At 72.6% G+C, this 54,337-nt stretch carries 56 protein-coding genes and 2 pseudogenes (1 of these 58 cut by a window edge); 29 read left to right on the top strand and 29 right to left on the bottom strand.

The features are described 5' to 3' along the window. From ACZ7HT_RS20025 to ACZ7HT_RS20005, 5 genes and pseudogenes are all read left to right on the top strand, one after another. Positions 1–670, top strand: a pseudogene (locus ACZ7HT_RS20025) (WXG100-like domain-containing protein); its annotated part reaches 539 nt to the left of the window's first position; the annotation flags it as partial. Positions 671–778: 108 nt separating this feature from the next. After that, a complete protein-coding gene (locus ACZ7HT_RS20020; protein ID WP_471167713.1) occupies positions 779–1,231 on the top strand; it encodes a YwqJ-related putative deaminase in 453 nt (150 codons plus the stop codon). 18 nt (positions 1,232–1,249) lie between these two features. Further along, positions 1,250–1,714: an SUKH-3 domain-containing protein gene (locus tag ACZ7HT_RS20015; RefSeq protein WP_471167367.1), complete on the top strand. Its 465-nt coding sequence runs from the start codon at positions 1,250–1,252 to the stop codon at positions 1,712–1,714. Next, positions 1,707–2,102 (top strand): YwqJ-related putative deaminase, encoded by a 396-nt coding sequence (locus tag ACZ7HT_RS20010; RefSeq protein ID WP_471167365.1) that lies wholly within the window; start codon positions 1,707–1,709, stop codon positions 2,100–2,102. Before ACZ7HT_RS20015 ends, ACZ7HT_RS20010 begins: the two co-directional genes overlap by 8 nt. After that, positions 2,099–2,998, top strand: coding sequence for an SUKH-3 domain-containing protein (locus ACZ7HT_RS20005; protein WP_471167362.1), 900 nt, complete (start codon positions 2,099–2,101; stop codon positions 2,996–2,998). The genes ACZ7HT_RS20010 and ACZ7HT_RS20005 overlap by 4 nt, the downstream gene beginning before the upstream one ends. A 17-nt stretch (positions 2,999–3,015) precedes the next feature. Here the strand turns inward: ACZ7HT_RS20005 and ACZ7HT_RS20000 are convergent, their stop codons facing one another. The 4 genes from ACZ7HT_RS20000 to ACZ7HT_RS19985 all read right to left on the bottom strand — a co-directional run bounded on the left by ACZ7HT_RS20000 (position 3,016) and on the right by ACZ7HT_RS19985 (position 5,764). After that, positions 3,016–3,798, bottom strand: coding sequence for an SDR family NAD(P)-dependent oxidoreductase (locus tag ACZ7HT_RS20000; RefSeq protein ID WP_471167360.1), 783 nt, complete (start codon positions 3,796–3,798; stop codon positions 3,016–3,018). Positions 3,799–3,884: 86 nt separating this feature from the next. Then, positions 3,885–4,577 carry a DUF4232 domain-containing protein gene (locus ACZ7HT_RS19995; protein ID WP_471167358.1) on the bottom strand — a complete coding sequence of 231 codons (693 nt, stop codon included), beginning with the start codon at positions 4,575–4,577 and terminating at the stop codon, positions 3,885–3,887. A 117-nt stretch (positions 4,578–4,694) separates the two neighbouring features. Further along, a complete protein-coding gene (locus ACZ7HT_RS19990) occupies positions 4,695–4,934 on the bottom strand; it encodes a DUF397 domain-containing protein (protein ID WP_471167355.1) in 240 nt (79 codons plus the stop codon). Continuing rightward, a complete protein-coding gene (locus tag ACZ7HT_RS19985; protein WP_471167353.1) occupies positions 4,931–5,764 on the bottom strand; it encodes a helix-turn-helix domain-containing protein in 834 nt (277 codons plus the stop codon). Before ACZ7HT_RS19985 ends, ACZ7HT_RS19990 begins: the two co-directional genes overlap by 4 nt. Before the next feature lie 149 nt (positions 5,765–5,913). Here ACZ7HT_RS19985 and ACZ7HT_RS19980 point away from each other — a divergent pair. Continuing rightward, positions 5,914–6,351 (top strand): annotated as a pseudogene (locus ACZ7HT_RS19980) (ATP-binding protein); the annotation flags it as partial. A gap of 9 nt (positions 6,352–6,360) precedes the next feature. On the opposite strand, the gene ACZ7HT_RS19975 reads toward ACZ7HT_RS19980, so the two are convergent. Beyond that, positions 6,361–7,350 carry an ArsR/SmtB family transcription factor gene (locus tag ACZ7HT_RS19975; RefSeq protein ID WP_471167350.1) on the bottom strand — a complete coding sequence of 330 codons (990 nt, stop codon included), beginning with the start codon at positions 7,348–7,350 and terminating at the stop codon, positions 6,361–6,363. A 73-nt stretch (positions 7,351–7,423) separates the two neighbouring features. Between ACZ7HT_RS19975 and ACZ7HT_RS19970 the strand changes: the two genes are divergently transcribed. Further along, positions 7,424–8,332, top strand: coding sequence for an oxidoreductase (locus ACZ7HT_RS19970; protein WP_471167347.1), 909 nt, complete (start codon positions 7,424–7,426; stop codon positions 8,330–8,332). A gap of 13 nt (positions 8,333–8,345) precedes the next feature. Here the strand turns inward: ACZ7HT_RS19970 and fusA are convergent, their stop codons facing one another. Continuing rightward, complete coding sequence (gene fusA / locus ACZ7HT_RS19965) at positions 8,346–10,331, bottom strand: elongation factor G (protein ID WP_471167345.1); 1,986 nt, start codon at positions 10,329–10,331, stop codon at positions 8,346–8,348. 640 nt (positions 10,332–10,971) lie between these two features. On the opposite strand from fusA, the gene ACZ7HT_RS19960 reads away from it, so the two are divergent. Both ACZ7HT_RS19960 and ACZ7HT_RS19955 read left to right on the top strand, forming a co-directional pair. Further along, a complete protein-coding gene (locus tag ACZ7HT_RS19960; protein ID WP_471167343.1) occupies positions 10,972–11,448 on the top strand; it encodes a DUF6232 family protein in 477 nt (158 codons plus the stop codon). Next, positions 11,445–11,846 carry a hypothetical protein gene (locus ACZ7HT_RS19955; RefSeq protein ID WP_471167339.1) on the top strand — a complete coding sequence of 134 codons (402 nt, stop codon included), beginning with the start codon at positions 11,445–11,447 and terminating at the stop codon, positions 11,844–11,846. Before ACZ7HT_RS19960 ends, ACZ7HT_RS19955 begins: the two co-directional genes overlap by 4 nt. A gap of 46 nt (positions 11,847–11,892) precedes the next feature. Here ACZ7HT_RS19955 and ACZ7HT_RS19950 read toward each other — a convergent pair whose 3' ends face one another. Continuing rightward, positions 11,893–12,312 (bottom strand): VOC family protein, encoded by a 420-nt coding sequence (locus tag ACZ7HT_RS19950; RefSeq protein ID WP_471167338.1) that lies wholly within the window; start codon positions 12,310–12,312, stop codon positions 11,893–11,895. 222 nt (positions 12,313–12,534) lie between these two features. On the opposite strand from ACZ7HT_RS19950, the gene ACZ7HT_RS19945 reads away from it, so the two are divergent. Beyond that, positions 12,535–13,170 (top strand): nucleoside/nucleotide kinase family protein, encoded by a 636-nt coding sequence (locus ACZ7HT_RS19945; RefSeq protein ID WP_471167335.1) that lies wholly within the window; start codon positions 12,535–12,537, stop codon positions 13,168–13,170. Positions 13,171–13,195: 25 nt separating this feature from the next. Here the strand turns inward: ACZ7HT_RS19945 and ACZ7HT_RS19940 are convergent, their stop codons facing one another. Continuing rightward, entirely contained in the window at positions 13,196–13,939 is a 744-nt protein-coding gene (locus ACZ7HT_RS19940; RefSeq protein WP_471167333.1) for a CTP synthase C-terminal region-related (seleno)protein, read from the bottom strand. A 96-nt stretch (positions 13,940–14,035) separates the two neighbouring features. Between ACZ7HT_RS19940 and ACZ7HT_RS19935 the strand changes: the two genes are divergently transcribed. The 4 genes from ACZ7HT_RS19935 (at position 14,036) to ACZ7HT_RS19920 (ending at position 17,698) form a co-directional block, all read left to right on the top strand. After that, positions 14,036–14,560 carry a tetratricopeptide repeat protein gene (locus tag ACZ7HT_RS19935; protein ID WP_471167331.1) on the top strand — a complete coding sequence of 175 codons (525 nt, stop codon included), beginning with the start codon at positions 14,036–14,038 and terminating at the stop codon, positions 14,558–14,560. 3 nt (positions 14,561–14,563) lie between these two features. Continuing rightward, positions 14,564–15,445, top strand: coding sequence for a LysR family transcriptional regulator (locus ACZ7HT_RS19930; protein ID WP_471167328.1), 882 nt, complete (start codon positions 14,564–14,566; stop codon positions 15,443–15,445). 49 nt (positions 15,446–15,494) lie between these two features. Next, positions 15,495–16,454: a DUF1444 domain-containing protein gene (locus ACZ7HT_RS19925; RefSeq protein WP_471167326.1), complete on the top strand. Its 960-nt coding sequence runs from the start codon at positions 15,495–15,497 to the stop codon at positions 16,452–16,454. 101 nt (positions 16,455–16,555) lie between these two features. Further along, positions 16,556–17,698 (top strand): aminopeptidase P family protein, encoded by a 1,143-nt coding sequence (locus tag ACZ7HT_RS19920; RefSeq protein WP_471167323.1) that lies wholly within the window; start codon positions 16,556–16,558, stop codon positions 17,696–17,698. A gap of 7 nt (positions 17,699–17,705) precedes the next feature. Here the strand turns inward: ACZ7HT_RS19920 and treZ are convergent, their stop codons facing one another. Beyond that, positions 17,706–19,457: a malto-oligosyltrehalose trehalohydrolase gene (gene treZ / locus ACZ7HT_RS19915; protein WP_471167710.1), complete on the bottom strand. Its 1,752-nt coding sequence runs from the start codon at positions 19,455–19,457 to the stop codon at positions 17,706–17,708. Between the two features lie 286 nt (positions 19,458–19,743). Between treZ and ACZ7HT_RS19910 the strand changes: the two genes are divergently transcribed. The 3 genes from ACZ7HT_RS19910 (at position 19,744) to ACZ7HT_RS19900 (ending at position 22,108) form a co-directional block, all read left to right on the top strand. Further along, positions 19,744–20,292 carry an FHA domain-containing protein gene (locus ACZ7HT_RS19910; protein WP_471167321.1) on the top strand — a complete coding sequence of 183 codons (549 nt, stop codon included), beginning with the start codon at positions 19,744–19,746 and terminating at the stop codon, positions 20,290–20,292. Positions 20,293–20,543: 251 nt separating this feature from the next. Beyond that, a complete protein-coding gene (locus ACZ7HT_RS19905; RefSeq protein ID WP_471167707.1) occupies positions 20,544–21,530 on the top strand; it encodes a cytochrome P450 in 987 nt (328 codons plus the stop codon). A gap of 80 nt (positions 21,531–21,610) precedes the next feature. After that, complete coding sequence (locus tag ACZ7HT_RS19900; protein ID WP_471167318.1) at positions 21,611–22,108, top strand: hypothetical protein; 498 nt, start codon at positions 21,611–21,613, stop codon at positions 22,106–22,108. On the opposite strand, the gene ACZ7HT_RS19895 is transcribed toward ACZ7HT_RS19900, so the two are convergent. Together ACZ7HT_RS19895 and treY are read right to left on the bottom strand one after the other, a co-directional pair. Next, positions 22,086–22,646, bottom strand: coding sequence for a hypothetical protein (locus ACZ7HT_RS19895; protein WP_471167316.1), 561 nt, complete (start codon positions 22,644–22,646; stop codon positions 22,086–22,088). The two genes, ACZ7HT_RS19900 and ACZ7HT_RS19895, sit on opposite strands and share 23 nt — an antisense overlap. 44 nt (positions 22,647–22,690) lie before the next feature. Further along, positions 22,691–25,009, bottom strand: a complete 2,319-nt coding sequence (gene treY / locus ACZ7HT_RS19890) for a malto-oligosyltrehalose synthase (protein ID WP_471167705.1) — start codon at positions 25,007–25,009, stop codon at positions 22,691–22,693. Positions 25,010–25,108: 99 nt separating this feature from the next. Here treY and ACZ7HT_RS19885 point away from each other — a divergent pair, with 99 nt between their 5' ends. Further along, entirely contained in the window at positions 25,109–26,329 is a 1,221-nt protein-coding gene (locus tag ACZ7HT_RS19885; protein WP_471167702.1) for an MFS transporter, read from the top strand. Here ACZ7HT_RS19885 and glgX read toward each other — a convergent pair. Beyond that, a complete protein-coding gene (gene glgX / locus ACZ7HT_RS19880) occupies positions 26,298–28,418 on the bottom strand; it encodes a glycogen debranching protein GlgX (protein ID WP_471167313.1) in 2,121 nt (706 codons plus the stop codon). The two genes, ACZ7HT_RS19885 and glgX, sit on opposite strands and share 32 nt — an antisense overlap. 139 nt (positions 28,419–28,557) lie before the next feature. Here glgX and ACZ7HT_RS19875 point away from each other — a divergent pair, with 139 nt between their 5' ends. The 4 genes from ACZ7HT_RS19875 to ACZ7HT_RS19860 all read left to right on the top strand — a co-directional run bounded on the left by ACZ7HT_RS19875 (position 28,558) and on the right by ACZ7HT_RS19860 (position 33,054). Then, on the top strand, positions 28,558–29,406 hold the full coding sequence (locus tag ACZ7HT_RS19875) for a Tat pathway signal sequence domain protein (protein ID WP_471167310.1): 849 nt from the start codon (positions 28,558–28,560) through the stop codon (positions 29,404–29,406). A 53-nt stretch (positions 29,407–29,459) separates the two neighbouring features. Continuing rightward, complete coding sequence (locus tag ACZ7HT_RS19870) at positions 29,460–30,800, top strand: copper amine oxidase (RefSeq protein WP_471167308.1); 1,341 nt, start codon at positions 29,460–29,462, stop codon at positions 30,798–30,800. Between the two features lie 121 nt (positions 30,801–30,921). Beyond that, positions 30,922–32,244 (top strand): SAV2148 family HEPN domain-containing protein, encoded by a 1,323-nt coding sequence (locus ACZ7HT_RS19865; protein WP_471167305.1) that lies wholly within the window; start codon positions 30,922–30,924, stop codon positions 32,242–32,244. An 87-nt stretch (positions 32,245–32,331) separates the two neighbouring features. Then, entirely contained in the window at positions 32,332–33,054 is a 723-nt protein-coding gene (locus tag ACZ7HT_RS19860) for an exonuclease domain-containing protein (RefSeq protein ID WP_471167302.1), read from the top strand. Here the strand turns inward: ACZ7HT_RS19860 and ACZ7HT_RS19855 are convergent. Together ACZ7HT_RS19855 and ACZ7HT_RS19850 are read right to left on the bottom strand one after the other, a co-directional pair. Further along, on the bottom strand, positions 33,051–33,881 hold the full coding sequence (locus ACZ7HT_RS19855) for an alpha/beta fold hydrolase (protein ID WP_471167299.1): 831 nt from the start codon (positions 33,879–33,881) through the stop codon (positions 33,051–33,053). The genes ACZ7HT_RS19860 and ACZ7HT_RS19855 overlap by 4 nt on opposite strands. Positions 33,882–33,927: 46 nt before the next feature. Next, positions 33,928–34,785: a phosphotransferase enzyme family protein gene (locus ACZ7HT_RS19850; protein ID WP_471167296.1), complete on the bottom strand. Its 858-nt coding sequence runs from the start codon at positions 34,783–34,785 to the stop codon at positions 33,928–33,930. A 313-nt stretch (positions 34,786–35,098) separates the two neighbouring features. Between ACZ7HT_RS19850 and ACZ7HT_RS19845 the strand changes: the two genes are divergently transcribed. The 4 genes from ACZ7HT_RS19845 to ACZ7HT_RS19830 all read left to right on the top strand — a co-directional run bounded on the left by ACZ7HT_RS19845 (position 35,099) and on the right by ACZ7HT_RS19830 (position 37,695). After that, entirely contained in the window at positions 35,099–35,656 is a 558-nt protein-coding gene (locus ACZ7HT_RS19845) for a DUF1697 domain-containing protein (RefSeq protein ID WP_471167294.1), read from the top strand. A 74-nt stretch (positions 35,657–35,730) separates the two neighbouring features. Next, a complete protein-coding gene (locus ACZ7HT_RS19840; protein ID WP_471167292.1) occupies positions 35,731–36,357 on the top strand; it encodes a mycothiol-dependent nitroreductase Rv2466c family protein in 627 nt (208 codons plus the stop codon). 172 nt (positions 36,358–36,529) lie between these two features. Beyond that, positions 36,530–37,045, top strand: coding sequence for an allene oxide cyclase barrel-like domain-containing protein (locus ACZ7HT_RS19835; protein WP_471167289.1), 516 nt, complete (start codon positions 36,530–36,532; stop codon positions 37,043–37,045). Between the two features lie 80 nt (positions 37,046–37,125). Next, on the top strand, positions 37,126–37,695 hold the full coding sequence (locus tag ACZ7HT_RS19830; protein ID WP_471167287.1) for a TIGR03086 family metal-binding protein: 570 nt from the start codon (positions 37,126–37,128) through the stop codon (positions 37,693–37,695). Between the two features lie 3 nt (positions 37,696–37,698). Here the strand turns inward: ACZ7HT_RS19830 and ACZ7HT_RS19825 are convergent, their stop codons facing one another. From ACZ7HT_RS19825 to ACZ7HT_RS19760, 14 genes are all read right to left on the bottom strand, one after another. Further along, positions 37,699–38,442: a sirohydrochlorin chelatase gene (locus ACZ7HT_RS19825; protein WP_471167284.1), complete on the bottom strand. Its 744-nt coding sequence runs from the start codon at positions 38,440–38,442 to the stop codon at positions 37,699–37,701. A gap of 8 nt (positions 38,443–38,450) precedes the next feature. Continuing rightward, on the bottom strand, positions 38,451–39,344 hold the full coding sequence (locus ACZ7HT_RS19820) for an ABC transporter permease (RefSeq protein ID WP_471167281.1): 894 nt from the start codon (positions 39,342–39,344) through the stop codon (positions 38,451–38,453). Further along, positions 39,331–40,125, bottom strand: a complete 795-nt coding sequence (locus ACZ7HT_RS19815) for an ABC transporter ATP-binding protein (protein WP_471167278.1) — start codon at positions 40,123–40,125, stop codon at positions 39,331–39,333. Before ACZ7HT_RS19815 ends, ACZ7HT_RS19820 begins: the two co-directional genes overlap by 14 nt. Positions 40,126–40,158: 33 nt before the next feature. Beyond that, the gene (locus ACZ7HT_RS19810; protein ID WP_471167276.1) at positions 40,159–41,265 is read right to left on the bottom strand and encodes an aliphatic sulfonate ABC transporter substrate-binding protein; all 1,107 of its coding nucleotides are present in this window, start codon (positions 41,263–41,265) and stop codon (positions 40,159–40,161) included. Positions 41,266–41,473: 208 nt separating this feature from the next. Further along, positions 41,474–42,817 (bottom strand): sulfate adenylyltransferase subunit 1, encoded by a 1,344-nt coding sequence (locus tag ACZ7HT_RS19805; protein WP_471167274.1) that lies wholly within the window; start codon positions 42,815–42,817, stop codon positions 41,474–41,476. Then, positions 42,817–43,752, bottom strand: a complete 936-nt coding sequence (gene cysD / locus ACZ7HT_RS19800) for a sulfate adenylyltransferase subunit CysD (RefSeq protein ID WP_471167272.1) — start codon at positions 43,750–43,752, stop codon at positions 42,817–42,819. Before cysD ends, ACZ7HT_RS19805 begins: the two co-directional genes overlap by 1 nt. Then, the gene (cysC, locus tag ACZ7HT_RS19795) at positions 43,749–44,327 is read right to left on the bottom strand and encodes an adenylyl-sulfate kinase (protein ID WP_471167269.1); all 579 of its coding nucleotides are present in this window, start codon (positions 44,325–44,327) and stop codon (positions 43,749–43,751) included. Before cysC ends, cysD begins: the two co-directional genes overlap by 4 nt. After that, positions 44,327–45,040 (bottom strand): phosphoadenylyl-sulfate reductase, encoded by a 714-nt coding sequence (locus ACZ7HT_RS19790; RefSeq protein ID WP_471167268.1) that lies wholly within the window; start codon positions 45,038–45,040, stop codon positions 44,327–44,329. The genes cysC and ACZ7HT_RS19790 overlap by 1 nt, the downstream gene beginning before the upstream one ends. Then, the gene (locus tag ACZ7HT_RS19785) at positions 45,037–45,216 is read right to left on the bottom strand and encodes a hypothetical protein (protein ID WP_471167265.1); all 180 of its coding nucleotides are present in this window, start codon (positions 45,214–45,216) and stop codon (positions 45,037–45,039) included. Before ACZ7HT_RS19785 ends, ACZ7HT_RS19790 begins: the two co-directional genes overlap by 4 nt. Continuing rightward, positions 45,213–46,910, bottom strand: coding sequence for a nitrite/sulfite reductase (locus tag ACZ7HT_RS19780; protein ID WP_471167263.1), 1,698 nt, complete (start codon positions 46,908–46,910; stop codon positions 45,213–45,215). The genes ACZ7HT_RS19785 and ACZ7HT_RS19780 overlap by 4 nt, the downstream gene beginning before the upstream one ends. A gap of 136 nt (positions 46,911–47,046) precedes the next feature. After that, positions 47,047–47,130 (bottom strand): putative leader peptide, encoded by an 84-nt coding sequence (locus ACZ7HT_RS19775; RefSeq protein WP_351188065.1) that lies wholly within the window; start codon positions 47,128–47,130, stop codon positions 47,047–47,049. Between the two features lie 263 nt (positions 47,131–47,393). Beyond that, positions 47,394–47,963, bottom strand: a complete 570-nt coding sequence (locus ACZ7HT_RS19770; protein ID WP_471167260.1) for a GNAT family N-acetyltransferase — start codon at positions 47,961–47,963, stop codon at positions 47,394–47,396. Positions 47,964–48,056: 93 nt separating this feature from the next. Then, complete coding sequence (locus ACZ7HT_RS19765) at positions 48,057–49,349, bottom strand: helix-turn-helix domain-containing protein (protein WP_471167257.1); 1,293 nt, start codon at positions 49,347–49,349, stop codon at positions 48,057–48,059. Between the two features lie 304 nt (positions 49,350–49,653). Then, positions 49,654–51,291, bottom strand: coding sequence for an acyl-CoA dehydrogenase family protein (locus ACZ7HT_RS19760; RefSeq protein WP_471167255.1), 1,638 nt, complete (start codon positions 51,289–51,291; stop codon positions 49,654–49,656). Between the two features lie 17 nt (positions 51,292–51,308). Between ACZ7HT_RS19760 and ACZ7HT_RS19755 the strand changes: the two genes are divergently transcribed. Together ACZ7HT_RS19755 and ACZ7HT_RS19750 are read left to right on the top strand one after the other, a co-directional pair. Next, positions 51,309–52,433 carry a YihY/virulence factor BrkB family protein gene (locus ACZ7HT_RS19755; RefSeq protein ID WP_471167253.1) on the top strand — a complete coding sequence of 375 codons (1,125 nt, stop codon included), beginning with the start codon at positions 51,309–51,311 and terminating at the stop codon, positions 52,431–52,433. Between the two features lie 15 nt (positions 52,434–52,448). Beyond that, complete coding sequence (locus ACZ7HT_RS19750) at positions 52,449–53,186, top strand: helix-turn-helix domain-containing protein (RefSeq protein WP_471167251.1); 738 nt, start codon at positions 52,449–52,451, stop codon at positions 53,184–53,186. Here ACZ7HT_RS19750 and ACZ7HT_RS19745 read toward each other — a convergent pair. Beyond that, positions 53,120–53,536: a VOC family protein gene (locus ACZ7HT_RS19745; RefSeq protein ID WP_471167249.1), complete on the bottom strand. Its 417-nt coding sequence runs from the start codon at positions 53,534–53,536 to the stop codon at positions 53,120–53,122. The two genes, ACZ7HT_RS19750 and ACZ7HT_RS19745, sit on opposite strands and share 67 nt — an antisense overlap. A 232-nt stretch (positions 53,537–53,768) precedes the next feature. On the opposite strand from ACZ7HT_RS19745, the gene ACZ7HT_RS19740 reads away from it, so the two are divergent. After that, a complete protein-coding gene (locus tag ACZ7HT_RS19740; RefSeq protein ID WP_471167248.1) occupies positions 53,769–54,158 on the top strand; it encodes a DUF7919 family protein in 390 nt (129 codons plus the stop codon). Positions 54,159–54,337 lie beyond the last annotated feature (179 nt).

Raw genomic sequence — 54,337 nt, 5'->3', positions numbered from 1 at the left:
GGACCTGGTCGTGCAACTGGGCGCGATGGCGATCGGGCTGCAGGACGGCGTGGACCTCGACCAGACCAAGCAGGCCGGTACGGACGGGTTCAAGGACGGGGTGCAGTCCGGCAAGGAGGCGATGCACCTCGCCTCGGCCGGAGGCGGGAGCGGCTCCAAGGGCAGTGGCCTGAAGAACCTCCACATCGAGCACGCCGAGCACGACCACGCCTCCACCCAGCTCGACGGCGTCAGCGTGAGGATCCACGGGAAGACGACGGGCAAACTCACGAAGGCGAAGACGGCGCACGGCCGGACGCGGGGGCGTGACTCGATCGCCGACGCGATCGACCCGATCGCCGACAAGGCGATGGAGGCCCTGACCAAGGCCGCGAAGTCGATGGGCGACCACGTCGGCCAGACCCTGCCCAAGGTCGTCAAGCAGATCTCCGCCGACCACAAGAACACCGACGACGACCTCCGCGACCGCTTCGCCCGCCAGCGCAAGGGCGACCACGACGACGGCGGGAAAGGAGGCGGTGGAGGCGGCAACGGCAATCCCCCCGGCGGCTCCGGGAACGGCGGCTCCGGGAACGACCCCGGCGGCCGCCGCATCACCCCGGCCCCGCCCTGGCACGGCAGCTCCGCCGGCACCATGCGCCACCACCGCACCGACCCGCTCGACGTCAGTCACCTCACGCCCGAGCAGCAGCGCGCGGCCCTCGTCCAGGAGGCCCGCGACCTCGCGGACAGGGCGCGCAAGGCCGACCCGAAGAACCCGGACGACCCCAAGCACCAGATCGACCTGGCCAAGACCCACTTCCCGCCCGGCACGAACCTCCTCGACGGCTCGTGCTCCGGGAGCCTCCTGCACGACGGCGTCGTCACCAGCCACTCCAGCGCCACCAAGGGAGCGGGCCAGAAGACCCCTGACCTGCACCCCGCGATGCAGTCGATCTACGATCAGGTCAAGGAACGGATCGAGTCGGAGGGCGGTTACCCTGGCGCGGGCCACGGGAAGTGCGCCGAGGCCAACCTCGTCTCGGACCGGCTACGGCAGCTGGACCCCGACGGCACCGGGATCACCTCGGTGGACAACGTCCGCGACGCCATGAAGGGCTCACAGGTCTACAGCGTGCAGATCGGCGAGCAGATCAAACCGCACCCCCTCGGCCACGGCGAGTACAAGCCGCCGTGCCGGTCGTGCGCGCTGGCGATGGAGATGGCCGGTGTCATGGCGTACGCCGGATAAGGAGCACATATGCCGCACATGAACACTCCGGAGGACGTCGACGCCTGGTTCCGGGAACACGGATGGTTCCCGGGACGGGACGTCGCCGGCACCGTACCGGCGATGGTCGACGAGATCACCGGGCAGTACCGGGAGGCGGGCTTTCCCGTGGAGCCCTTCGAGGCCGCGACCGCGTTCCTCGCCGAGCACGGCGGGCTGTCTCTCACCATCGACGCCGCACGCGAGGACCACCTCTACTTCACCCCGTACCTCGGCTACGGGTCCGCCCCGGCCGACGTCGCCGAACTGAGCCGCGACCTCGGCGTGCGGCTCTTCCCGGTGGGGCTCGACGGCTCCGAGGGCTCCCCCGTCCTCATCGACGAACGCGGCCGGTTCTTCTACCTGCACCACACCGGCGGCTACTACATGGGCGCCGACAAGTACGAGGCGATGATCGCCCTCGCCCACGCCCCCATGCAGGACGCGGAGGACTACTTTGTCTGACCTGATTCCCGGTACGGCGGCCTCGCTGCTCATCCACGGCACGATCACCAGCCACACCAACCTCACGGGCGACGGCGAGCCGCAGCTCCACCCGGCGGTGCAGGCGTTCTTCGACGGGCTCCCGCCGGCCCTGCGCGAGCCCTTCATCGGCTACTGCGCCGAGTCCGCCCTCGTCTCCGACGAGCTCTTCGGCTTCGACCGGCAGCGCGGCGACGGCCGCACCGCCACCCTGGACGAGGCCGTCCCGCACTTCGCCGGCGCGGCGATCGTCGCCCGCAAGGTCCGCCCGCACGGCGACCCCGAACACGGCACCGAGGCGGACGTCTGCCGCTCCTGCACGGCGCTCCTCGACCGGCTGGGGATCGCGGTCCTCCACGACCAGGCATGAGCGACGTACTGACGGAAGCGGGCTGGCGGCCGGGACGCGACGCCGGGGACGCCGCCATGCTGGCCGTGCTCGTCGCGGTGACCACCGGCGCGGAGCTCTTCCCCGCCGCCGAGCGGGCCGTGCGCGAGTTCCACGGCCTCACCGTCCTGCCCGCCGCGACCGGCGGCCGGGAGGTCGCCGCCGTCGGCAGCGTCGTCGATCCCCGCGAGGCCCGCTTCGACGTCCCGTCCCTGAACGGGCTCGCCGATTCCCTCGGCGTACGGCTCTTCCCGCTCGGCCGTACGGACACGGACGCGCCGCTCGCGGTCGACGCGCAGGGCCGGCTCCTGATGCTCGGCCCCGGCGGGCCCTGGCTCCTCGGCGAGACGGTCCGCGACGGGCTGACGGCGCTCGCCCACGGCGTCGCGCCGGTACGGCTCCGCCCGCCCCGGTGGCACATCCCGCTGTCCGACCGGGCGAACGGGCTCGACGGCGCGGTGCGGGCCGCGCTCGTCGCCGTCTACGTCCTGCACAGCGCGGGCGTGTTCAGCACCCGCGCGCTGCACCTGCGGGCAGCCACCCTGCGGGGGATCGGCGTCGTGGCCGTGGACGAGGAGTTCCGGCTGCGCCCGGGGGCCCTTGAGGACAACGCCGAGCCGCTCACCGAGGCGATGACGGCCCGGCTCGACGCGGCCGGCGCACGCGCGGGCTCCTGCGAACTGACCCTGACGGTGTCCGCACCGCCCGGCGTGCAGGGCCCGTCGTCGACGGTCACCTGCGCCGTGACCGTGAGCCGCGGGACCGACGGCCCCGCCCTGACCCTGTCGGCCGCGCTGTCCGCGGCGTCCGACCCCCTGGCGAAGGCCCTGGAGGCCGCCGCGCAGAGCCTCGCGACCTGGGCGGACGCCGGGGCTTGACCCGCCTAGGGCCTGCCCTAGTGCACGGAGAACCCGCCGTCCACGAACAGCGACTGGCCCGTCACGTACGCCGACGAGGTGCTCGCCAGGAAGACGGCCGCGCCCGCGAAGTCCTCGGCCAGGCCGTTGCGGCCGACCATCGTGCGGGCCGCCAGGGCGGCGACCTTCTCCGGGTCGGAGGAGAGGCGCTGGTTGAGCGGCGTCATGACGAAGCCGGGGACCAGGGTGTTGGCGGTGACGCCGTACGGGGACCAGGCCTCGGCCTGCGAGCGTGCCAGCGACTCCAGGGCGCCCTTGGACACCCCGTACGCCCCGCTCTGCACGAACGCGCGGTGCGCCTGCTGCGAGGTGATGTGGATGATCCGGCCGAAGCCCCGCTCGGCCATGCCGGGCCCGAAGCGCCGGCCGAGCTGGAACGGCGCCTCCAGGTTCACGGTCATCGTCGTGTCCCACACCTCGTCGCCCAGCTCGCCGAACGGCGGACGGAGGTTGATGCCGGCCGAGTTCACCAGGATGTCCGGCTCCCCGAACACCGCCGCCGCTGCCTCCGCCCCCGCCTTGATGCCCTCCCGGGTGCTCAGGTCCGCGCTCACCCAGGCCGCCCGGTAGCCGTCGGCCGTCAGCTCGTCGACGGTCGCGACGAGCTCGGCCTCCTTGCGCGCCAGGATCACCACCCGAGCGCCCGCACGGGCAAGGGCTCCGGCGATGGCCTTGCCGATGCCTGAACTGCCGCCGGTGACCAGGGCGTTGCGCTCATCCAGCGAGAACAGTCCGGAGAGGTAGTCGGCAGGGGTGCTCATGGAAGTCGCTCCTCGTGTCGTGCGGCTCCGGCCACCCGTGTGCGGTAGGTGGCCGGTCCCCGCATCCTGACACAAGGGCCCCGGGGTCACCGGGCCTTGAAGACGAACTTCTCGACCTCACCGCGGTCCAGGTTCCAGAACGTGACCGACGGGTTCTGGCCCACGTTCACGAACTGGACCTCGTCGGAGAACGCGACGTCGATCGGCGAACCGTCCTCGCTGCTGCTCGGGTCCGCGTACGCGATGCCGAACGACTTGTAGCCGCCCGAGGTCTTCTCGCCCCCCAGGAACAGCTTCACGCCCGCGTACGCCTTCTGCTTCGGCCCGATCGTCGCGACCGCCTTCGCCGGGGACTCCATCGGCGTGAGCGGGCTGTCGGTGTTCCGGCCGAAGGTGATGAACGGGTAGTTGTAGAGGGTGCACGGCTTGTCCGTGATGTTCGTGGCCGTGATCAGGAGGTGCTGGCCCGAGTCGTGCGCCCAGTACGACGTGCCGATCGACACGTCATGGTCGCCGCAGGCCGGGACCTTGCCCGAGCCCGTGGCGGACGGGCTCGCGGAGTCGCTCGCGCTCGGCTGCGGGGCTTCGGTGGACGGGCTCGGACTCGGGGTGGTGCTCGGCTGAGCCGAGTCGGTCGCGCTCGCGGTACCGGACGGGGCAGGGCTCGGCGCCCCGTCCTCGTGCATGCTCGGCCCGCACGCCGTGGACGAGAGGAGCGCGGCGACGGCCGCGGCTCCCAGGGCGTACGTCTTCCAGCTTGTGCGGGCAGCAGCGCGCATGGTGATCCCCCGTGTGTCCTGCGTATGGCTCGACGAGCAGATTCTGCACCGGAGTGGCTGCCGTATTCCGGTGCAGGACTGCTCGTTACCAACCGCGGACATGGAGGTGATGCTTCCTCAGCCGAGCTGGTCGAGGAACTCCGTCCAGGCGGAGGGCGCCAGGGCGAGCTGGGGGCCGGTGGGGTTCTTGGAGTCGCGGACGTGGACGGTGGTGGGGCAGGTGGCTACCTCGACGCAGTCGTCACCACTGCCGCTGCTGTAGCTGGACTTGTGCCAGGAGAGGGCGACTTCCACGCAATTGTCGCCGCTTCCGCTGCTGTAGCTGCTCTTGAACCAGGCCAGTTCAGTGGTGCTCATAGTGCTCCTCGGATCTCCCGCAGCAGGCTCACGGACTCCTCAGGGGACAGAGCCTGTGCTCGCATCCTGGCATATCGCTGTTGGAGGATGCTGACCACTTTGGGGTCCGAGATGAGCTGGCCGGTCTCCTGGCCCTCGCAGTACGCGTACCAGGCGTTCTCCTCGGTCTCCAGGAGTCGGAGGGGGCCGTTGAGACCCGCATGGTGCCCGCGTGACTGCGGCATGACCTGGATGTCGATGTTGCGTCGCTCGCAGATGTCGAGGATGTGGTCGATCTGCTCGCGCATGACCTCCGGGCCACCGATCTCGCGGCGCAGTACGTGTTCCTCGATGATGAAGCTGAAGATCGTCTCCGGGTGCTCCGTGAGGATGCGCGCCCGCTCCATGCGGGCGACCATGTTCGACTCGATCTTGTCTTCACCCATCGCCGGGATCTGCTCCTCGAAGAGCGTCCTGGCGTACGCCGGCGTCTGCAGCAGGCCCGGCACGAGTCGGTTCTCGAAGGTGTCCAGCGTCACCGCCTGCGGCTCCAGCTCCGCCCACCCCGCGAACCACGTCGCAAGCCCCGCCCTCCGCGTCAGATGCTTCGCCGCCGCCTTGATCACCCCGAACGCCTCCAGCACCTCCTCCGCCCGGTCCACGAACCTCTTCGACGGCAGTCGTCGGCCCTGTTCGATCGAAGCGATCGTCGGGACCGAGTAGCCCACCAGCGGGGCGAACTGTTCCTGCGTCAGGCCCGCCCTCTTGCGGAAGACCTTGACCACTTCCCCGAAAGCCTTCAGGCTCTCCGACGTCTCCGGTTCGTTTCCCTTCGGGACCTCGTCCGTCACCCCGCCACCTCCCGTACCGATGTGCTCGCGCTGAACGCATCAAGGTTCACCGATAGTTACCGGTACAGTCCAGAGCGTGAACCCGTACACGGCGCAGCGTACGAGTTTCTGAGCTGGTAACTCGCCCCGGGCGGCGCCACATTGACCCCATGACCTCCCCTGTGACCCGCGAACCCGCCGTCACCGTACGTGTGTTCACCCAGCGTTTCAGCTCGACCCCGCGCGGCGCCCGCCTCGCCCGTCGGCTGGCTCTCCATCAGCTGGACCGCTGGCAGCTCCCGTACGGCTCCGAGATCTCCGACGTCGTCGGGCTGCTCGTCGCCGAGCTCGCCGCCAACGCCGTCACCCACGGCCGGGTGCCCGGGCGCGACTTCGAACTGACGCTCTCGTACACGCCGGGGCTGCGGCTCCGGGTCGACGTCTCCGACACCCGGGGCGAGCGGCGGCCGACCGCCGTCGCCCCGGGGCCCCTGGACGAGGGCGGGCGTGGCCTGCTCCTCGTCGAGGCGCTGGCCTCGCGATGGGCGGTGCTCGACCGCGTACCGGTCGGGAAGACCGTACGGGCCGAGCTGGACCTCACCCCGCGACCCCGGCGTTCACGCGGAGGCGGCTTCGAGGAGGGCTTCTGCGGCGGCGGTGCGGGCGTAGAGGACGGAGCGGCCGGCGCGGTGGGCGCTGACCAGGCCCGCCTCGCGCAGCGCGGTGAGGCATTGGGATGCCCCGGCCGGGGAGAGGCCGGTGCGGTGGGCGAGTTCGGTGGTGGAGGCCGGGGTTTCCAGTTCGGTCAGCAGCAGGGTTCGTGAGCGGCCGAGGACGGGGGCGAGGGTGCGGGTTGCCGTGGCGGGCCGTGTCTCCCAGAGCGTGCCGATGCCACGGGCCGGATAGGCGAGTTGTGGCGGGTCCGGCGGTCGCATCCGGGTGCGCGGGCCGGGGCCGGTGAACGCGGAGGGGATCAGCAGCAGTCCCGCGCCCGCGGAGTGGCGGGGCATGCCGCGTTTCCGGCGGGCCAGCGTGAGCGTGTTGTCGTCCCAGCTCACCGAGGTGTGCAGGTCGTTGAGGAGGTGGCCCGCGCCGTGCTCGGCGACGGTGCGGGCCCGGTGGAAGACGTCGGCGTCCAGTGCGGTTCTGATCCGTGCCCAGTAGGGGGCGAGCGCCAACTCCCAGTACGTCTCGATCTCTTGTGCCACCTTGGCGAGCCGGGAGGGCGGGTCGGCGCGAAGGCTCGACAGCCGTGGGCCGAGATGTCCTTGGTGGCGGGCGAGGTGGTCGAGGTCCTGGCGTACCCGGTCGGGTGGCGAGGCCGAGATCGCCTCCCACTCCGCCTCCGGCGTGGGGGCCGGTCCTGCGGGGGCCGGGGTGAGGAAGTCGGGCACGTAGCCGGAGGGGCCGATCAGCTCGGCAAGCCATCCCCGGTGCAGGCCGGCGGCCAGCAGGCGGGGCCGCACCTGCTCGATCCACGGCTGGTGGACCGGGTGCGCGGTGGTCGATGTCAGCAGCCGGAAGCTGGGCGCGACCTCCCACATCGGCGAGACGGCGAACCGCACCTGCGCGAGGTCGTTCGCCGAGAACGCCAGCTCCGCCACCACAACCGCCCCTCGGTGGATTCGGGTATGCGTGAATCAATGGCTCGCCAGGGTATCGCGCGCCGATCATCTCGCCATGACCTCACAGACGATCACCGCGGCGGCGTCGGGCACCTGGAAGCTCGGCGACCGCACCGTCAACCGGATCGGATTCGGCGCGATGCGCCTGCCCCAGCACGGCGAGGCGTTCGCGCCCGACGCCGTCCCGCGCGACCGGGACCAGGCGATCAAGGTGCTGCGCCGGGCGGTCGAGCTCGGCGTGAACCACATCGACACCGCCGCGTTCTACTTCTCCTCGCTGCGCTGTGCCAACGAGCTGATCAACCGCGCTCTGGCGCCCTACCCGGACGATCTCGTCATCGCCACCAAGGTCGGCCCCGGCCGTGGCCCCTCAGGGGCCTGGCTGCCGCACGCCCGCCCCGAGCAGCTGCGCGGCCAGGTCGAGGAGAACCTGCGCCGACTCGGCCGCGACCACCTCGACGTGGTCAACCTGCGCATCGTCGGCACCGATTCCATAGCCGATCGCTTCGGCGCGCTCGCCGAACTGCGCGATGCCGGACTCATCCGTCACCTGGGCCTGTCCAACATCCGTCCCCACCACCTCGCCGAGGCTCAGGCCATCGCACCGGTGGTCTGCGTCCAGAACATGTACGGCCTCGGCGGCTCACCCGAACAGGAGGAACTGCTGCGCCTGTGCGGTGAACAACGCATCGCGTTCGTGCCGTTCTACTCGATCGCCGGCACCGGACGAACCGCCGGTGCGTCCACCGAGGACAGCGGCACGGTGCAGGCCCTCGCACGCGCCCGAGGAGTGAGCACCGCCCAGGTCCGGCTGGCATGGACGCTGCACCGCGGCCCGCACGTCCTGGCCATTCCCGGCACCGGCGACCTCGCCCACCTCGCCCAGAACGTGGCCGCCGGCGCTCTGCACCTCTCCCAGGACGAACTGGCCGTCCTGGGCTCCCTCCGCCCCGATGACGAGTGAGGCTCTACGGGCTCTACGGAGCCGTGGCGTACCCCGCCGGCCGGGTGGTGAACGTGCCCCGGCCCTGGGTGCGGCCGCGGAGGCGGGACGCGTAGCCGAAGAGTTCGGCCAGCGGGACCGTCGCCGAGACCACCGCCGTACCGGAACGGGTCGTCTGGTCCGTGACCCGGCCCCGGCGGGCCGCGAGGTCGCCGAGGACCGAGCCGACCGACTCGGCGGGGACGGTGACCGTCACCTCGGCCACCGGCTCCAGGAGGGTCATCACGCTCGCGCGGAGCGCCTCGCGCAGGGCGAAGCGGCCCGCCGTACGGAACGCCATCTCCGAGGAGTCCTTCGGATGCGTGGCGCCGTCCGTGAGCGTGACCCGGACACCCGTCACCGGGTGGCCGCCGAGGGGGCCCTCGACGAGGGCGTCCCGGCAGCCGGCCTCGACCGCGCGGATGTACTCCTGCGGGACGCGGCCGCCCGTGACCGTCGAACGGAACGCGAACTCCTCCTCCCCTTCCGTCGGTTCGACGCCGATGACGACGTGGGCGAACTGGCCCGCCCCGCCGTCCTGTTTGACATGGCGGTAGAGCAGATCCGTGACGCCCTTCGTCACCGTCTCCCGGTACGCGACCTGCGGACGGCCGACCGTGACCTCAAGGCCCCGGTCGCGCCGCAGCTTCTCCACCGCGACCTCCAGGTGCAGTTCGCCGAGACCGGACAGGACGGTCTGGCCCGTCTCCGGGTCGGACCGCACCACCAGCGACGGGTCCTCCTCCGTCATCCGGGCGAGGGCCGTCGCGAGCTTGCCCGTGTCCGTGCTGCGGCGCGCCTCGACGGCGACCGAGACCACCGGGTCGGCGGTCGTCGGCGGTTCGAGGACGACCGGCGCGCCCGGCGCGCACAGCGTCGCACCGGCGCGCGTGGACTTCGGACCGACGACGGCGACGATGTCACCGGCGCGCGCCTCGTCCACCTCGGTCGCCCGGTCGGCCTGGACGCGCAGGATGCGGGCGATCCGCTCCGTACGGCCGGTGGTGGCGTCGAGCACGGTGTCCCCCTTCCCGAGCGTGCCCGCGTAGACGCGGAGGTAGGTCATGCGGCCGGTGGCCGTCGCGTTCACCTTGAACGCGAGCGCGGTGAACGGCGCCTCCGGGTCCGCCGGGACCTCGCCGCGCACCGGCGGCATGTCCGACGGGGCCGGGAGGTACGCGACGACGGCGTCGAGCAGCGGCTCGATGCCCCGGTTGCGGTACGCCGAGCCGCACAGCACGACCACCGCCTCCCCGGAGAGGGTGAGGTCGCGCAGGGCGCCCGTGAGGGTCCCGGCGGAGAGCGCCCCCTCCGCGCAGAACTCCTCCAGGGCTCCCGGGTGCAGCTCCGCCACCGTCTCCTCCAGGGCTCGCCTGCGGCGCCGCGCCTCGGCCCCGAGCTCGTCGGGGACCGGCAGGTCGGCGAAGGTGCCGGCGCCGTCGGCCCACACGTACGCCCGCATCCTGACCAGGTCCACGACTCCCGTGAAGCCGTCCTCGCGCCCGATGGGGAGCTGGACCGGGAGCGGGACGGTGCCCAGGCGCGTACGGATCGACTCGACGGCGCTGTCGAGCTCCGCGCCCGCGCGGTCCAGCTTGTTGACGAACGCGAGGCGCGGGACGCCGTGCCGGTCGGCCTGGCGCCACACCGACTCGCTCTGCGGCTCGACGCCCGCGACGGCGTCGAAGACGGCGACGGCGCCGTCGAGGACGCGCAGCGAGCGCTCGACCTCGTCGGAGAAGTCGACGTGACCGGGCGTGTCGATCAGGTTGATCCGGTGGTCCGCCCAGTCGCAGCTGACGGCCGCGGCGAAGATCGTGATGCCCCGGTCCCGCTCCTGCGGGTCGAAGTCCGTGACGGTCGTGCCGTCGTGGACCTCGCCGCGCTTGTGGGTGGCACCGGTCAGGAAGAGGAACCGCTCGGTGACGGTGGTCTTGCCGGCGTCGACGTGGGCGAGGATGCCGAGATTGCGGATACGCATGGGGTGGTGCCTTTCGCTGCTGCGTGGAGAACAGGGCAGCGCGATTCCCGGACGACGGTCAGGGGTGTGACGGCGTCACGGGCGGCGATGACGGGCGCGCAGCCGTCACCGCTCGGCGGAGGAGGCGAGGATCACGTCGTACCGGGCACGGGCGGACGACACGGCGGCAGCGCTACGGCAACGCACGGTCGTCTCCCCTCGGTCGGACGTCTCACGACGGCACCGGTCGGTGCGCCGTGACGGGAGTGTAGGCAAGCGAACAGGCCGAGCGACACCGGTTTTTGGCTGCTTCTCACCTGCTCCGCGAAGGCCCTCGGGTGCTTAATGGTGCTCCCGCGATGGGCGGGGCTGGACAGACGAGACCCCGGGGGGACCCATGGGAAGCTTCGCGGCACCGCCACCCGGGCCGCCGCCCGACGAGCCGCCGAACGGGACGCCGGCGGCACCGGGTCCGGCACCGGGTTCGCCGCCGGGTCCGGGACGGGCACCGGCATCGGGTCCGAGACCGGCACCGGCATCGGGTCCGCCGCCGGTCCGGGGTGCGGCGGCATTACCTCAGGGCGCTCCGCCTCCCCCCTCGGAGTCGCCGATTCCACCCATACGCTCGGGGTCCCGCCGGAGACGCGTCCTCACGCTCCGGGTGCGGCGCCGGATGCTCTGGGTGGGTTCCGCGGCCTTCCCGCTGCACAACATCTCCCGGGTCGAGGCGTACAAGGACCAACTCGACGCGGGCCAGATCTTCCTCCGAATCCTGAAGTGGCTCCTGGCGGCCGTGCTGCTCTACGCCGGAGTCAACTACGCCAGTGGGGGCGAGGCGCGCATCGGGGAGGGCAACCCCGTGCTCATCGTCCTCCTGGTCGTCCTGATCGGTTTCGCCCTCAGAGACGTGTTCCAGTCGACGCCCGTGCTCGCCATCGATACGGCGGGCGGCGCCACGGTGATCGTGACCCTGCCGAACATGGACCAGCTGCGGTACATCGCCGGTCAGATCGTGAACGCGATCGACAACCCGGCGGCCGAGTTCACGACGGTCGTCGAGCAGCACAACACCACCAACCACTTCGGCCCTGTCGTCAACATGCGAGGCGGTCGGAACAACAGGGGGATCAACCTGTGAACGACGCGTCGAACCGGAACCCGAATCCGACTCCGAATCCGGACCAGCACTCCCACTCGACCTCGAACTACTACGGCGACGTGGTCAACATGAGTGGCGGCCGTGGCAACGTCGGCATCAACCACGGCTCCGTGGGTGGGGCCGGCGGGGACACCGAGCTCCGTGCCGCGATCGAAGAACTCACCCTTCGCCTCCAGGAGCTGCGGCGCCACCTCACCCCGGAACAGGACCGGACCGCCGAGGAGGCCCTGGCCGAGCTCGCCGGCCCCGGCGACCGCGGCGCTCTGCGCGAGCGCGGCCTCGTCCTGGCGTCCGTGGCGCAGCTCGCGGCCGCCGTCGGCGCGGTCGGGGGGCCCGTCGCGGCAGCCGTGGGGCAGCTGCTCGCGCTGCTGAGGTAGGCCGGGTCGAGCCGGGTCGGGCGGGCTCGGCCCGACCCGCGGGAGCTCAGCCGACGGTCGGGTCCGCCGGCTGGAGGAGGTCCCAGCGGTTGCCGTACAGGTCCTCGAAGACGGCGACCGAGCCGTACGCCTCGTGGCGCGGCTCCTCCAGGAACTTCACCCCCGCGGCCGTCATGCGCTCGTGGTCGCCGGCGAAGTCCTCCGTGTGGAGGAAGAAGCCGACCCGGCCACCCGTCTGGTTGCCGACGGAGGCCTCCTGCTCCTCGTTCTTCGCGCGTGCAAGGAGCAGCCCGGCGTTGCCGAGGCCGCCGACACCGGCCGCGCCGGGCGGGCGGACGACGACCCAGCGGCTTCCGTCGCCGCGGTCGGTGTCCTCGACCAGCTCAAAGCCGACGGCGTCGGTGTAGAAGGCGATGGCCTCGTCGTAATCACGGACGACGAGCGTGACGAGTGCGATGGACGGCATTTCCTCAACGTAATACGCGGAGGGGGAGGAACCTACCCGCGTTGACCCGCGTCGTGGCGGGGGGTGACCCTTGCGGAAGGGAGGGTCGGAACGAGGGTGGGGGGAGGGTCGGGGGGAGGGGCGCGTACAAGGGGGCGCTCGCCTACGACGCGGCAGGGCCGGGATCGGTTCCCGGAGGAGGGCGACGGCCGAGCGACTCGGCTCCGCGCCGCCGGTGCGAGAATGCCCCGCATGCACGCGCAGGAGTTCGACCGGCTCGACGCACGCGCGCGGGCGCTCGCCGTGCCCGGGCGGCGGCGGATCCTCGGGCTCGCCGGGGCGCCGGGGGCCGGGAAGTCGACGCTCGCCGAGCGGCTCGTCGCCCGGCTCGACGGGCTCGCCGTGCTCGTCCCGATGGACGGGTTCCATCTGGCTCAGGCCGAGCTGGAGCGGCTCGGGCGGGCCGGCAGGAAGGGCGCGCCGGACACCTTCGACGCCGCCGGGTACACCGCGCTCCTCGCCCGGCTGCGTACCCCCGTCCCCGGCGTCACGGTCTACGCGCCCGCGTTCGACCGCTCCCTGGAGGAGCCCGTCGCCGGGGCGATACCCGTCGCGCCCGAGGTTCCCCTCGTCGTCACCGAGGGGAACTACCTGCTGCACGACGAGGGCGCCTGGGCCGGGATCCTGCCCCTCCTCGACGAGGCCTGGTACCTCGACCTGGACGCCCGCCGCCGCGTCCCCCGGCTCGTCGAGCGGCACGTCCGCTTCGGCAAGGACCGGGCGCGCGCCGAGCGCTGGGTCCAGGACTCCGACGAACCCAACGCGCGCCTGATCGCCCGCGGCCGGGACCGCGCCCACCTCGTCGTACCGATGGCCTGACCCGGTCTGCCCGGAAAGGCAGGCCCTACACGGCCTGCAACGACGCGACGCGCGCCGCGTGCTCCGTCGCCGCCACCGCCAGGGCCCGGACGATCGGGTGCGGGCGCGTCCCGTCGCCCGCCAGTTCCGGCTGGAAGAGGGTCGCCAGGAAGAAGGGGTGCGAGGGGAGCTCGGCGATGCGGATGCCGCCCTCCTCGTCCGCGCCCGAGAAGCGCAGGCCGTGGGCCCGCAGGGTGTCCAGGTGGCGGCTGTCGGCGCCGTAGTTGCAGTGGTAGCGCTCCGTCGTCCGCTCCGCGCCGAGCGCCTTCTCGGCGAGCGTGCCCGGGGTGACCCGTACGACGCCCTCGTGGCCCACCAGCGAGCAGGCGAGCGGCGCGATCAGCAGGTCGCCCGGGTCGGCCGCCGGGTCGTTCTCGGCGTGCGCCGCCCGCTCCAGGCCGCAGACGTCCCGCGCGTACTCGATCAGGGCGTGCTGGAATCCGGCGCAGGTGCCGAGGAAGGGGATGCCGTCCTCGCGGGCCGTACGGATCGCCGCGAGCGCCCCCGCCTCGCTCGCGTACGGGCTGCCCGGCAGCACCCACACCGCGTCGAAGCCCTTCACCGCGCCCGGGGCCTCCGCGTCGCCCGTCGGGATCCAGTACGCGTCGAGCGCGAGCCCGTCCCGCTCGGCGAGGGCGTCCAGGAGGACCGGGACGCGGACGTGCGAGCGGACGTGCGGGGAGCGGTCGCCGACCAGGGCGATACGGGGGGTGTGGGTGTGTGTGTTCATGGGCATCATGCTCGGCCGTGCCCCACGTTCACGTCCAACGATGATTCATGGACTCGCCATCACGGATGCTTATGTCGCTGCCGCTAGGGTGGCCACATGACGAACGATCACGACTGGGAGACCCGCGTCGCCGCCCTCTGGGCGCGCCTCGACGACCTGGAGCCCGCCGACTTCCGCGCCCAGGCCGCCGCCCTCGCCGCCGAGCGCTCCGGAGACGACCCCGCCGCCGTCTTCGAGCTGGGCGCCGCCCACGACTCCACCGGCATGCCCGAGGAAGCCGTCGTCCACTACCAGCGGGCCCTCGACCTCGGCCTGAGCGGACTGCGCCGCCGCCGCGCCGTCATCCAGCTCGCCAGCAGCCTGCGCAACCTCGGCCGCCCCGACCGCAGCGTCGAACTCCTCACCGCCGAACGGGAGATCCCCGCCGACCGGCTCGACGCCGACGAGCAGGCCCTCTCCGCCGCCGTCGACGCCTTCCTCGCCCTCGCCCTCGCCGACACCGGCCGCGACCGCGAGGCCGCCTCCCTCGCCCTCGGCGCCCTCGCGCCCCTGCTGCCCCGCTACAACCGCTCCCTCGCGTACTACGCCAAGGACCTGCTGAAGACCCCCTTCGGGTCCTGATCCGTGGACCCGCACCTCCTCCGCACGTACGTCACCGTCGCCCGCCTCGCCTCCTTCTCCGAGGCCGCGCGCGACCTCGGCTACACCCAGTCCGCCGTCTCCCAGCACATCGCCGCCCTGGAGTCCGACCTCGGGCTTCCGCTGCTCACCCGGCGGCCGGTCGCCCCCACCCCGGCCGGGGAGCGGCTCCTCGAACACGCCGGGGCGCTGCTGCTCCGCCTTGACGCGGCCCGCGCCGACCTCGAACGGTTCACCGCCGCGCCCCGCACGACCCTGGGCGTCGCCGCCTCCCCGCTCGCCCTGACCGCCCGTATCGTCGCCGCCCTGCCCGCCACCGGGGTCACCCTGCACGCCCTGCCCCGCGAGCGGGTGCCCGTCGCCGTCGCCACCGGCGAGGCCGACGCCGGGCTCGTCGACGGCGTCGCCGCCCCCAGCGACCCGCTGCGGCTCCCCGACGTCGCCCCGCTCTCCGCGAGCCGCGTCGCCGAGGAACCGCTCGCCGTCGTCCTGCCCGACCGCCATCCCCTCGCCGGACGCCCCGGACTCCGTCTCGACGACCTCGTCGACGCCCGCTGGCTGGACGCCCCCGCCGCCGGCATCCCCCTCGACCGGCTCCGGGCCGTCCACGCCGGTCCCGCCGGGCGCGGCTTCCGCCCCGGCCTGCGCTACGACGGCACCGACACCCGCACCCTCGCCGTCCTGGCCGCCGCCGGGCACGGTCTGGCCCTGCTGCCGCTGTCCGTCGCGCGGGGCGTCCCGGGCGCGGCCGCCGTCCCCCTGGTCGCGCCCCGGCTGGTGCACCGCACCGAACTCCTCGTCCCGGCCGGCGCGCACCCCGAAGCCACGGGCCCGGTGGCCGAGTTCGCCGGACGGCTCAAGCGCTGACATCCGCAGTCGCTACCCTGGGCGCAACGGCGACGGAAGGGGGACAGGCGTGGGGTGGCTGCGACGAGGACCCAGGCGGGACGGCGACGACGCACCGAGGGACCCCGAGTTCGCGTACTTCTCCCAGCGCGAGGCCGCGATGTTCCGCGGCCGCGTCCGCGAGACCTTCGCCGAACTCGGCCTGGAGGTCACGGTCTTCGCCGGCCACGTCGTCGACGACAAGGGCCGCCGTTTCGGCCTCGGCAACCTCGCCGCCGTCTGCCACCAGGACCGGCGCGGCCCCCGCGTCTGGCCCGGCATGATCCAGCGCCACGTCGGGCTCGTCGTCCGCGCCATGGACGGCCCCTCCGCGCTCGAGACCCTGCCGCCCGAGCAGATCCGCGCCCAGCTCTACCCCCGGGTCGTCAGCGGCGACGGCATCGACGCCGGAGCCTTCGGCTACGCCAGGACCGTCGCCCCCGGCCTCTACGAGGTCCTCGCCCTCGACCTGCCGGAGAGCGTCATGATGCTCACCGACGAGGCCCTCGAACGGCTCGGGGACCACGCGCAGCTGCGCGACCGGGCCCTGCGCAACCTGCGCGGACTGCCCGTCGAGGAGCACGAGACCGTCCGCGACGCCGACGGCATGTGCTTCGAGATCATCCTCGGCGACTCCTTCTACACCGCGAGCCGCGTCCTCGACCTCGACGGCGTCGTCCGGCGCGTCACCGGCCTCCCGCTCGGCGAGCACGGCGCGCTCGTCGCCCTGCCCTTCCGGCACCAGCTCGCCTTCCACCCCATCCGGGACACCTCGATCATCCCGGCCCTCGGCGCGATGGCCTCCTTCGCCGCCGCCGGGTACGAGGACGTGCCGGGCGCCATCAGCCCGTACGTCTTCTGGTGGCGGGACGGCACGCTCACCCAGCTCAGCGAGCACGACGAGGAGTGCGGTGACCTGCGGATCGTCGTCGGCGACGACTTCCAGGAACTCCTGGAGCGGCTCATCGCCCAGGGCCCCGACCGCCGCTGATCCGCTGGTGGCCCGCACCGGCCCGTATCCGGTCGCGTCCCGCGCCCCCGCCCGGCAGGATGCTGTACGACGACGATGTCGAACAGCCGAGGAGAAGCCCCATGGCGAGCAGGGAAACCCCCGAAGAGGTCGTGCCCTTCACCGCGGACGACTACCGGGCGCGGATGGCCAGGGCCGCCGAGTCCGCCGCCGACGCCGGACTCGCGGGTGTGCTGGTCGCCCCCGGGCCCGACCTGGTCTACCTCACCGGCTACCAGCCGACCGCGATCACCGAGCGGCTCACCGTCCTCGTCCTCGCCGCCGGCCAGGAACCGGTGCTCGTCGTCCCGACCCTGGAGGCGCCCGACGCCGAGAAGGCCACCGGCGCCGCCGCGCTCTCCCTGCGGGACTGGACCGACGGCAAGGACCCGTACGCCGTCACCGCCCCGCTCCTCGACGTCGACGGCCGGTTCGGCGTCAGCGACAACGCCTGGGCCATGCACCTTCTCGGCCTCCAGCAGGCGCTGCCCGGCACCTCGTACGTCTCCCTCACCGAGGCCCTGCCGATGCTCCGCGGCGTCAAGGACGCGCACGAGCTCGCCAGGATCGCGGCCGCCGGGGCCGCCGCCGACCAGGCGTACGGCGAGATCCTCAAGGTCCGCTTCGCCGGCCGCAAGGAGACCGACGTCGCCGCCGACCTGGCCCGGCTCCTCATGGAGTCCGGCCACTCCCAGGTCGACTTCACCGTCGTCGGCTCGGGACCCAACGGCGCCAACCCGCACCACGAGGCCGGTGACCGGACCATCGAGCGCGGTGACATGGTCGTCCTCGACTTCGGCGGCCTCAAGCACGGTTACGGCTCGGACACCACCCGTACCGTCCACGTCGGCGAGCCCACCGACGAGGAGCAGCGCGTCCACGACCTCGTCCGCGCGGCCCAGCAGGCCGGCTTCGAGGCCGTACGCCCCGGGGTCGCCTGCCAGGACGTCGACCGGGCGGCCCGCAAGGTCATCACGGACGCCGGCTACGGCGAGTACTTCATCCACCGCACCGGCCACGGCATCGGCGTCACCACCCACGAGCCGCCGTACATGATCGAGGGCGAGGAGCTCCCCATCGTCCCCGGCATGTGCTTCTCCATCGAACCCGGCGTCTACCTCCCGGGCCGCTTCGGCGTCCGCATCGAGGACATCGTCACGGCGACGGAGGACGGGTCGGGGCGCCGCTTCAACAACACCCCGCACGAGATGGCGATCGTGGAATAGCTCTGTATCAGCCGTCCGTGAGGACGATCGCCGACTCGCCGGGGAGACGCAGGAGGCCGTCCGCCGCCGGGGACTCGACCGGGTCCCAGGCGGCCAGGACCCGGTCGCGGCCGTTGGAGCCGAGCGGGATCACCGCCGGCTCCCTGCCCAGGTTCACCGCCACCCGCAGGTCGCCGCGTCGGAAGACCAGCCAGCGGTCCTCCTCGTCGAAGGCCGTCTTCACGCCCCCCAGGTCCGGGTCCGTCAGGTCGGGCAGGGTGCGGCGCAGCGCGATGAGCTGGCGGTGCCAGGCGAGGAGCCGCTTGTGCGGGTCCCGCTCGCGTTCGGTCCGGTCGAGGACCGAGCGGTCGCGGGTGGCCGGCTCCTGCGGGTCGGGGACCTCGTCCTCGGACCAGCCGTGCGCGGCGAACTCCCGCTTGCGGCCCCGCCGTACGGCCTCCGCGAGCTCAGGGTCCGTGTGGTCGGTGAAGTACATCCAGGGCGTGCCCGCGCCCCACTCCTCGCCCATGAACAGCATCGGGACCGAGGGGCCGGTGAGGACGAGCGTCGCCGCGCAGGCGAGCAGACCGGGGGAGAGCGAGGCGGAGAGGCGGTCGCCGAGCGCCCGGTTGCCGATCTGGTCGTGCGTCTGCGCGTACCCCAGGAAGCGGTGGGCGGGGGTGCGCTCCCGGTCCACCGGCCGCCCGTGGTGGCGGCCGCGGAAGCTGGAGTACGTGCCGTCGTGGAAGAAGACCCGGGTGAGGGTCTTGGCGAGCGCCGCCATCGGGGCGCGCGCGAAGTCGGCGTAGTAGCCCTGCGATTCGCCCGTCAGGGCGGTGTGCAGGGCGTGGTGGAAGTCGTCGTTCCACTGGGCGTGCACGCCGAGGCCGCCGAGCGTGCGCGGGGTGGTCGTGCGCGGGTCGGCGAGGTCGGACTCGGCGACGAGGAAGTGCTGGCGGCCCTGCTCCTTCGCCAACTCGTCGACGGCAGCAGACAGTTCCTCCAGGAAGGTCAGCGCCCGCGTGTCGGCGAGGGCGTGCACCGCGTCGAGCCGCAGCCCGTCGATCCGGTAGTCCCGCAGCCAGGCGAGCGCGCTCCCCAGGAAGTACGCCCGGACCTCGTCCGAACCCGGGGCGTCCAGGTTCACCGCCGCGCCCCACGGCGTGTGGTGGGTGTCCGTGAAGTACGGCCCGAAGGAGGGGAGATGGTTCCCGGACGGGCCGAGGTGGTTGTGCACCACGTCGAGGACGACGCCCATGCCGAGGCCGTGCGCCGCGTCCGTGAACCGCTTCAGCGCCTCGGGACCGCCGTACGGCTCGTGGACCGCCCACGGCGCCACCCCGTCGTACCCCCAGCCCCGCACTCCGGGGAACGGGCACAGCGGCATCAGCTCCACATGGGTGATCCCGAGGCCCGCGAGCTCCCCGAGCCGCCCGGCCGCCGCGTCGAGCGTGCCCTCCGGGGTGAAGGTGCCGACGTGCAGCTCGTACAGGACGGCGCCGCGCAGCCGCAGCCGCGGGGACTCGTGGCTCCAGGTGTACGCCGAGTGGTCGACGACCGCGCTCAGACCGTCGGGCCCGTCGGGCTGCCGGCGGGAGCGCGGGTCGGGCAGCACGGGCCCGCCGTCGAGCGAGAAGCCGTACCGGTCGCCGTCCCCCGCGGGCACCACGCCCGACCACCAGCCGTCCCGCTCGGCGTCCCGGTCCAGGGGATGGCCGGAGCCGTTCAGCTCCAGCGTCACCCGGTCACGGGCGCTCGGCGCCCACACCTCGAAGAGCACGGGGATCCCCTCGTCGACGGTCACCAACGGCTACCGCGACCATCCTGGCAGTCAGGACCCCGACGCGCCCGGCACGTCCCGCACGTAGTCGATCGCTTCCTCGAATGCGACGTACCCCGCGCGGGCGAACGACGCCGCCGTCGGCACGGAGCCGCAGACCGACCCCCTGGGAGCCGTCGTCGAAGAGCCCGCGGACCGTCACGGCGATGTCGCCGTACAGATACGGAATTTCCAGGTCAGCGACCCTTCTGGACACGTCGGGGCCGACCGACGGACAATCACTTGCGTGACGACCCCTTTCGAGCTTCCCGCGAACTCCCCTCGGCTGACGGACGCCGAGCGGGACCACGCGCTGGGGCTGCTCCGTGAGGGTGCCGCCCAAGGCCGCCTCTCGCACGACACCTTCCTCTTCCGGATGGAGCGCGCCCTCCAGGCCCGCCGACCCGACGAACTCGCCCTGCTCACCGCCGACCTGCGGAGCGAGGGCACATGGACCCGGCGGGTGGTCGGCGCGGTCGAGCGGATGTCCGCGTTCACGGCGCGGATCGGGCGCGCCTGGAGTGCGGAGCGGCTGCCGAAGCTGCTGCTGCCGCTCCCCGGCCCGCATCCGCTGCGGATCGGGCGCGACCCGGTCAACGGGCTGCGGCTCAGCCACGAGACGGCCTCCCGGCTGCACGCCGAACTCTCCCTCCAGGGCGGGTTGTGGGTGCTGCGCGACCTCGGCTCGACGAACGGCACCACCGTCAACGGGCGGCGGGTCACCGGGGCGGTGGTGGTGCGGGCGGGAGACGTCGTCAGCTTTGGGCAGATGTCGTTCCGGCTGTCGCACGACTGAACCCCGCCTTCACCCGTTCGGCGGTACGCGGCGGGCGGTGCGGCCCGCGCGGTGATGGGCTGGGCAGCACGCGCGCCACGATCTCCGGCCGCGCCACCCACCGCCGATCGACAGGGGGCGAGATGAGCGCCGCGCCGAACCACGAGCCGGACCGGGGCACAGGGAGCGCACGGGCGGAGGGCGAGCCGGACCGGGGCGTACGGAGCGCACGGCCGGACGAGTCCGGGGATCCCTGGACCCGTCTGCCCGCCATGGCTCCGGCTGCGCCGTCGGACCCCGTTTCCAGCCCCGACCGCGTACAGACCCTGGCCGGCCCGCCCGGCGGGCGGACCGTCGCGCCCAGCCCGCTCGACCCCGGCGCCACGCTGCACCCGCACGGGATCCACCGGACCCTGCGCGAGGAGTTCCCGCTCACGTACGACCCTCTGCTGCGCGCCTGGGTCCTCAGCCGGTACGCGGACGTGGCCACCGCGCTCACCGACGAGCGCTTCACGCACGGGCACCGGCCCGGTGACCCGCCGTGCGCGCGGGCCCACGTCGACGTCGACACCGAGGCCCTGCGCGCGGTCACCGAACGCACGGCCTACGTCCTGGCCCGCCGGATCGCCGAGCGGCCCCAGGCCGACCTGGTCGCCGACTTCTGCCACTGGCTGCCCGCCGGCACCGTCGCCGCGGCCGTCGGCGTGCCCTACCGCGACATGATGCGGCTCGTCCGCGGCCGGGCGGCGGGCGCGCTCGCGGGGGAGTGCGGCGGCCAGATCGCCGTACGGGAGAAGGCGCTCGCCTCCTTCCTCGGCAACGTCCTCGCCGACCCCGACCTGGTCGCCGCCCTCCGCGACGCGCCCGCGGGACTCGTCGACCGCGCCTGGACCGAATCGCTGCGCCGGGACCCGCCCGTGCAGATCGCGGTGCGCCGCACCAGCGCCGAGGTGCCGGTGAGCGGCGGTGTCGTCCCGGCGGGCGCGTCCGTCGCCCTGCTCGTCGGCTCGGCGGGCCGCGACCCGGAACGCTTCCGTGAGCCGGACCGTTTCGATCCCTTTCGCAACGACCCGGGCCAGCTCACCTACGGTCCCGGCTTCTGCCCGGCCGTCCTGCTCGCCGGCTTCGAGGCGGAGTACGCCCTGCGCGCGCTGTTCACGGCGATGCCCCGTCTCCGTCTCGCGGACGGCTTCCGCCCCACGTCCACGGGCCTCATCACCCGCGCTCCCCGCAGTCTCATCGTCCGGCCGGGCGGCTGAGCGACCCCGTCTCCGCTGTTAGGGTGACGTGCGCCCGTCAACCGGACGCTCGAACTGCCACTTTCCACGGGGATTTACATATGAACATGCGTCATGTCCGCGCCATCGCTGTCTTCGGCATCGCGGTCGTCGCCCTGACCGGTGCCCGCGGCTCGCACGGCGGCAGCTGCGGCGGCAGCCACGGCTCCGGCAGCCACAGCAGCGGCAGCAACCACAGCGACGACCACGACGTCACCTCGGGCGGCGGCTCCACCGGCTCCGTCTCCGGCAGCACCGGCAGCGCCGACAAGGCCATCCGCGACATCACCATCGACGCGTGCAAGTTCGACCCGGCGAAGAAGAGCCTCGTCGCCAAGATCACCATCAAGAACGACAACGTCCTCGACTACGACTACGACGTCACGATGAAGTTCAACGGCGAGACGGGCTCCGGCGTCGTCCCGGCCACCGCGAGGACGACCGCCATCGCCGTCGCGGCGGGTGCCTCCAAGAGCGTCGACATGACCGCCGCGTACCCGGGAACCGGCGACGCCTCCGAGTACACCGAGTGCTGGGTCACGCAGGCGTCCCGCTCCTGACCTCGGACGCGGCCGCGGCCGGGGTCGTACGGTCCGGCCGCAGCACCGAGGCGAGCAGCAGGACGCCGGGGAGGACTCCGGCGACCGCCCTGATCGCGGCGACCGGGGCGTCGAGCCCGGCAAGCACGAGGCCCGCCACGCCGCAGGCCGCGATCGACGCGCCCAGGACATGGAGCGCGGGCCTGTGCCAGGCGACCGCGAGGCCGAAGAAGTGGACGCCGACGACGAAGGCGATCCAGCCCACGGACGCCTGCGGGGTGTGCAGCACCTGGGCGATCACCAGGAGCCCGGCCGCGAGCCCGGCGACCTCGGCCGCCGCCACGTACCAGTAGCGCCGCCCGAATCGGGTGGCGGAGGGTGTCCCGGTCCGGGGAGCCGTCCGGCCGCGCCGCCCGAGGACGGCCACCCAGAGGAACGCGGCGAGGGACAGCAGGCGCAGCGGCACGGCGACCGCCGTCGGCAGGGCGACGGCGTTGGCCTGGATGAACACGAGTCCGAACGCGGCACCGATGATCCGCCCGGTCTGATCTTTCGTCATGATCAACAGCTTGTCATGATCGTGGCATCACCCCTCCCTCCGGTTCACTCCACCCGGGCGAGCAGCGCCACCGGCCGCTCCGCGAACAGCTCCGCCAGCTTGACCTCCGTCGCCGGGCCGCCCGTGAACTCCCGTACGCCGTCGAGCACGTCGGCCCAGCGTCCCTCCGGCAGCACCAGCTCCGTGTCCTGCCAGCCGCCCGCCCGCGCGAGCCGCAGCGAGAGCCGGGTCACGGCCGTGACCACCCGGCCGGAGCGGGCGAAGGCCAGACAGTGCGCGGCCGCCGGACCCTCCGCCGTCAGCGGTTCGTACGCGCCGCCCGCCCCGAAGGCCTCTGGGTGCGCCCGCCGCAGCCGCAGCGCCGCCCGGACGAGCGCGGTCCGCTCGTCCTCCGGTCCGACCGCGAACGGCGCCCGGTTGTCCGGGTCGACGAGCGCCCGGTACTCCCGCTCCGTGTTCTGGTACAGCTCCGGCACCCCCGGCATCGTCAGCTGTGCGAGCACGGCGCCCAGCGCGTGCGCCCTGATGTGCGGCTCCAGGGCGAAGGCCGCCTCCGAGGCCGCCCGGAGCGGGATCCGTCCGGGCCCGGCCGCCGCGAACTCCGCCACCGCCCGCTCGTACCCGGCGTCCGGCTCGGTCCAGCTGGTCCGCAGCCCCGCCTCCCGTACGGACTTGAGGATCGCGGGCACCAGCCGGTCCGCGTCCGGGGCGCCGAAGCCGAAGGCCGTCTGCCAGGCCGTCCACGCCACGTGCGGATCGGGCGCCGGAATCCCGGCGACCTCCGCGAGGAGCTCCGCCCACACCTCCGGGCACTGCGCCAGCACCGCGATCGCCGCCCGGACGTCGGCACTGCGCTTGGTGTCGTGCGTGGAGAGCACGGTGCCGGTGTCCGGCCAGTCCCGGGCGATCCGCAGGCAGTACGCGTGGAACTCGTCGACCGGCACCGCCGGACGGCCCGCGTCGCCGCCGACCTCGTTCGCCGAGAGCAGCGGCGCGTACCGGTAGAAGGCGGTGTCCTCCACCGACTTGGCCCGCAGCGCGGACGAGGTCTGCGCGAACCGGGCGCGGAACGCCCGGTGTTCGGGCCCGTCGCCGCGCGCCCCGAGCGCCAGGTCCCGTACGAGGTCGACCGCCGCCGCCTCCTCCGGCACCGCGAACGCGGCCTTCGCGCCGCGCGCCGCCTCCGGGGTCAGCACCTCCTCGCCGCCGGTCCGGTAGGGGCGGTAGACGGGGACCCGCACGAGCAGCTCCCGGATCGCGGTGCGCAGCGCCCAGGGGGCGTGGTCCCGGAGCGCGGGGTCGGCGGCGCAGATCCGCCCGGCGATCCGGGTCAGCGCGGCCGTCTCGGCGGCCAGGTCATGGCCCGCCACCTCGTACGCGGCGCGGCGCTCGGTCGCCTCCCAGTGCCCGCCGCGGTCCGCGGCCTTCCCGACGAACTCCCGGTAGACATCGGCGAGTTCGTCGGCTCCCACCGGGTCGGTGAACACGCCGTCGAGCTGCCGCAGCGCGTCGTACCCGGTGGTGCCGGCGACCGGCCAGGCGTCCGGCAGCGTCTCCCGGCCCGTGAGGATCTTCTCGACGACCGTCCAGCAGCGCCCGCCGGTCGCCGCCGCCAGGTCCTCCAGATACCCCTGCGGGTCGGCGAGCCCGTCCGGATGGTCGATGCGCAGCCCCTCGATCACCCCGTCCGCGACCAGCTCCACGATCTTCGCGTGGCTCGCCGCGAACACCTCGGGGTCCTCCACCCGCACCCCGATCAGCTCCGAGATCGTGAAGAAGCGGCGGTAGTCGAGCTCGGTGCGGGCCAGCCGCCACCAGCCGAGCCGGTACCACTGGGCGTCGAGCAGCTCGTCGAGCGGCAGCCGCTCGGTGCCCGCGCGCAGCGGGAACTCCTGGCCGTCCAGGTGCAGGGACCCGCCGGAGACCCGGAAGCGGTCCCGCACCGCGGGGAGCCGCGCGGGCAGCACGGGGAGCAGCACCCGGCCGTCCCCGGCCCGCCAGTCGATGTCGAACCAGCGGGCGTACGGCGAGTCCGGGCCCTCGCGGAGCACGGCGCGCAGCGCGTGGTTGTGGCGCGGGGAGGCCGCCATGTGGTTGGGCACCAGGTCCACGACGAGCCCGAGGCCGTGCGCCCGCGCGGTCGCCGCCAGGGCCCGCAGCCCCTCCTCGCCGCCCAGTTCGGCCCGTACGGACCGGTGGTCGGTGACGTCGTAGCCGTGGGTCGAGCCGGGCACCGCCTCCAGGACGGGGGAGAGGTGCAGGTGCGAGACCCCGAGACCGGCCAGGTACGGCACGGCGCGCTCGGCGGCGGTGAACGGGAACTCCGGCTGGAGCTGCAGCCGGTAGGTCGAGGTGGGTGGAATGGGCGTCATGCGAACGTACGTACCCCGTCGGAGGGCTTCTGTGTCATCGCCCCATGCACCCGTTCGAGTGCATCGCGTTACGTTCGCGTGATGCTTCGGATGTATCGCGACACGCTGTCCCTGCTCGGACCGGCCCTGCCGGTCGTCTCCTTCCTCGGCCGGCTGCCCACCGCCATGTGCCAGCTCGGCAGCCTGCTCCTGGTCGCCGAGACGAGCGGCTCGCTCGCCACGGCGGGCCTCACGGGCGGCGCGCTCGCCGCCGGACAGACCGTCGCCGGACCCGTCATCGGCCGGCTCGCCGACCGGCACGGCCAGCGCGGGATCGTCCTCGCCGCCTCCCTCGCCAACGCGGTCGCCGTCACCGCCCTGGTCCTCGCCGCCCTCGCCGACGCGCCCACCGGCGCGCTCATGGCGCTCGGCGCGCTCGCCGGGGCCACCGTCCCGCAGGTCGGGCCGCTCGCCCGGAGCCGCTCCGTGGCCCTCGCCCGCCGCTCCGGCGCGGACGACGGGCTGGTCGGCGCGGTGCTCTCCTTCGAGGGCACCCTCGACGAGGTCTCCTTCGTCCTCGGCCCGGCCCTCGTCGGCCTCGCCGCGGCCTTCGCCCACCCGGCCGCCGCGCTCCTCCTGGCGGCGCTCCTCCTCGCCGTCTGCGGGACGGCCTTCGCGCTCCACCCGACGGCCCGCGCCCTCGCGCCCGTCGTGACCACCCGTACGAGTGCCGCCGAACGGACGCGGCTGCCCGGATCCGCGTACGCCCTGCGCGGCACGATGGTCCTCCAGGGCGCCATGTTCGGCGCCTCGCAGGCCGGGATCACCGCCCTCACCGAGGAGCTCGGCGCGCCCGCCCAGGCCGGGCTCGTGTACGCGGCCATGGGCGTCATGAGCGCCGCCGTCGGTCTCTCCATGGCCGCCGTGCCCGCCCGCATCGGGCTCACGACCCGCTGGCGCGCCGCCACCGCCGGGCTCGTCGTCCTCTCCGCGCCGCTGCTCCTGGTCGGCTCCCTGGGCGCGCTCTACGCGGTCGTCGTCGTGCTCGGCGCCGCCTACGCCCCGCACCTGATCACCGTCTTCGGGCTCACCGAGCGGACCGTGCCGGCCGCCCGGCTCGCCGAGTCGATGGCCTTCCTCACCAGCGGGATCGTGGGCGGTCAGGCCCTCGCCCTCGCCGTCTCGGGCCGTCTCGCCGAGAGCCACGGCGCCCCCGCCGCCTTCGCGGTGGCGGTGGGAGCGGCCGTCGCCTGCGCGGTGCTGTCCTGGACGGTCAGGGCCGTGTCTCCCGTACGGGACCTCAAGCCGGTCGGCGCAGGACCGTCAGGCTGAGCGGTGCGAGGGTCACCCGCTCGCCGGCCTCCATCTCCGGCCCCTCCTGCGGCGGCATGCCCTCCGGGTCCGAGGTGTCCACCACCATCCGCCAGCAGCGCCCGTGGCTGTCCGGGACCGCGAACTCCAGGTTCTTCGACGAGGCGTTGAACATCAGCAGGAAGGAGTCGTCGGCGATCCGCTCGCCCTGCGTGCCCGGCTCCGAGATGGCGTTGCCGTTGAGGAAGACGGTCAGCGCCTGGGCGTGCGCCGCCTGCCAGTCGCGGGAGGTCATCTCCTCGCCCTCGGGCGTGAACCAGGCGATGTCCGTCAGCTCGTCGTGCGTGCCCTCCACCGGCCGGCCGTGGAAGAAGCGGCGGCGGCGGAAGACCGGATGCTCCCGGCGCAGCCGGACCATCGCGCGCGTGAACCGCAGGAGCGTGGCCTCCGTCTCGCTGTTCTCCTTCGGCCAGCGCACCCAGGAGACCTCGTTGTCCTGGCAGTACGCGTTGTTGTTGCCGCCCTGCGTCCGCCCGAACTCGTCGCCGTGGCTGAGCATCGGCACGCCCTGCGAGAGCATCAGCGTGGCGAGGAAGTTGCGCGTCTGGCGGGCGCGCAGCTCGGCGATCCCGACGTCCTCGGTCTCGCCCTCCGCCCCGCAGTTCCAGGAGCGGTTGTAGCCCTCGCCGTCCCGGTTGCCCTCGCCGTTCGCCTCGTTGTGCTTGTCGTTGTACGAGACGAGGTCGCGCAGGGTGAAACCGTCGTGGCAGGTCACGAAGTTGACCGAGGCGAGCGGGCGCCGGCCGTCGTCCTGGTACAGGTCGGAGGAGCCGGTGAGGCGCGAGGCGAACTCGGCGAGCGTGCGCGGCTCGCCCCGCCACAGGTCCCGCACGCAGTCCCGGTACTTGCCGTTCCACTCGGTCCACAGCGGCGGGAAGTTCCCCACCTGGTAGCCGCCCTCGCCCACGTCCCACGGCTCGGCGATCAGCTTCACCTGGCTCACCACCGGGTCCTGCTGCACCAGGTCGAAGAAGGAGGACAGCCGGTCCACCTCGTGGAACTGGCGGGCCAGGGTGGCCGCCAGGTCGAAGCGGAAGCCGTCCACGTGCATCTCGGTCACCCAGTACCGCAGGCTGTCCATGATCAGCTGGAGCACGTGCGGGGAGCGCATGAGCAGCGAGTTCCCGGTGCCGGTGGTGTCCGTGTAGTACCGGCGGTCGTTCGAGAGCCGGTAGTACGAGGGGTTGTCCAGGCCCCGGAAGGAGAGCGTCGGGCCCAGGTGGTTGCCCTCGGCGGTGTGGTTGTAGACGACGTCGAGGATGACCTCGATGCCCGCCTGGTGCAGCGCCCGGACCGCCGACTTGAACTCCAGCACCTGCTGGCCCCGGTCGCCCCAGGAGGCGTAGGCGTTGTGCGGGGCGAAGAAGCCGATCGTGTTGTAGCCCCAGTAGTTGGAGAGCCCCGCGTCCACGAGCCGGTGGTCGTTCACGAACTGGTGAACGGGCATCAGTTCGAGGGCGGTGACGCCCAGTTCCTTCAGGTGGCCGATGACCGAGGGGTGCGCGAGCCCCGCGTACGTCCCGCGCAGCTCCTCCGGAAGGTCCGGGTGCAGCATCGTCAGGCCCTTCACATGGGCCTCGTAGATCACCGTGTGGTGGTACTCGGTGCGCGGGCGCCGGTCGTCGCCCCAGTCGAAGTACGGATTGACCACGACCGAGGTCATCGTGTGCGGGCCCGAGTCGAGGTCGCTCCGCGCGTCGGGCCGCCCGAACGGGTAGCCGTACACCGCCTCGCCCCACTTCACCTGCCCCGACACCGCGCGCGCGTACGGGTCGAGCAGCAGCTTCGCCGCGTTGCAGCGCAGCCCGCGCTCCGGCGCGTAGGGGCCGTGCACCCGGAACCCGTACCGCTGACCGGGCATCACGCCCGGCAGATAGGCGTGCCGCACGAACGCGTCGGTCTCGCGCAGCTCCACCGCCGTCTCCGAGCCGTCGTCGTGCAGCAGACACAGCTCGATCCTGTGGGCGGCCTCCGAGAAGACCGCGAAGTTGGTGCCCGCTCCGTCATAGGTGGCGCCCAGGGGGTACGCCTGTCCCGGCCAGACCTGCATGGATATGACTCTTCCTCTTCTGTCCGGGTTTCATCCGTGTTCTTCGGCCAGATCCTGCCCGAAAGAGGCGCAACCTCCTAGGACTTCACCCCGTCCTACCGGGTGACCGCAGGACCAAGAGGGGGATAGAGGGGGAAGTGTGTACGAAATAGCACGCCGCCACCTGGGGAAGGTGGTGGCCGGAGCGGCCATGGCGGTGACGGGAACCGCCGTCGCCGTCGCCGTCGCCCTGCCGAGTTCGGCAGGGGCGAACGACACGCCGGGGGGCCGCGGCACGGTGGCGGCGGGCGCTTCCGCGGGCGCCTCCGCCGGGGCCGGGGCGGACGGTACGGACGGAGCGGCCGGGGGACAGGGGCAGCCCGGGTCCGCGCCGCCGCCCGCCACCGTCGTCCCGCCGCCCGCCGAGGGGAAGAAGGGCGTCGGCAGCGACCCGCTCACCGACGACGAGCTCGCCCGCGCCGAGGCGCTGGCGCTCGCCCCGCCCGCCGCCACCGCCCAGCAGGACGTCACCGGCGGCCGGGGCCCGCAGCGCCTCGGCACCCGGCTCGCCGACCCGCTGCCCGGCGACGCGTCCCGCCGCGCCGAGGTCCGGCTCTACGACTACGCGCGGGACGAGCTCGTCACCAAGACCGTCAACCTCGACACCGGCAAGGTCGAGAAGTCCGGGGCGCAGCGCGGGGTCCAGCCCTCCGCCCACCCCGAGGAGCTGCGCGAGGCCGTGGAGCTGATCCTCGCGAGCCCGCTCGGCAAGGGCGTCAAGGAGGACTACAAGGACGCCACCGGCAAGGAGCTGACCTCCGGCAGACAGCTGTGGTTCAACGGCGACGTCTACCGCACCTACCGCGAGGCCAACGTGCCCGCGCAGCTCGCCCGTTGCGGGGAGCACCGGTGCGTCCGGCTCGTCACCAAGGTCCTCAACGGGGCCTGGATCGACACCCGGAACCTGATCGTCGACCTCTCCGCGAGGACCGTCACCCGCGTCGGCTGACCACCGGCCCGGCCACTCCACAGCTCACGACACGTACGAGGGAGTACGTCCCCATGTCCACCACGCGCAACCAGAACCGGCGCACCCGCAAGCGGGGCGCCGTCCTGACCGCAGCCGCCCTGCTCGGCACCGCCACGGCCGCCGCCGGACCCGCGAGCGGCGCCGTCGCCGTCCCGGGCCCGCCGTCCCCGACGGCGGGCGCGAGGCCCGCCGCCGCGACGCCCGACTGCTCGGCCGCGTACCGCATCACGCAGAAGCTCGACGGCGGCACCACCTGGCGCATGTGCTGGCGCTACGACACCGACGCCGGGCTCACGCTCGACCGGGTCACCTACCAGCCGCCCGGCGCCGCCGCGCCCATCCGCGTCCTCAACAGCGCCCGGCTCGCCCAGATCCACGTGCCGTACGACGACGGTGGCGCCGAGTACGACGACCTCACCGGCGCCGGCTTCGGCTGGGGCCTGCAGAACCTCAAGCCGGCCGAGTGCCCCGGCGGCACCCTCACCACGATCAGGGTGGCCGAGGTCGGCGACGTCAAGGGCCTGTGCACCACCACGCGGTCGCGCGGACACGCGTACCGCATGGCCAGCGACAACGGCTCCAAGGTCTGGGCGGCGCAGGCCAAGGACCTGCTCGTCTACACCGTCAACAAGGTCGGCTGGTACGAGTACATCACCGAGTGGCGCTTCACCGCCGACGGCACCATCGGCGCCAACGTCGGGGCCACCGGCAGCCTCTCGCCCGTCGACTACAACGCCACCGACGGACGCGGCTGGCCCCTCGGCAAGGGCGCCCGCGGCTACGCCACCAGCCACGCCCACAACGTCTTCTGGAAGCTCGACTTCGGCCTGGACGGCTCCACCAAGGACCGGATCGAGCAGTTCGACTCCGCCGTCACCGCGGCCCCGGCCACCGGCGGCGGACCCAAGGTGAAGACGACGCGCACGACCGTCACCAAGGAACTCGCCGGCGACGCGAAGAACATGCGCTGGTGGCGGGTGGTCAGCGGCACCGGCAAGAACGCCGACGGCCACGCCCGCTCGTACGAGATCGTGCCCGGCCACACCGACACCCACGCCGGCCGCCCCTTCACCAAGCACGACGTCTACTTCACCCAGTCCCGCGCCTGCGAGAAGTTCGCGAGCAACAACACCGGCGCGTGCGCGGCGGGCGCCGGTGACAGCGTCGACAAGTGGGTCAACGGCGAGACGCTGACCAACCCGTCCGTGTGGGTCAACATCGGGTTCCACCACATCGCCCGGGACGAGGACCAGCAGCCGATGCCGGTCCACTGGCAGGGCTTCCAGCTCGTGCCCAGGGACGTAACCGCTATGAATCCGCTCACTCCGGCCGATCTCGCCTCCCAGAACGGGCAGCCGAATCCGGGGAGTTGAGGAAGCAGCCTGACGATCCTGCTGCACCGCCTCCCGCTCGCGGAGTACCCTTCCTTGATCGTTGTCACATGGTCATCCTGTCCGCCGGAACGGGTGTCCGGGAGCAGAAGGCGGTGCGCGGGTGAGCTCGGGAGGTCTGGAGCTGCCCCCAGGTGACGCGGGTCACGAGGGGGGCCCGGCCGGCCCCGCAGAGGCGCCGCCCGGTGCGGCCGCGCCGCCGGGCGCGGCCGTCCCCCCGGGCGTCGTCCTGCCGCCGGGGACGGTCGTGCCGCCCGGCACGGTCACCGTCGGACGGCCGGTCGAGATCGGGGCGGAGCTCGACTGGGGCGCCGAGGCCTGGAGCGAGGTCCGCACCCGGGCCCAGCGCGCCGGCCGCGCCTACATCTGGCTGAACCTCGTCGAGCAGCGGCTGCGGGCCGTGGTCGCCGCCGTCCTGCGGCCCGTGTACGAACCGGTGCACGGCGAGGAGTGGGTGGTGGCCGCGGCCGGTCCTGCCGGCCAGGAATGGGTCCAGCGGGCCGTCGCCGTCCGCGAGGTCTCCCGGCGCAAGGGCTATCTCCTCGACCCGGCCGACGACAACGTGCTGAGCTTCCTCACGCTGCCGCAGCTGCGCGAGCTGATGGTGCAGCACTGGCCGTGCTTCGAGCCCTACTTCGACGACCGGCGCGAGGTCGAACTCGCCCTCGACGAGCTGGAGGTCACGCGGAACGTGGTCTCCCGCAACCGGGCCCTCTCGCTGACCGTCCTCGCCCAGTCCGAACGGGCCTCCGCCCGCATCCTGGAGATCCTCGGCAGTGGCGCCGGGGTGCCCTCCGCCGACCGGCTGCCCGTGGACGCGGTCGAGGACCTCGTCGGCGACCGGTACGCGGACGTCGTCTCCGTCCACCCCGACCGCGTCCGGCTCCAGCGGCAGCTGCCCGCCGAGGACCTCTTCGGCGGAGCCCGCCGCCTCGACGCCACCGGCATAGGCCTGAACCTGCTCGTGCAGAACTTCTCCGGCCGCCGCATGGTCCGCCTCGCCGAGTCCGGCTGCCGGACCCGGCTCCTCTTCCTCAACCCCGCGAGCAGCGCCGTCAAGCGCCGCGAGCGGGAACTCGGCCTGAGGAAGGGCGAGCTGAGCCGCTCGGTCGAGATGAACATCCTGCACATGCGCCGGGTCCGCTCGAAGCTGCGCGACCCGGGGGCCTTCCAGATCCACGTCTTCGACGAGACCCCCCGCTTCACCGCCTATCTGGTGGACGGCGACGGGCCGGACGGGGTCGGCGTCGTCCAGTCCTATCTGCGCCGGGCCCGGGGCATGGAGGCCCCGGTCCTCGTCCTGCGCGGCGGCGGACGGAACGTCGTCCGGCACGGACAGTCCGCCCGTGACGGAGATCACGGACTCTTCGAGACATACCGGGAGGAATTCGAGTCGGTCTGGCTCGACTCCCGGCCCGTCTCCTGACCCCGCGCCGGGGGCGGCCGGGGGCGTTGTCAGTGGTGCGTGCGAGGGTGTTCAGCACCACGGGGGAGATCACGTAAGGAGGACCCGATGGCTTGGCATGGGGAAGCGCTGGTCGGCTTCGACCTGGAGACGACCGGCACCGATCCGCTGGAGGCCCGGATCGTCACGGCCTCGATCGTCGGCTACTTCGGCGGCCGGGTGTCCCGGCAGCGCGACTGGCTCGCCGACCCGGGCATCCGCATCCCGGAGCAGGCCTCCGCGATCCACGGCATCAGCACCGAGCGCGCGGCCGCCGAGGGCCGGCCGGTGCGGGAGGTCGCCGACGAGATCGCCGAGACCCTCACCGGCTACTGGAAGCAGGGCGTGCCCGTCGTCGCGTACAACGCCTCCTTCGACCTCACGCTCCTCGCCGCCGAGCTGCGCCGCCACGGGCTGCCCTCCCTGGAGGAGCGGCTCGGCGGGACGGCGATCGGACCGGTCGTCGACCCGTACACCATCGACCGGGCCGTCGACCGCTACCGGCGCGGCAAGCGGACCCTGGAAGCGGTCTGCGGGGAGTACGGGGTGGTGCTCGAAGCCGCCCACCAGGCCGCCGCCGACGCGCTCGCCGCCGTCCGGGTCGCCGTCGCGATAGCCGAGCGGCACCCGCAGGTCGCCGCCCTCGCCCCGGCCGAACTGCACGAGCGTCAGATCGGCTGGTACCGCGCCTGGGCCGAGGACTTCCAGGCCTTCCTGCGCCGCAAGGGCGACGCGGAGGCGGTCGTCGACTCCACGTGGCCCCTGCGGCCGGCCGTCGCGGTGGCGGGCTAGCCGTTCTCCTTGAGGAAGGACAGCAGCAGCTCGCTCACCTTCTCCGGCTGGTCCAGCTGGAGCCAGTGGCCCGCGTCCTCGACGCGCTCGTAGCGCCAGGAGCCCGACACGTACTGTTCCGTCCCGGACATCGACTGCTCGGTGAGGAACCGGTCGCCGGTCGACCACACGCCCATGACCGGGACCGACTCGGGCAGCGGCACCGCCGGCGACTCGGGGCCGAACTGGACCTCCGCCGGGATGCCCGCGCGGTAGATGTTCAGCGCGGCCGTCAGCGCGCCGGGCTCCCGCAGCGCCTCGATCACGGCCCCCGCGTCCGGGTGCTCGCCCAGCATGTCCCGCATTCCCGCGAAGTCGTCCCGCGCCAGCCAGTCCTCGGCGAGCCCGGCCAGCTGGAACAGCAGCATGTACCAGGAACGCTGCTTCTGCTCCCAGCCCGCGGACCGGATCGACGCCAGATGCCCCACGGACAGGATGCTCAGGCTCCGCACCCGGTCCGGGAAGAACTGGGTCAGGCCCTGGGCGATGCCCGAACCCCAGTCGTGGCCCACCAGATGGACCCGGTCCAGTTCGAGCCGGGCGAGCAGCTCGACCAGGTCGCCGACGTGCTTCCCCGGGTGGTACGCCTCCGGACCGCCCTCCGGACGCGCCGAGGCGCCGAAGCCGCGCAGGGTCGGGGCCACCGTCGTGAAGCCGGCCGCGTTCAGCGCGGCGACCTGGTGCCGCCACAGGTGGTGGCTGTCGGGGAAGCCGTGCACCAGCAGCACGGCCGGTCCTTCCCCGCTCACCTCGACGTCGAGGGTCACCTCGGACAGTTCGACACGCATCTCAACACCCCGTTCGCTACCGGCCGGTTCGACAGGCGACATGATGTCAGAACGGGTACCAGCGCACCTCGGGGGCGCCGTCCCGCAGCGAGGCCACCCGCCGCTCGAACTCGGCCAGCGCCTTCGGGTTCGACGGCGCGTGCTGCGCCACCCACGCGCAGCTCGCGGTCTCCCGCGCCCCGCGCAGCACCGCGCACCCCTCCCACTCCCGGACGTCCCAGCCGTACGCCTCGGTGAACGCCTCGTACGCCGCCGGGTCCAGGCCGTACCGGTCCCGGGAGAGGGCGAGGACCACCAGGTCGTGCTCCCGCAGGTCCGAGGAGAAGGTCTCCAGGTCCACCAGGACCGGCCCTCCGGGGCCGACGTGGACGTTCCGGGGGAGGGCGTCGCCGTGGATCGGGCCCGGGGGCAGATGCGGGGTGAGCGCGGCCGCCGCCGGGGCGAAGGAGTCGCGCCGCTCCCGCAGGAACGCCGCGTCCGCCGGGTCGATCGCGTCCCCCGCGAGCCGCAGCCACCGCTCGACCCCGCCGAGCAGCTCACGGCGGGGGAGCGTGAACCCCGTCGGCTCCGGCAGCGCGTGCACGGCACGGAGCAGCGGGGCCAGGTCGCGGGGCTCCGTCGGCCGTACCGCGTCGGGCAGCCGGTGCCACAGGGTGACCGGGTGCCCGTCCACGAGCCGCGGCTTCTCCTCGGCGGCCCGGACCGCCGGGACCCCGGCCGATTCCAGCCAGGACGCCAGCGCGAGCTCCCGCCCGGCCCGCTCGAACAGCTCCGGGTCCCGGCCGACCTTCACCACCAGATCGCCCACCGCGAAGACCGCGTTCTCGCCGAGGGCGAGCAGCCGCGCCTCCGTGACCGGCAGCTCCGCCCCGGCCAGGATCTCCCGTGCCCGCGCCTCGTCCATCGACCTCTCCCTCACCCGTGTGCCTGCGCCAAAGTCTCGCATCCACGCAGCTCGCCGCACTGGTCGCCGTGACGGGCGGACGGGCCGACGGGCCGTCAGCACCATGACGCCCCGATCCGGGCGCCTGGTCGAGGACGGCAACCGGGTCCTCGCCCGCTATCAGCGCAGATGACTGATTCGTCATTACGAAACATTGTTGAATAAGTCACAGATGAGTGAAGGGGCTTCTCCGCGCCCCCGCCATCGGACAGTGTTCGAACCGGCCACCGTGCCGCCCCCCACGAGGCGCGGTGGCCCCACTAGATTGACCCCCATGACGACGAAGACCTACGCGGCCCTGCTCCGCGGCATCAACGTGAGCGGCCACCGCAAGGTCCCCATGGCGGAGCTCCGGAGCCTCCTCGAAGGTCTCGGGCACACGGACGTCCGCACCTACCTCCAGAGCGGGAACGCCGTCTTCACCACCGATTCCGGCGCCGCCGAGGACGAGTTGCGGGCCGCGCTCGAAGACGCCGTCGAGGAGCGCTTCGGCTTCCGCGTCGACTGTCTCGTCCGCGACGGCGACTACCTCGCCGCCGTCGCCGACGCCTGCCCCTTCCCGGCCGACGAACTGAAGGGCAAGGAGCTCCACGCCTTCTACTGCTCCGGGCCGGTCACCCCCGAACGCTTCGCCGCGATCGACCGCGAGGCCTTCCTGCCGGAGGACTTCGCCCTCGGCGACCGCGTGTTCTACCTGTACGTCCCCGACGGCCTCGGTACGTCCAGACTGGCCCAGGCCATCTCCCGCCCGTCTGTCGTGAAGGGACTCGTCACCACCGCCCGGAACTGGAACACCGTGGTCAAGCTCGTCGAGATGACGCACCAGGACTGACCCCGAATTGGCCCAGGGAGACGGCCGGGGAATGGCCCGTGGCACCGGGCCATCTGGCGACTAGATTCATGGTCATGACGAACAACGAGACCAAGAACCGTCCGACCGTCGACTTCTACTTCGACCCCGCCTGCCCCTTCGCCTGGATCACCTCCCGCTGGATGCTCGAGGTCGAGGCCCACCGGGACATCGACCTCCGCTTCAAGGTCATGAGCCTGTACTTCCACAACGAGGGCAACACCCTGCCCGACTGGTACCGCGAGCTCGTCGACGCCTCCATCGGCCCCGTCCGGGTGGCGGCCGCCGCCGCCGAACAGCACGGCGAGGAGATCCTGCGCCCGCTCTACACCGCGTACGGCACCCGCATCCACGAGAAGAAGCAGAAGGACTTCGACGCCGTCATCGCCGAGTCGCTCAACGAGCTCGGGCTCGCCCCCGAACTCGCGGCCGCCGCGCACGACCCGTCCTACGACGAGCTGGTCCGGCGCAGCCACGACGCGGGCAAGGAGTCCGAGGAGGAGGGGTACGTCGGCACCCCGACCATCCACGTCGACGGCACCGTCTGGTTCGGCCCGGTCCTGCGCGCCATCCCGCGCGGCGAGGACGCCGCCGAACTCTTCGACGGCTTCCGCGTCCTGGCCGGCCACCCGGACCTCTTCGAGCTCAAGCGCACCCGCACGGGCGGCCTGGACTTCAGCTAGGACCTGTCCGGCCCACTACTCCAAGGGGCCGTCCCGGGTTGATCCGACCGGTCGGATCTTCCGGTGGGTCGCACCAGGACGCTCCGGGCGGCGGCCGGGCCGAGGGTATGCATATGTCGCCGGACCATTCGTCTCCGGACCACCCCTGTGCACCGACCTCAGGAGCCACACCATGCGCCCCCTCAGAGCAGCCTGCCTCGGCACGGCCACCGCCCTGGTCACCCTCCTCGCCTGTGCCCCTGTCGCGGGTGCCGCCGCGACGGACACCGGTTCCGCCCAGGCCAAGGGCAGGGCCCCTGTCCTCACCCTCACGGCCGAGCTCGCGCAGCGGACCCCCTTCCCCGTGAACCCCGGCGGCCCCGCCGCGCAGGGCGATCGGGTCGTCGTCCGGTCGATCCTCAAGGACGAGGGCGGCAACGTGGTCGGCGAGAGCGGCGGCACCTGCGTCCTCACCCGGGTCGAGGCCGGCGGAGCGGAGGAGTGCATCGTGACCTACACCCTCCCGGACGGCCAGATCGCCGCGCAGGGGATGTACTTCGGCACCCTCAACCCGGGCCCGCCCCCTTCGTTCGACAACGCGATCACCGGCGGCACCGGGAGGTACGCCAAGGCCCGCGGCACGGTCCACTCCGACACGACCATTGTGGACGGCAAGGTCGTGAGGCACCTCACGTTCACCTTCGCCTGACCGACCCCGGTCGCCGGCCGGCGACCAGGTGTCGCGAAAGTTCAAGACGGGGCGGCCGGGCGGCCCGTAGCGTCGGGAGCATGAACGAGATGCACACCCACCTCACCGCCTGCGCCGCCGAGGCGCGCCGCGTCGCCCGCGCCGTCACCGTCGAGCAGCTCGGCGAACCCTCCGTCTGCACCGACTGGACCGTCCGCGAACTCGCCAACCACCTGGTCCTCTACTCCGCGCACGGCCTCGAACACCGGGCCCTGCGCACCCAGCTCCCCGAGGAGACCGTCCAGCGGGACTTCGCCGGAGAGGACGGCTGGGCCGAGGCGTACGCGGCCCAGCTCGACCGGGCCCTGGCCGCCTGGGAGCGGCCGGAGGCCTGGGACGGGGAGATCGACATGGGCGGCAGCGCCATGCCGGCCCCCGAGATCGCCGCCATGCTCGTCGAGGAACTCGCCCTGCACGGCTGGGACCTGGCCCGCTCAACCGGACAGGACTTCACCCTGCCGGAGGAGACGGCGGTCTTCCTGCTCGGCGTGGTCGAGCGGTACGCGGAGATGTACCGCCAGTACGAGGGCTTCGCCGCGGTCGTCGACGTACCGGACGACGCTCCGGCGCTCGATCGCGCCCTGGCGATCAGCGGCCGCAACCCGAAGTAGGACCTAAGCCGTCCTGGCGACCGCGCCGTGGGCCGCGTGGGCCCCGTCGTACCGCTCCAGGAGCAGGCGGGCCAGCTCGGGGGAGGGGCCGAGGACGTCCGCCAGGACGTCGGCCCCGGCCGCGCCCGCCGCGATGCGGTCCGGGAGGCGGCCCGGGGCGATCACGTACGGGGCGACGGCCACCCGCCGGACGCCCGGGTCCGAGCGCAGGGCGCGGACGGCGTCCTCCGTGCGGGGGAGGGATGCGGAGGCGAAAGCGGGCCGCACGGAGCACCAACCGGTGCGCCGCAGCTCCCGCGCCGTTTCTGCGATCACCGCGATCGCCTCCGGGTCGGTGGAGCCCGCCGAGGCCAGGACCACCCCGGTCGCGCTCTTGTCGGCGGGCGTGAGGCCCGCCTCGTACAGCCGCCGCTCCACCGCCGCGATCAGCAGCGGCGACGGGCCCAGGACCTCCGCCTGGCGGATGGTCAGGGACGCCGGCGCCTGGCGGAGTACGGCGGGGATGTCGGCCTTCGCGTGGAAGGCCCGGGTCAGGAGCAGGGGCAGCGCCACCACGTCCCGTACCCCGTCGGAGGCCAGGCGGTCCAGGACCCCCGGCACCGACGGCAGGTTGAAGTCCAGGAACGCCGTCTCCACGCGCACCCCCGGCCGCAGCGCACCGGCCCGGCGCACGAGCGCCTGGACGGTCGCCGCGTGCCGCGGGTCGCGGCTGCCGTGGGCGATGACGAGCAGGACGGGGCGGTTCATGGTCGCGGTCAGCCCCTCGCGAGCAGGCCGCGGCGGCGCAGGACCGCACGCTCCAGCGGGCTGAAGACGAGCAGGTCGATGGCGATGCCGACGATCAGGATCAGGATGATCGCCAGGAAGATCCCGGCCATGTCGATGTTGTTGCGGCCGTTCTCCAGGAGCTGGCCGAGGCCGAGGCCCAGGTCGGGCGAGGACGCGATGATCTCCGCGGCCATCAGCGAACGCCAGGAGAACGCCCAGCCCTGCTTGAGGCCGGCCAGGTAGCCGGGGAGCGCGGCCGGCATCACGATGTACCAGGCGCCCTTGACGCCCGTCGCGCCGAGCGTCTGCCCGGCCCGCAGGAACAGCGGCGGGACCTGGTCGACGCCGGCGACGAGGCCGTTGGCGATCGACGGGACCGCGCCGAGCAGGATCACCGCGTACATCATGCTGTCGTTGAGGCCGAGCCACAGGACGGCCGGCGCCACCCAGGCCACCGAGGGCAGCGACTGGAGGCCCGCGAGGATCGGGCCGATCGCCGCGCGCACGAACTTCACGCGGGAGACGAGCAGGCCCAGCGGGGTGCCGATCGCGAGCGCCAGGACGAAGCCGTACAGGGCCCGGGACACGCTGGTCCACAGGATGCTGAACAGCGTCCCCTCCCGCCACATCACGGTCAGGCTGTCCCACACGGCGGACGGCGCCGGAAGCTTGTACTCGTCGGTGACCTTGAAGGACACCAGGAGCTGCCACACCACCAGGACGAGCACGACGGCGACGACCGGCGGGAGCACCTTCTTGACCAGCACCTCGCCGACCGGGGTCCGCCGGATCTGCACGCTGTCGAGGGCGTCCAGACCGGCTTCGAGCCCGGCGAGGTCGTCGGCCTGCGGCGCCTTCGGGGTGGTTTCAGTGCTGGCCATGACGACGGATCTCCCCACGCAGGTGCTCGGTGATCTCGAGGGACAGCTCCGCGACGGCGGAGTCCTCGATGCGGCGCGGCTGAGGGATGTCGATGGTCCACTCGTGCGCGATCCGGCCGGGCCGGGACGAGAGGAGGACGACGCGCTCGGCCAGCCGCACGGCCTCGCGCACGTTGTGGGTGACGAAGAGCACCGACAGCTTCGTCTCCCGCCAGATCCGGGTCAGCTCGTCGTGCAGCACGTCCCGGGTGATGGCGTCGAGCGCGGCGAACGGCTCGTCCATCAGGAGCAGGTCGCTGTCCTGGGCGAGCGCGCGGGCCAGCGCGACGCGCTGCCGCATGCCGCCGGACAGCTCGTGGACCCGCTTGTCGTACGAGCCGCCGAGCCGGACGAGGCTCAGCAGCCGCTCGGCCTCGTCGCGGCGCTCGGCCTTGGGCACCCCGCGCAGCCGCAGGGCGAGTTCGATGTTCTTGCCCGCGGTGAGCCACGGGAAGAGGGCGTGCTCCTGGAACATCAGGGCCGGCCGGCCGCCGGGGGTCTCGATGGACCCCGCGGACGGCCGGTCGAGCCCGGCGACCAGGTTGAGCAGCGTGGACTTTCCGCAGCCCGAGGCGCCCAGGAGGGTGACGAACTCGCCGGGGGCGACATCGAGCGAGATGTCGTCGAGGACGAGCTGCCCGCCGGCGGGTCCGCCGAAGGACTTGGAGACATGCTCGATGCGGGCGGCATGGGTCACCGCCGCACGGTCTTCGGCCTTGGCGAGCGTCGCGGTCGTGGCCATGGTCGTCACCTCCTGGGGATCAGCTGCGGGCTGTTACTTCGCGCCGAGACCGGCGTCGGAGACCTCGGGCTGACCCGCGGCCTTCAGGACCTTGTTGAGCGGCTTCAGGTCGTAGATGCCGGACAGTTCGGGCTTCTCCAGGAGACCGGCCTTCACCGCGTGGTCGGCCTGGGCCTGGAGCGTGGCCGCCAGCGGGTCGTCGGTGAACTGGATGGAGGGCCACGCGGCGTCGATCACCTTCGCGCCGAGCGCCTTGCCCGAGAGGTCCTTCAGCTTGGCGTTGGCCGAGGCCTTGGCCTTGTCCTGGTTGGCGTTGATCCACGCGTTGGTCTTCACCGAGCCGCGCAGGAACGCCTCGACGACGTCCGGGTGCTCCGTGAGGAACTTCTGCGACACGATGATGTTCGTGATGACGAACTTCTTGTCGGGCCACAGGTCGGACTCGTCGAGCAGCACCTTCGCACCGTCGGCGACCAGCTTGGACGCGGTCGGCTCGGGCACCCAGGCGCCGTCGACGGCACCGGAGGCGTAGGCGTTCGGGGTGACCTTGTTGTCCGTGCGGACCACCGAGACGTCGCCCTTGCCGCTCTGGGCGTCGACCTTCCAGCCCTTCTCGGAGATCCAGTTGAGGAAGGCCACGTCCTGCGTGTTGCCGAGCTGCGGGGTGGCGATCCTCTTGCCCTTGAGGTCGTCCAGGGTCTTGATCTTCGAGGGGTTCACCACGAGCTTCACGCCACCGGAGGCGGCGCCGCCGATGATGCGGAGGTTGGTCCCCTTGGTCTTCACGTAGCCGTTGATGGACGGCGAGGGGCCGATGAAGCCGATGTCGATCGAGCCGGCGTTCAGCGCCTCGATCTCGGACGGGCCCGCGTTGAAGGTGGTGGGCACCAGCCTGGTGCCGCCCAGCTCCTTCTGGAGGATGCCCTCCTGGTCACCGACCAGCGCGGTGGCGTGCGTCAGGTTGGGGAAGTACCCGAGCCGTACGGTGTCGGCGGAGAGCTTCTCGCCCTCGGCGGCCACCTTCTTCTCGTCGTTCTTGGCCTCGGAGCCGTAGCCGCAGGAGGCGAGGACGCCGATCAGCAGCGGCAGAGCGGCGGCGGCCAGGCCGCGGCGCAGGGTGGTACGGGTGGTGGCAGGCACGGGTGGTGTTCCCCTCGATTCGACTTCTCAGCGAAGTCTGCGTTTATGTCGTTCGGGGTGGAGCGGGTGGAGCCGTGTCGCACCGCTCGCGCGGCGCATCGAGGTCAGCACGCACATCGCGCCACACCTCCCCGGCCCGCGCCGAGGGCGCCGGAGCCCACCCGGCCGCCCTCCTTCGCGAAGGTGGCCCAGACGTCCTGACCGGTCATCAGAAGTCCCACCCTTCTTCCTCGTCCACCGCGACGACGGCCTTGGTCGTGGCGAAGGACTCGCCCGCCATGCCGGCCGCGAGCGTGGTGCCGTCCGCGGGGTCGATCAGCAGGAACGAACCCGTACGGCGGGAGTCGGCGTACGCGTCGAGCGCGAGCGGCTCGGCGGTGCGGACGACGACCCGGCCGATGTCGTTGGCGACCAGCTGCCCGGGGTTCGGGTGCTGGGAGAGGTCGTCGAGGGTCAGCCGCGAGGGGATGTCCTTGACGATCGCCTTGACCGTGCGCGTGGTGTGCTTGAGCAGCACCCGCTGGCCGACGGCGAGCGGCTGGTCCGCCACGTGGCAGACCGTCGCCTCGACGTCCTGGCTGGTGGCCGGGGCGTCGGTGCTCGGCGCGAGCAGGTCGCCGCGCGAGATGTCGATGTCGTCGGCGAGCCGGATCGTCACCGACTGCGGGGCCCAGGCGATGTCCACGGACTCGCCGAGCGCGTCGATCGCGCTGATCGTCGACTTCTTCCCCGACGGCAGGACGGTGATCTCCTCGCCGACGCGGAAGGCACCGGCCGCGATCTGACCGGCGTAGCCCCGGTAGTCGGGGTGCTCGGCGGTCTGCGGGCGGATCACGTACTGCACAGGGAAGCGGGCGTGGCAGGCCGTCAGGTCGTGGCTGACCGGGACGGTCTCCAGGTGCTCCAGGACCGTCGGGCCGCCGTACCAGTCCATGTTCGCGGACGGCTCCACGACGTTGTCGCCGGCGAGCGCCGAGATCGGGATCGCGGTGATCTCCGGGACGCCGAGCTCGGAGGCGTACGTGGTGAACTCCTCGGCGATCGCGGCGAAGACGGACTCCTGGTAGTCGACCAGGTCCATCTTGTTCACGGCGAGGACCACGTGCGGGACGCGGAGCAGCGCGGCGACGGCGGCGTGCCGGCGGGTCTGCTCGACGACGCCGTTGCGGGCGTCGACCAGGACCACGGCCAGTTCGGCGGTGGAGGCGCCGGTGACCATGTTCCGGGTGTACTGCACGTGCCCGGGGGTGTCGGCGAGGATGAACCGGCGGCGGGGCGTCGCGAAGTAGCGGTACGCCACGTCGATGGTGATGCCCTGCTCGCGCTCGGCCCGCAGACCGTCGGTGAGGAGCGCCAGGTCGGGCGCCTCCTGGCCGCGGGAGCGCGAGGCGTGCTCCACGGCCTCCAGCTGGTCGGCGAGGACCGACTTGGAGTCGTGGAGCAGCCGGCCCACCAGTGTGGACTTGCCGTCGTCGACGGAGCCGGCGGTGGCGAAGCGCAGCAGGGTGGTGGCCGCCAGCTGGTCGGACAGCTGCTCGGTGGACGTGCTCATTAGAAGTACCCTTCGCGCTTGCGGTCTTCCATCGCGGCCTCGGACAGCTTGTCGTCGGCCCGGGTGGCACCCCGCTCGGTGAGGCGGGAGGCGGCGATCTCGGCGATGACGGCGTCCAGCGTGGTGGCGTCGGAGTCGACGGCGCCGGTGCAGGACATGTCGCCGACGGTGCGGTAGCGGATCAGCCGCTTCTCGACCGTCTCGGACTCCTTCGGGCCGCCCCACTCGCCGGCCGTGAGCCACATGCCGCTACGGGCGAACACCTCGCGCTCGTGGGCGAAGTAGATCTCGGGGAGCTCGATCTTCTCCCGCTGGATGTACTGCCAGACGTCCAGCTCGGTCCAGTTGGAGAGCGGGAAGACCCGGACGTGCTCGCCGGGGGCGTGCCGGCCGTTGTAGAGCTGCCACAGCTCGGGGCGCTGGCGGCGCGGGTCCCACTGCGAGAACTCGTCCCGCAGAGAGAACACGCGCTCCTTGGCGCGGGCCTTCTCCTCGTCGCGGCGGCCGCCGCCGAAGACGGCGTCGAAGCGGTGCTGCTGGATCGCCTCGGTCAGCGGGACGGTCTGCAGCGGGTTGCGGGTGCCGTCGGGGCGCTCGCGGAGCTTGCCGGCGTCGATGTACTCCTGCACGGAGGCCACGTGCAGCCGCAGTCCGTGCTGGGCGACGACCCGGTCGCGGTACTCGATGACCTCGGGGAAGTTGTGCCCCGTGTCGACGTGCAGCAGCGTGAAGGGGACCGGCGCCGGGGCGAAGGCCTTCAGCGCCAGGTGCAGCATGACGATGGAGTCCTTGCCGCCGGAGAAGAGGATCACCGGCCGCTCGAACTCGCCCGCCACCTCACGGAAGATGTGGACGGCCTCGGACTCCAGGGAGTCGAGGTGCGACAGCGCGAACGGACTGTCCGTGGTGTCGTGAGTATGGGCGACGGTGGTCACAGCAGACCCCTCTCGGTGAGCAGCGCGTGGAGCTGCGCCGCGGACTCCTGCACGGTCTGGTTCTGGGACTCGATCCGCAGATCGGGCGTCTCGGGCGCCTCGTACGGGTCGTCGACGCCGGTGAGGCCGCTGATCTCGCCCGCGGCCTGCTTGGCGTAGAGGCCCTTCACGTCGCGGACGGAGCAGACCTCGACCGGGGTGGCCACGTGGACCTCCAGGAAGGGGGTGCCCTCGGCGCCGTGGCGCTTGCGGACCGCCTCGCGGCTGTCGTTGTACGGGGCGATGACCGGGACCAGGACCTTCACGCCGTGCGAGGCGAGCAGCTCGGCGACGAAGCCGATCCGCTGCACGTTGGTGTGGCGGTCCTCGCGGGTGAAGCCGAGGCCCGCCGAGAGGAACTCGCGGATCTCGTCGCCGTCGAGGATCTCGACGCGGTGGCCCTCGTCGCGGAGGCGGCCGGCCAGCTCGTACGCGATGGTGGTCTTTCCGGCGCTCGGCAGGCCGGTGAGCCAGATGGTGGCACCGGTCACGTGGTTCTCCTGGGAGGTGTGGGAGGTCTGAGGGGTGGGGGTCATCAGCCGTGCAGCCCGCATTCGGTCTTGGCGCGGCCCGCCCAGCGTCCGGCGCGGGCGTCCTCGCCCTCCAGGACGCGGCGGGTGCAGGGGGCGCAGCCGACGGAGGCGTACCCGTCCATGAGGAGCGGGTTGGTGAGGACACCGTGCTCCGTGACGTACGCGTCGACGTCGTCCTGCGTCCAGCGGGCGATGGGGGAGACCTTCACCTTCTGCCGCTTCTCGTCCCAGCCGACGACCGGGGTGTTCGCCCGGGTCGGGGACTCGTCGCGGCGCAGGCCGGTGGCCCACGCGCCGTACGCGGTGAGGCCCTCCTCCAGCGGCTTGACCTTGCGCAGCGCGCAGCACAGGTCGGGGTCGCGGTCGTGGAGCCTCGGACCGTACTCGGCGTCCTGCTCGGCCACGGTCTGACGCGGGGTCAGGGTGATGACGTTGACGTCCATGACGGCGTCCACGGCGTCCCGGGTGCCGATGGTCTCCTCGAAGTGGTAGCCCGTGTCGAGGAAGACGACGTCCACACCGGGCTTCACGCGCGAGGCGAGGTGGGCGACGACCGCGTCCTCCATGGACGAGGTCACGCAGAAGCGGTCGCCGAAGGTGTCCACGGCCCAGCGGAGGATCTCCAGCGCGGAGGCGTCCTCCAGCTCACGGCCGGCCTGTTCGGCGAGTGCCTTGAGGTCGGCCGCGGTGGCGTCCTTCACCTGATCGGTCGTCATGTGTCTTCCCTCCCGGTGGAGTTGCCCGGAGTCGCCGGGGCGAGGAGCCCCAGGAACTTCAGCTGGAAGGCTCGACTGCACGCGGCGCATTCCCAGGCGCCGTGACCCTGCTCGTTGGGACGCAGGTCCTCGTCCCCGCAGTAGGGGCAGTAGAAGGGGGCCGCACGCTCGCTCATGACAGGGCCTCCTCGGAGGCACGCGCCGCCCAGGTCGCGAAGCGCTCGCCGGTCTCGCGCTCCGCCTGGAAGCGCTTGAGGACCCGCTCCACGTAGTCGGGGAGCTCGGCCGACGTCACCTTGTGGCCGCGAAGCTTGCGGCCGAAGCCGGCCTCCAGGCCGAGCGCGCCGCCCAGGTGCACCTGGTAGCCCTCGACGCGGTTGCCGTCGGCGTCCAGGACCAGCTGGCCCTTGAGGCCGATGTCCGCGACCTGGATGCGGGCGCAGGCGTTCGGGCAGCCGTTGATGTTGATCGTCAGCGGCTCGTCGAACTCCGGGAGACGGCGCTCCAGTTCGTCGATGAGCGAGGAGCCGCGGCCCTTCGTCTCGACGATCGCGAGCTTGCAGAACTCGATGCCGGTGCAGGCCATCGTGCCGCGCCGGAACGGCGTCGGGTTCACCCGCAGGTCGAGCGACTCCAGGGCGGCGACCGCCGAGTCGACCTGGTCCTGCTCGATGTCGAGCAGCAGCATCTTCTGGTCCGCGGTGGTCCGCACCCGGCCGGAGCCGTGCCGCTCGGCCAGGTCGGCGATCTTGGTCAGGGTGGCGCCGTCGACCCGGCCCACGCGCGGGGCGAAGCCGATGTAGAAGCGGCCGTCCTGCTGCTCGTGCACGCCCATGTGGTCGCGCCACTGGCCCGCGGGCTGCTCGGGGGCGGGGCCGTCCGTCAGCTTGCGCTCGAGGTACTCGTCCTCCAGGACCTGGCGGAACTTCTCCGGGCCCCAGTCGGCGACGAGGAACTTCAGGCGGGCGCGGTTGCGCAGCCGGCGGTAGCCGTAGTCGCGGAAGATCGAGATGACGCCCTCGTAGACGTCGGGGACCTCGTCGAGGGAGACCCAGGTGCCGAGGCGGACGCCGAGCTTCGGGTTGGTGGACAGACCGCCGCCGACCCACACGTCGAAACCGGGGCCGTGCTCCGGGTGCTCCACGCCCACGAAGGCGATGTCGTTGATCTCGTGCGCCACGTCGAGCTGCGGCGAACCGGAGACCGCGGACTTGAACTTGCGGGGCAGGTTGGAGAAGTCCTTGTTGCCGACGATCCGGCGCTGGATCTCGTCGATGGCGGGGGTGCCGTCGATGATCTCGTCGGCGGCGATGCCGGCCACGGGGGAGCCGAGGATGACACGCGGGGTGTCACCGCAGGCCTCGGTGGTCGACAGGCCGACCGCCTCCAGGCGGTTCCAGATCTCGGGGACGTCCTCGATGCGGATCCAGTGGTACTGGACGTTCTGCCGGTCCGTGATGTCGGCCGTGCCGCGGGCGAACTCCTCGGAGATCTCGCCGATGACCCGGAGCTGCTCGGTGGTCAGCCGGCCGCCGTCGATGCGGACCCGGAGCATGAAGAACTCGTCGTCCAGCTCCTCCGGCTCAAGGACACCCGTCTTGGTGCCGTCCAGACCCTGCTTGCGCTGGGTGTAGAGGCCCCACCAGCGCATGCGTCCGCGCAGGTCGTTGGGGTCGATGGAGTCGAAGCCGCGCTTCGAATAGACCGTCTCAATACGTGTCCGCACATTGAGACCGTCGTCATCCTTCTTGAACTGCTCATTGCCGTTCAGGGGGGTGAAGTGCCCCACCGCCCACTGACCCTCGCCACGGTGGCGCCCGGCTTTGCGGCGGGCGGCGGCGGGAGTGGGGTTTTCCGGGGTGGCGGCCATGGCGTTTTGTCCTTCGGGACTGCGAGAGGGCGGCTCTGACCTGCACACTCGCGCTCAGGTCAGAGGGTGGCGCGTCAGTGCGCAGCAGGGTGGGGCAGAGTCGGGCTGTAAGGAGATCGCGGCGGTGCTGGTTCTCTCAGCGCGCCGAACAGATGGCGCTGGACATGCGGCCGAGGTCGACGTGCCGCCGACTCACCAAGGCAATTCCAGTTCCAGACATGACGGAAGCGTGTCACGGGAGTTTGGACCCAGTCCAGCATCGTCCACTATGCGGACGTAGTCGTCTCGTATGTCGAGACAGTGTGCTCCAGGTCACGCGAAAGGGGCCCTGCTCAGGGCCCCTTTGGCGATGCGTGTGGATCAGGAGTACGGATCCGGGCGTGCGGATCGGTGCGTACCGATCAGGGCGCAGGATCCGGGCGTGCGGATCGGTGCGTACCGATCAGGGTGCAGGATCAGTGCGTACGGATCGGTGCGTACGGATCAGGCGTACGCGCCCGGCCAGGGGCCCGGGGTCTCCGACTCCTCCGTCTCCTCGACCTTCGTGTCGAACAGCCGGAAGCCGCGCCGCTCGTAGTTGGCCATGGCGTGCGGCCCGTCGAGCGAGCAGGTGTGCAGCCAGACGCGCTTCGTGGGCTCCCGGTCCGGCCAGCGCTCGGCCAGGTCCCAGGCGCGCGCCACCCCGTAGGAGAGGAGGTGGCCGCCGATCCGGCGCCCCCGGAAGGCCGGGATCAGGCCGAAGTAGACGATCTCCACCACACCGTCGTCCTGCGGGTCGAGCTCCACGTACCCGGCCGGCGTCCCCTTGTCGTACGCCACCCAGATCTCGGCGCCCGGCTTCTCCGCGATCTCCTGCCACTGCTTGTACGTCAGCGACAGCCGGTCGGACCAGCGGATGTCGCCGCCGACCGCGGTGTAGAGGAAGCGGCTGAACTCCGCCGAGGGCACCTCGGCGCGCCGGATCGCCACGTCGTCGCCCTCCGGCGGGGTGGCGGGCCGGAGGTCGGACGGCGAGGTCTGTTCGAGGGACCAGGTGGTGAGAGTGATGCTCATAGGGCCATCGCATCATGCGGAACGCAAGATTCCCAGGGGGATCCCCTGGGGGCGGCCCTCCCGGTGGACGCGCGTCCACATGCTGGACATGTACTAGACGCCGGTCCGGGCCCGGACCGCCGGCGCCGTCGAGTGGGGGAGCAGGTCCGCGGGCCGCTCCGGGCGCAGGACCTCCACCGCGACCTCCTCCCGGAAGCGGTACGGGCGGTGCGCCAGGACCCCCGCCAGGTTCCGCCGCACCCGGGACATCTCCGCCCGCACGGTCACCGTCCTCGTACGGTCGCCGAAGACGTCGTCCGCGAGCTCCGCCGCCGTCCGGCCGTCGCGGTGCAGCGCCAGTACATAGAGGAGCTCCGCGTGCCGGGGGCTGAGCTCCTGCTGCCAGCTGCCCGCCGCCCCGGAAACGGCCACCGTCCAGCGGCGCGGCCGGCTCAGGTCGAGGACCACCCGGCTCGCCGCCTCCGAGCCGGACTCCCCGGACCGGGCCTCCTCCTCCACCCGCAGCAGCCAGCCGCCCGGCAGCGGCTCCACCGCGCACACCCCGAGCGAGGGCAGCCAGACCCGGCCGGCCCGGAACGACTTCGGCAGCGGGATCCGGTCCACCGGCGCGAGCCCGGTCACCGCCGCCGTCCAGCCGTGGTCGTCCACCGCGACGGCCCGGCCGCCCACCCGGCACAGGATCGGCGCCGCCACCGCCCGCAGCCGCTCGATCGACCGGTGGTGCCGCTCCCGCATCTCGGCCTCGGCGAGCTGCGCGACCGAGCCGACCAGGGCCAGCATCGCGGGATGGAAGCTGGACGCGGGACCGGACACGTCCAGGATCCCGAGCAGCCGCTGATCGCGCGGATCGTGCACGGGCGCGGCGGCGCAGGTCCAGTTGTGCAGCGTCTGCACGTAGTGCTCGGCGGAGTGCACCTGCACCGCGCGGCCCAGGGCGAGGGCGGTGCCGACCGCGTTCGTCCCGGTGGCGTGCTCGGCCCAGGCCGCGCCCTCCTCCAGACAGATGCCGTGCGCCTGCCGAAGGACGGAGGTGTTCCCCTGGCGCCACAGCACCCGGCCGTGCTCGTCGGTGACCACCATGATCTGGAGGGAGGCGTCGGCGATGCCGGCGATGCCGCCGCTCAGCGTGTGCATCACCTCGGAGAGGAGCGTGGTTCTGCGCCGCTCCTCCAGCTCGTCCCGCTGAAGCAGCACGGTGCTCGTGCTCTGGTCGGGGTCGAGGCCGAGCCGGGCCATCCGCTGCCAGGACGCGTCGATCACGGCGCGGGGCGCGATCGGGGGCGTGCGGCCCGCGAGGGTCTCCTCGCGCACCCGGTGCAGCAGCCGGCTGGCCTGGGCGGCGTCCATGGCGGCGAGCCGCTTCATGTCGAGCTGCGTGTTCTTCATCGGTCTCTCCCAGCCACCCGGGGTGCTGTATCGGTTCTGCACAGGGCAGATGTCCGGAGTGTCGGTGCCCATCGTGCCGTCCGGGGCCACCCGGCGAGGCCCGGTTCGGGTAATCCTGCAACCCTTTGCAACTCTGGCGAGCGACCCGCCTCCTGCGTGAGGGTGGTGCGAGCGGCGGGTGGTGCCGTGTCGGCGCAGCACCACCCCCGCTTTTCCGCGCGTACCGGCCTGAACGACGCACGACACCCCGTCAGGTCCACCCCTGGTACGCGCGGCACAGCATCCCGTACGACCGTGCGAGCCCTCACACCACGGCCCGCGCCCGCTCCACCACCGCCCGCAGGTCAAGCGTGTGCGGGAGCGTCCCGAACGCCGCGCCGCCGTCACCACCGAGCCGCGCCGCGCAGAACGCGTCCGCCACCTCCGGCGGAGCCCATCGCACGAGCAGCGCCCCCTGGAGCACCAGCGCGAGCCGCTCCGTGAGCCGCCTGGCCCGCGCCTCGATCCCCTCCAGGTCCGCCAGTTCGACGAGCAGCCCCCGGATCGCCCGGTCGAGCCGGTGGTCGGCGCCCCTCGCGGCCCCCACCTCCCGCAGCAGCGCGTCCAGGGCGGCGGGCTCGGTCCGCAGCGCCCGCACCACGTCGAGCGCCTGCACGTTCCCCGACCCCTCCCAGAGGGAGTTGAGCGGCGACTCCCGCAGCAGCCGGGGCAGCCCCGACTCCTCCACGTACCCGTTGCCGCCCAGGCATTCGAGCGCCTCCGCGACGAGGGGCGTACACCGCTTCGTCACCCAGTACTTCGCCGCCGGAACGGCGATACGGAGCAAAGCGAGCTCCTCCGGAGTCCCGGCGTCGTACGCCGCCGCGAGCCGCATGCCCAGCACCGTCGCCGCCTCCGACTCCACGGCCAGATCGGCGAGTACGTTCCGCATCAGCGGCTTGTCGACGAGCAGCCCGCCGAAGGCCGAGCGGTACGAGGCGTGGTGCACGGCCTGCGCCACCGCCTGGCGCATCAGCGCCGCCGAACCGAGGACGCAGTCGAGCCGGGTCGCCGCGACCATGCCCATGATCGTCCGGATCCCGCGCCCCTCCTCGCCAATCCGCCGCGCCCAGGTCGTCCCGTCGAACTCCACCTCGGCGGAGGCGTTCGACCGGTTGCCCAGCTTGTCCTTGAGCCGCTGGAGGGCGAAGGCGTTGCGCGAGCCGTCCGCGAGCACCCGGGGCACCAGGAAGCAGGTCAGCCCCGCCGGGGCCTGCGCGAGCACCAGGAAGGCGTCCGACATCGGCGCCGAACAGAACCACTTGTGCCCCGTCAGGACGTACTCGCCGTCGGCCGCGAGCGGCCGGGCCTCCGTCGTGTTCGCCCGGACGTCGCTGCCGCCCTGCTTCTCCGTCATCGCCATCCCGAGCAGCACGCCCGGCTTCTCCGCGACCGGCCGCAGTTCCCGCTCGTACACGTGCGAGAGCGCCGCCGGCTCCCAGACCGCCGCGAGCTCCGGCTCGGCGCGCAGCGCGGGCACCGCGGCGTGCGTCATCGACACCGGGCAGCCGTGCCCCGCCTCCGCCTGCGACACCACCAGGAACCCGGCGGCCCGCCGCACATGACCACCCGGGCGGCCCCACGCGTCCGTGAGGCCGGCCGACACCGACCGCCCCAGGAGCCGGTGCCAGGCCGGATGGAACTCGACCTCGTCGATCCGCCGCCCGTACCGGTCATGGGTCCGCAGCCGCGGCGGATCCCCGTTCGCCCGCTCCCCCCACTCCCGCACCTGCGCCGAACCGCTCGCCCGGCCCAGCAGACCCAGCTCCTCACGCACCTCCTCCAGGAGGCCGGGAGCGAGATGCCGCTCGACCGCCTCCGCAAGGGCCAGGTCGCTCGTGAAGACGTCATATCCCACCAGGGGCGGAGCCTGATTGGTCACGGTGTGGGTGCTCGCTGCCATGCCGATACGGTAAGCAGGTGCAGGCAGCAAGAGAAACACCCGATCGGCCCGAGCGGCGGCCCTGGAGCAGGCTCCACCGCGCGCGCGTCCTCTACCGCAACGTCTCGAAGCGGAAGATGGCCTGGCTGCTCCTCAAGGACACCGTCAACTCGTGCATCGAGTACCGGATCCTCGGCCTCGCCGCCGAGGCCGCGTTCTTCACGCTGCTGTCACTGCCGCCCCTGCTGCTCGGTCTGATCGCCGTCCTCGGATACGCCGACGACTGGACCAACACCGACACCGTCGCCAGCATCCGGGAGAACATCCTCCACGCGGCCGGCACGGTCCTCTCCGACCGCGGCGTCCACGAGATCGCCGAGCCGCTCCTCGACGACATCACCCAGGGCAAACGGCCCGAGCTGATCTCCCTCGGCTTCGCCATCGCCCTCTGGTCCGGCTCGCGCGCGGTGAACGTCTTCATCGACACCATCACCGTCATGTACGGGCTCGACGGGCGCCGCGGCATCGTCAAGACCCGGCTCCTCGCCCTGCTCCTCTACATCGTGGCGCTGCTCATCGGAGCCGTCGTGCTGCCCCTCGCGGTGGTCGGCCCGGACCGGGTCGTCGAACTCGTCCCCTGGGGCACCGAGGTCGTCGCCGTCCTCTACTGGCCGGCCGTCATCCTGCTCTCCATCGCCTTCCTCACCACGCTCTACCACGTCTCCGTGCCCGTCAGATCGCCGTGGATCGAGGACATCCCCGGCGCCCTCGTCGCCCTCGGGATGTGGGTCCTCGGCAGCTTCCTGCTGCGCGTCTACCTGACCAGCCAGGTCGAGGGCCCGACGATCTACGGCTCGCTCGCCGCGCCCATCGCCGTGCTCCTCTGGATCGGCATCTCGGCCTTCGCGGTCCTCGTCGGCGCCGCCGTGAACGCCGCCATCGACCGCGTCTGGCCCTCCGTCGCCACCGCCGCCGCCCGCGAGGCCAACGAACGGGCCCGCGCCGTCCAGGCCGCCGAACTCGTCGCCCGGGTGCGGGCCGAGGCGGAGGAGGTCGACGAGGACGACCCGGACATGCCGTCCGAGTTCCCCGAGCGCTGGTCCAAGTTCCTCCCGCCGGACGACGTGAAGTCCCGTCTCCACTCGGGCTGGGAGAAGGACTGACTCTAGGCTGGGGGGATGTACGAGGAGCGCCCCGCCCTGCTCGACGGGGCCGTGCTGTGGACCCGGACCGCCGCCGGGCCCACGGCGGAGCGGCCCGTTCTGCCCGACGGCTGCATGGACCTGATCTGGGCCGACGGAAGACTCCTCGTCGCCGGACCCGACACACGCGCGTACGTACCGGGCGAGTTCGCCGCACGGTACGCGGGGATCCGCTTCGCCCCCGGCGACGCCCCCGGATTCCTCGGCGTCCGTGCCCACGAGCTCCGCGACCGGCGGGTCCCCCTCGGCGCACTGTGGGGCGAGGCGGCCGCGCGCCGGCTCGGCGAGCGCATCACCGAGGCCCCCGACCCGGCCGCGGCCCTGGAGGAGCTCGTCCTGCGCCGGGCCGCCGAGGCCCCCGCCCCCGACCCGCTGCTCCGGGCCGTCGTGGCGCGCCTCGCGGCGGGCCGGGCGGTCGCCGAGACGGCCGAGGCGGTCGGACTCGGCGCCCGGCAGCTGCACCGGCGCTCCCTGGACGCCTTCGGCTACGGCCCGAAGACCCTCGCCCGCGTCCTGCGCCTCCAGCGCGCGCTCGCCCTGGTGCGGGCCGGGGTGCCGTACGCCGAGGCCGCGCTGCGCGCTGGCTGCGCCGACCAGGCCCACCTGGCCCGGGAGACCCGGGCGCTCGCGGGGACGACCCTGAGCGCCTACACGGCCGCGGTGTCGGCGAAGAGCGAGACCCCGCCGCCGTCCGGGTCGAGGACCACCGCGTAGCGCTGCCCCCACACGGCGTCCCAGGGCTTCAGGTGCCCCGGATGCCCGGCGGCGACCAGCTCCTCGTACACCGCGTCCACGTCGGCGGGCGAGCCGCACCGGAAGGCGAGCTCGACCCGGCCGGTCCCCGCCGGGCGCGTCCAGCGGGGATCGAAGGAACGGACGAGGTCCTCCGTGTCCCAGGCGATCCGCAGCCCACCGGGCAGCGCCGCCTCCGCGTGCGGGGCGGACTCGGCCCCGGCCGGGATGTCCAGGCCGAGACGCCGGTAGAAGGCGAGCGAGGCGGCCATGTCCGAGACGACGAGGCCGACGAGGTCGAAGCGGGGAGCGATACGGGGTGCTGTGTCCATGACGTCACCGTAGGCACGCCGCCCACACCCGGTCTTGCACGAATCGGACGCACACCCGCCCCGCCACGCCCTCCTTGTCCGCTGCTCGACGCCCACGGCTGCTACGGCCTCGGAGCGCGCCAGATGATCGCGGCCACGCACATCAGTAGCCTGATCTGCCGACGCACGGGAGAGGTCCACAGGGCCACATGGTCATATCTCCACAAGAAAGACGTGAACAGTGACGTATTACGTGGATCTCGCGCCCTACGACTACACACCAGACGCCGGCCCCGGCTGGCTGGCCGTCGGATGGCTGGAACGCGGGAAGGAATACGAGATCGACGAGGTATCGCCCCAGATCATCGATGAGCTGGCGAATCTCGCCCACCTCGGCGAAGGACAGACCCGCGGCCGCCACTACTGCGACCTCTGCGACGAGCCCGCGGAACACTGGGCACGATCGCCGCGGTTCTCCTCGCGGGTCCGCCTGGGATCCGCCGAGATCCGCGTCCCGAAGGAGGGCGGCGGCGCCTACGCGGCGCCCGACTTGCTACCCCACTACATCGAGGAACACCTCTACTGCCCCCCTCAGGAATTCCTCGACGCGGTGCTCGCGGAATCCGCACGCCGATGGGGCTAGTACTCCAGCAGGACTTTGGTGTCTGACCTGGGACGATGCCGGGCGGCTGGAGTGTAGGGGGGGGGGGGGGGGGGGGGGGGGGGGGGGGGGGGGGGGGGGGGGGGGGGGGGGGGGGGGGGGGGGGGGGTGGGGGGTGGGTTGCGAAGCCTCACGCCGCGCCCTTACATCCACGCCACCTA

The sequence above is a fragment of the Streptomyces sp. NPDC037410 genome, assembly GCF_055602235.1.
The sequence above is the reverse complement of the archived record's forward strand: the minus strand, read 5'-3'. Positions and strand labels throughout refer to the sequence as shown.

What these genes read in the sequence shown, in the direction of transcription:
- ACZ7HT_RS20015 (WP_471167367.1), top strand. Translation starts at nt 1,250, where the DNA reads ATGAACACTCCGGAGGACGTCGACGCCTGGTTCCGGGAACACGGATGG.
- ACZ7HT_RS20005 (WP_471167362.1), top strand. Translation starts at nt 2,099, where the DNA reads ATGAGCGACGTACTGACGGAAGCGGGCTGGCGGCCGGGACGCGACGCC.
- ACZ7HT_RS20000 (WP_471167360.1), bottom strand. Translation starts at nt 3,798, where the DNA reads ATGAGCACCCCTGCCGACTACCTCTCCGGACTGTTCTCGCTGGATGAG.
- ACZ7HT_RS19995 (WP_471167358.1), bottom strand. Translation starts at nt 4,577, where the DNA reads ATGCGCGCTGCTGCCCGCACAAGCTGGAAGACGTACGCCCTGGGAGCC.
- ACZ7HT_RS19990 (WP_471167355.1), bottom strand. Translation starts at nt 4,934, where the DNA reads ATGAGCACCACTGAACTGGCCTGGTTCAAGAGCAGCTACAGCAGCGGA.
- ACZ7HT_RS19970 (WP_471167347.1), top strand. Translation starts at nt 7,424, where the DNA reads ATGACCTCACAGACGATCACCGCGGCGGCGTCGGGCACCTGGAAGCTC.
- fusA (WP_471167345.1), bottom strand. Translation starts at nt 10,331, where the DNA reads ATGCGTATCCGCAATCTCGGCATCCTCGCCCACGTCGACGCCGGCAAG.
- ACZ7HT_RS19950 (WP_471167338.1), bottom strand. Translation starts at nt 12,312, where the DNA reads ATGCCGTCCATCGCACTCGTCACGCTCGTCGTCCGTGATTACGACGAG.
- ACZ7HT_RS19945 (WP_471167335.1), top strand. Translation starts at nt 12,535, where the DNA reads ATGCCCCGCATGCACGCGCAGGAGTTCGACCGGCTCGACGCACGCGCG.
- ACZ7HT_RS19940 (WP_471167333.1), bottom strand. Translation starts at nt 13,939, where the DNA reads ATGAACACACACACCCACACCCCCCGTATCGCCCTGGTCGGCGACCGC.
- ACZ7HT_RS19935 (WP_471167331.1), top strand. Translation starts at nt 14,036, where the DNA reads ATGACGAACGATCACGACTGGGAGACCCGCGTCGCCGCCCTCTGGGCG.
- ACZ7HT_RS19920 (WP_471167323.1), top strand. Translation starts at nt 16,556, where the DNA reads ATGGCGAGCAGGGAAACCCCCGAAGAGGTCGTGCCCTTCACCGCGGAC.
- ACZ7HT_RS19905 (WP_471167707.1), top strand. Translation starts at nt 20,544, where the DNA reads ATGGCTCCGGCTGCGCCGTCGGACCCCGTTTCCAGCCCCGACCGCGTA.
- ACZ7HT_RS19900 (WP_471167318.1), top strand. Translation starts at nt 21,611, where the DNA reads ATGAACATGCGTCATGTCCGCGCCATCGCTGTCTTCGGCATCGCGGTC.
- ACZ7HT_RS19895 (WP_471167316.1), bottom strand. Translation starts at nt 22,646, where the DNA reads ATGACGAAAGATCAGACCGGGCGGATCATCGGTGCCGCGTTCGGACTC.
- ACZ7HT_RS19885 (WP_471167702.1), top strand. Translation starts at nt 25,109, where the DNA reads ATGTATCGCGACACGCTGTCCCTGCTCGGACCGGCCCTGCCGGTCGTC.
- glgX (WP_471167313.1), bottom strand. Translation starts at nt 28,418, where the DNA reads ATGCAGGTCTGGCCGGGACAGGCGTACCCCCTGGGCGCCACCTATGAC.
- ACZ7HT_RS19870 (WP_471167308.1), top strand. Translation starts at nt 29,460, where the DNA reads ATGTCCACCACGCGCAACCAGAACCGGCGCACCCGCAAGCGGGGCGCC.
- ACZ7HT_RS19860 (WP_471167302.1), top strand. Translation starts at nt 32,332, where the DNA reads ATGGCTTGGCATGGGGAAGCGCTGGTCGGCTTCGACCTGGAGACGACC.
- ACZ7HT_RS19855 (WP_471167299.1), bottom strand. Translation starts at nt 33,881, where the DNA reads ATGCGTGTCGAACTGTCCGAGGTGACCCTCGACGTCGAGGTGAGCGGG.
- ACZ7HT_RS19850 (WP_471167296.1), bottom strand. Translation starts at nt 34,785, where the DNA reads ATGGACGAGGCGCGGGCACGGGAGATCCTGGCCGGGGCGGAGCTGCCG.
- ACZ7HT_RS19845 (WP_471167294.1), top strand. Translation starts at nt 35,099, where the DNA reads ATGACGACGAAGACCTACGCGGCCCTGCTCCGCGGCATCAACGTGAGC.
- ACZ7HT_RS19840 (WP_471167292.1), top strand. Translation starts at nt 35,731, where the DNA reads ATGACGAACAACGAGACCAAGAACCGTCCGACCGTCGACTTCTACTTC.
- ACZ7HT_RS19835 (WP_471167289.1), top strand. Translation starts at nt 36,530, where the DNA reads ATGCGCCCCCTCAGAGCAGCCTGCCTCGGCACGGCCACCGCCCTGGTC.
- ACZ7HT_RS19830 (WP_471167287.1), top strand. Translation starts at nt 37,126, where the DNA reads ATGAACGAGATGCACACCCACCTCACCGCCTGCGCCGCCGAGGCGCGC.
- ACZ7HT_RS19825 (WP_471167284.1), bottom strand. Translation starts at nt 38,442, where the DNA reads ATGAACCGCCCCGTCCTGCTCGTCATCGCCCACGGCAGCCGCGACCCG.
- ACZ7HT_RS19820 (WP_471167281.1), bottom strand. Translation starts at nt 39,344, where the DNA reads ATGGCCAGCACTGAAACCACCCCGAAGGCGCCGCAGGCCGACGACCTC.
- ACZ7HT_RS19815 (WP_471167278.1), bottom strand. Translation starts at nt 40,125, where the DNA reads ATGGCCACGACCGCGACGCTCGCCAAGGCCGAAGACCGTGCGGCGGTG.
- ACZ7HT_RS19805 (WP_471167274.1), bottom strand. Translation starts at nt 42,817, where the DNA reads ATGAGCACGTCCACCGAGCAGCTGTCCGACCAGCTGGCGGCCACCACC.
- cysC (WP_471167269.1), bottom strand. Translation starts at nt 44,327, where the DNA reads ATGACCCCCACCCCTCAGACCTCCCACACCTCCCAGGAGAACCACGTG.
- ACZ7HT_RS19790 (WP_471167268.1), bottom strand. Translation starts at nt 45,040, where the DNA reads ATGACGACCGATCAGGTGAAGGACGCCACCGCGGCCGACCTCAAGGCA.
- ACZ7HT_RS19785 (WP_471167265.1), bottom strand. Translation starts at nt 45,216, where the DNA reads ATGAGCGAGCGTGCGGCCCCCTTCTACTGCCCCTACTGCGGGGACGAG.
- ACZ7HT_RS19780 (WP_471167263.1), bottom strand. Translation starts at nt 46,910, where the DNA reads ATGGCCGCCACCCCGGAAAACCCCACTCCCGCCGCCGCCCGCCGCAAA.
- ACZ7HT_RS19775 (WP_351188065.1), bottom strand. Translation starts at nt 47,130, where the DNA reads ATGTCTGGAACTGGAATTGCCTTGGTGAGTCGGCGGCACGTCGACCTC.
- ACZ7HT_RS19770 (WP_471167260.1), bottom strand. Translation starts at nt 47,963, where the DNA reads ATGAGCATCACTCTCACCACCTGGTCCCTCGAACAGACCTCGCCGTCC.
- ACZ7HT_RS19765 (WP_471167257.1), bottom strand. Translation starts at nt 49,349, where the DNA reads ATGAAGAACACGCAGCTCGACATGAAGCGGCTCGCCGCCATGGACGCC.
- ACZ7HT_RS19760 (WP_471167255.1), bottom strand. Translation starts at nt 51,291, where the DNA reads ATGGCAGCGAGCACCCACACCGTGACCAATCAGGCTCCGCCCCTGGTG.
- ACZ7HT_RS19750 (WP_471167251.1), top strand. Translation starts at nt 52,449, where the DNA reads ATGTACGAGGAGCGCCCCGCCCTGCTCGACGGGGCCGTGCTGTGGACC.
- ACZ7HT_RS19745 (WP_471167249.1), bottom strand. Translation starts at nt 53,536, where the DNA reads ATGGACACAGCACCCCGTATCGCTCCCCGCTTCGACCTCGTCGGCCTC.